Consider the following 57,671-nt stretch of genomic DNA (forward strand, 5'->3'; position numbering starts at 1 on the left):
GCGGTGGCGGCCGCCATCGGCGCGCACCGCACCGCGATCCGCCTGTCCCCCGGCAACCCGCAGTTCGACATGATCGAGCGCGACCCGGCGCCGCTGTACCGGCACCTGGTAGCCGAGTTGAACACGCGCGGACTCGCCTACCTGCACCTCACCGACGACGACGCCTACGCCGCCCTGGCCGACCTGCGACCGCTCTGGAGCGGCACGCTCATCGCCAACGTCGGCGAGAACCGCACGCCCACCACCGCCCCCGAGGCCGAGCGCGTGCTCACCGACGGGACCGCGGACGCCGTCTCCTTCGGCCGGGCCTTCATACCCAACCCGGATCTGGTGCACCGGATCGCACACCAATTGCCGCTGGCACCCCTGCGCGAGGAGTTTCTGTACGGTCGCGACGCACGCGGATACAGTGACTATCCACGCGTGAGTGAAACACTCGTTTCGAGTCCCGCGAATAGCGGCGCGAACCCGCACTGAAACACAATTCCGCGAATTGGGAAGTTGGGCCTAATACCGAATGGTCGGTATTAGGCCCAACTATTTCCCCGGGGAGGGATCAGCCCGGGAAATCCAGGTCCGCGGCCGCCGCCAGCAGCGCACGGGAGTGGGAATCGTCCGCGTCGCGGATCAGGCCGGCCGCCAGGAGATACGCCGCGGCCATGCGCAGCGCGGAATCCTGAAGTCCGGTGAGGGTTTCGGTGAAATCGGCGGCCTTGGCCTCGAACCCGCGCCCCAGCTGCCGCGCGGAGTCGAATCCGCCCCAACCGCTGGCGCCACCTAGCCGCCGAGCCCGCTCGACCTGCGGATCGAGCGAGTCGGCGAAGCGCAGGAAGTGGGTGGCGCAGCGCCGCGCGGGCGCCTCCGCCATCCGAAAGGCCCCCTGGGCCGCCCGGGCGTACAACTGATCACCCGCGGTTACTCCGGTGTACAGCACGGCATCGCCCCCTTACCGAACTCGTCATCCCCTGCCGAGCTCGATCGACCCATTGTGAAATGCCTTTTCCCACCCGGGCTTTCGCCGGGTGTGTCAGGCTGAGGGGAATCCCGGACGGGCGTGCCGCGCCAGTCGACCACGCGGCACGCCGGGCGGGGCGCCCCGTTGCGCCCGCCGTCTGGAGGCGGGCGACGTCCGCGGTACAGGTGCGCTACTGGTCCGATAGCGCGACCTGGTTGACGTCACCGCTGGCTACAATGCTCCGCCGCACGCGTCGATTGCGTCAATGCGCTTGCGTGGCAACGCAGGCGAACGCGGTGCGCGGAATCACTGTTCAGGCAAACGACGCCGGCCACCGGCCACGTCGATTACGAGATCAGTGTAACCGTCCACCAGCTCGGCGAGGTGGTACCAGTGTTTATGGGTATTGTCGCTGCCCGCGCCTTCGTGATCGATCACCTGATTCGCTTCCACCCAGCTCCGGGCCATGCGATCGACGACCGCGCCCAGACTCTCGGTGTGCAGCGCGGCGCCGTTACGGTGCTGCGGCAGTTCCTGTTCCACCCAATCGTTGATATCGTCAACGAGTTCGCCCCGGCGACAATCGATCTCGGTGACCAGCATGGGGTCTCGGACTTGGCCGCGACGTTCGTGCAACTCGGCGAGCGCATGCGCTGAACGCAACAGGACTCGATCTTGAAATCGCCTGCCCTGGAACGCGCAGAGCAATTGCGGCGCGGTCGGCAGGACGCCGGCTATCGACATGGTCATCGGAACTCCCCGTACGTGCCCGCTTGCATCACTAATAGCACCAACATGATTGGTCTCCGGATTTCAGCTATACCGCTCATCGGATCGGCTGTTCACGAATAGGCTAGCCGAATCATGCTCTTACAAATGCAAGAACGCAACAGTGCGTTCTAAGTAGTGCGCTAAGCGAAAGGGTTTGTCATGGCAGGCAAGCGCACCGTGCTCACCGTCCGTCTGCGCCGCCTCGCGGCGATGCTGCACGAGATGCGAGAGACCGCCGGACTCAGCAAAGAGGTGGTGAGCAGCAAAACCGGTATCAACGTCACCACGCTCTACCGCATCGAGACGGCGCAGGCCAGGCCACAGCGCCGCACCCTCACCGCGATGCTGGATCTGTACCGTATCGCCGAACCCCAGCGTTCAGATGCCTTGCAGTTGCTGGTCGACGCCCTCAAGCCCGGCATGGCCCGCTCCTTCGAGGACGCTGTCTCCGAGGTGTACGGCGCGTACATCAACTTCGAGGCCGAGGCGCTCTCGGCGCGGTTCTTCCAGGCCAGCTACGTGCCCGGGCTGCTGCAGACCTCCGCGTACGCCAACGCGGTCTACCAGACCACCATGCCCAAGATCTCCGACCAGGTGATGAACCAGCGCATCCAGGCCCGCCAGGAACGCGCCGGGGTGCTCACCAAGCACGACCCGCTCGAGCTCTGGGTCGTGCTGGACGAGGCCGTGGTCCGGCGCCTGGTCGGCGGCCCCGAGGTCATGCGCGAACAGTTCGACCTGCTGCTCGACCACACCAACAAACGCAACGTGATCCTGCAGATCCTGCCCTTCGACGCCGGCGCGCACCCCGGCATGCTCGGGTCCTTCACCCTGCTGGACTTCCCCGACCCCGCCGACCCGGAACTGGTCTACGTCGAGGGCATCGCCAGCGACGAGTTGATCGAGGGCCACCCCGAGGTGCGCCGCTACGGGGTCATGTTCGACCAGCTCCGGGCCATGGCGCTGAGCCCGCGCGATTCCATCACGATGATCGAGGAGAGCCGGGACGAGCTGGGCAGACGCGAGTAACGAGGCTTCCACCCACCCTGGGGTGGGGGAAGCATCACCCTCGGAGCGGTGATCGGCAGCACTGAGGTCGCTGTTGGATCGAACCGGATGCGACGACAGTTGGATACATCCCCAACAGCACCACACAGTCGCATTTCCGAGAGGATGATAACGATGTGCAAGTCGGTCGAATCGCCCGCCATCACCCTCGTTCCCCAGCGAGCGAGCGAGCAGCACGCTGCCACCGCGACCATCTCTCGCCCCGATTCGGCGTCCATCGCCTACAGCGCGGCCGACTGCGCCCTGACCTACGCCGAACTCGATCGGTGGTCCAACCGGATGGCCCGCATGCTGCTGGCCCTCGGGGCCCGCCCCGGCACCCGGGTCGCCATTGCCGCCACCCCGCAGCTGGAATCGATCGTCGCCCGCCGCGCCATCGCCAAGACCGGCGCCACCGCGGTGCCCTTCACCACCGAGAAGACCTCGGCCCGTGTCGATTTCGGAATCACCACCAGGGAGGGCCTGGATCGCTTCGCCGATCCCCGCCGCGTCCTGGTGCTGGACGAGCGCTCCACGCTGCTGCAGTACCTCACCGGCTCGGACGCCCCGCTGACCGACGCGGAACTGCATCGGGCCCGCCGGGCCTCCTGACCCCGGCCCCCGGTACTCCGCGCTCTCGGTTCCGCTTTCTTTGACACGCAGGATGTTTCATGGATTCCAGCTCTGCCGCCAGCTCCGACCACGCAGCATTCGCACTGTCCGCGGCCCAGCGCGGCATCTGGTTCGCCCAGCATCTGGCCGGTGACACCCCCATATCCATCGCACAGTACGTCGAGTTCGACGGGGCGGTCGACATCGAACTGCTCGCGGAGGCGGCCCGCCGGGCGGGCCGCGAGTTCGGCACCGGCTACCTGCGCCTGCTCGAAATCGACGATCTGCCTTGGCAAATCGTCGACACCGACCTCGACGACAGCATTCTCACCATCGACCTGAGCGCGGCCCCCGATCCGGAGGCCGCCGCGCAGGCGTGGATGCGCGCGGAGTACACCGCGCCCCTGGACCTGACCCGCGACCGGCTCTGCACGGTGGCCATGCTGCGCCTGGCGCCCGACCGCTGGTACTGGTACTCGCGCCTGCACCACATCCTGCTCGACGGCGTCGGCGCGCTCACGATGCTGCAGCGCACCTCGGAGATCTACAACACCACCGCGGCCGGGCTCGAGGTGCCGCCCGGCCGGGCCGAGCCGCTGCAGAAGATCGTGGAAGCCGATGTGGCATACCGTGATTCGGACCGCCTGCAGGCCGACCGCGACTACTGGCGCGAGCACCTGGCCGGTATGGCCGAACCGGCGAACCTGGGCAGGCGCACCGGGGCCGTGGACGCCCATCCGCGCCTGCTCAGCGGCGCGCTGCCCGCCGAGACCGCCGCGCTGCTCGACGCGGTGACCGCGGAACTGTCCACCAGCGCGGCGCCCGTCGTGGTCGCGGCCTTCGCCGCGTTCGTGGGCGCCATGACCGGCACCGGCGAGATCGTGCTGAGCCTGCCGGTCTCCGGCCGCACCACCGCCACCCTGCGCCGTTCGGGCGGCATGGTCGCCAACGTGGTGCCGCTGCGCCTGCACCCCGCCCCGCTCGCCACCGCCGGCGAACTGATCCGCGCCACCCAGGGTGAGCTGACCGCCGCCCTGCGCAGGCAGCGGTACCGGCAGGAGGACATCCTGCGCGACCTGGGCTGGGCCATGGACGAGGTCGCCAGCTTCGGCCCGACCGTCAACCTCATGCTCGCCGACACCCGCATCCGCCTGGGCGGGGTGACCGGGCGGCTGCACGTGCTCACCTCCGGCCTGATCGACGACCTGTTCGTCAACGTCTACCCCGGCATCGGCGGCGAACGCACCCACATCGACTTCCAGGCCAATCCGAACCGCTACGGCGAGGACGAGCTGGCCGGTCTGCACGAGCGGTTCCTGGCCTTCCTGCACCGCTTCCTGGCGGGCGGGCAGAGTCAGCCGCTGGCCGCGGTGACCGCGCTGGCCGCGGGCGAGCGCGCCCGGCTGGTGCCCGCCGCCGGCCCCGCGGACGCGCGGCCGCGCACCCTGCCCGAGATCCTCACCACCGGGGCCGAGATCGACCCCGCCGCCATCGCGCTGCGGGTCGAGGGCAGCGCCCTCACCTATCGCGAACTCCTCGAGCACAGCACCCGGCTGGCCCGCATCCTGATCGCGGCCGGCGCGGGACCCGAACGCGCGGTGGCGATTTCGATTCCGCGCTCGGCGGAATCGGTGCTCGCCATGTGCGCGGTGGCGCTGACCGGCGCGGCCTTCGTCCCGGTCGACCCGAAGTACCCCCGCGATCGCATCGAGCACATGCTCACCGACAGCGGCGTCGTCGCCGGGCTGACCGTCGCGGCCGAGCGCGGCGCCCTGCCCGACCGGGTGCGCTGGCTGGTGCTGGACGCGGAGGAGACCGAGAAGGAGCTCGCCGGGACCGACGCCACGCCGATCACCGATGCCGACCGGGTGCGCCCGGTCCGGCTCGATCAGCTCGCCTACCTGATCTACACCTCCGGGTCCACCGGCCTGCCCAAGGGCGTCGGGGTCACCCACCGCGGCCTCGCGAATCTGGTGTCCGGCTCCGGCTCGGCCTTCGGCGTCGCCGCCGACGCGGTCATGGCGCACGCGGTCTCCCCGAGCTTCGACATCTCGGTCGAGGAACTACTGGTCACCTTCGCGGTCGGCGCCACCGTGGCGGTGGTGCCCCCGGCCGCCTACGCGGGCGAGGACCTGGCCCGCGTGCTGCGCACCCTCGAGGTCACGCACCTGAATGTGACTCCGGCCGTGGCGGGTTCGCTGGATCCAGCCACCCTGCCGCGGATTCGCACCGTGGTGGTCGGCGGCGACGCCTGCCCGCCGGAACTGACCGCGCGCTGGGCCGGGCGCCGCGTCATCAACGGGTACGGGCCGACCGAGGCCACCGTCACCGCCACCCTGAGCGCGCCGCTGACCCCGGGCGAGCCCGTCACCATCGGCGCGCCCACCCGCGGCATGCGCGCGGTGGTGCTCGACGCCTGGCTGCGGCCGGTCGCGCCGGGGGTGACCGGCGAGCTGTATCTGAGCGGGCCCGGGCTCGCGCGCGGCTATCACCAGCGCATCGGATTCACCGCCGAGCGGTTCGTCGCGAACCCCTTCGCCCCCGGTGAGCGCATGTACCGCACCGGCGACCTGGTCCGCTGGCAGCGGCGCGGGGACGGGTACGAGCTGGAGTTCGGCGGCCGCGGCGACACCCAGGTCAAGGTGCGCGGCTTCCGCATCGAGCTCGGCGAGGTCGACGCCGCGGTCGAGCGGCATCCGGGCGTGGACACCGCCATCACCGTGGGCGCGACCACCCCCGGCGGGGCCACCGCGCTGGCGACCTACGTGCTCGCGCTCGCCGACACCGAGATCGATCCCGAGGCCGTGAAAGCCACCGTGGCCCAGCACCTTCCGGCGCACATGGTGCCCGCGGCGGTTATGGTGCTCGACACCCTGCCGCTCACCCCGGCCGGCAAGGTGGACCGGCGCGCGCTGCCCGCGCCCGACTTCGGCTCCGCCGCGCGCAGCGGCCGCACCCCGGTCACCGCGCGCGAGGTCACCCTGGCCGCCATCGTGTCCGAGGTGCTCGGCATCGCCGACGTCGGCGCGGACGACAACTTCTTCGCACTCGGCGGCGACAGCATCGTCGCCATTCAGCTGGTGGCCCGGGCCAAGACCGCCGGACTGTCGCTGCGCGCGCGAGATGTGTTCGAGCACAAGACCGTTGCCGCCCTCGCCGCGGTGGCCACCGAGGTCAGCGCACCGGCGGTGCACGAACTGGCGGGCGGCGGCACGGGCGAGGTGCCGCTCACCCCGATCGTGCACGCCATGCTCGAGCAGGGCGAGACCTGGCCGCGCTTCGCCCAGGCCGTGCTCGTCGGCCTGCCCGCCGACGTGGATCGGTCCCGGCTGGCCGTGGCCGTCCAGGCCCTGCTGGACCGGCACGATCTGCTGCGCAGCACCCTGCGGCGCAGCACGGATCTGCCGCGCGACTCCCAGGACCCGGTCTGGATCGTGGGCGCGCCGGGCTCGGTGCGCGCCGAGGACCTCATCGAGGTCGTCCCCGCGCTCAACGGCGGGGACGGGGAAGCGGAACTGCAGTGGGCGGCGGACCTGCTCGATCCCGCCGCCGGGGTGATGGCGCGCTTCGTGCTCATCGAGCGCGAGCAGAACTCGCCGCTGCTGTGGCTGGTGCTGCACCACCTGGTGACCGACGGGGTCAGCTGGCGCATCCTGCTGCCGGACCTGGCGACCGCGTGGCTGGGCGGCGATCTCGCGCCCATCGGCACCTCGTTCCGGCGCTGGGCGCACGGCCAGCGCGAGCAGGCCGCGCGGCGACTGCCGGAAATGCCGCTGTGGCAATGGATCATGGAGACCCCGGACCCGCCCTTCGGCGACCGCGCGCTCGATCGCGCCGTGGACACCGCCGCCACCATGGGGCAGGTGCGGACCGTGATCGACCTCGACACCGCCTCGGCCGCACTGGAACTGGTGCCCGAGCGCTTCCACTGCGGCGTGGACGACGCGCTGCTGACCGCACTGGCCATGGCGGCGAGCAGGTGGCGCGACACCCGGCACACCCTGCTCACCCTGGAGGGCCACGGCCGCGAGGAGGCCATCCTGCCCGGTGCGGACATCTCCCGCACCATCGGCTGGTTCACCAGCGTGTACCCGGTCGCGCTGGACCTGAGCGAGATCGATCTCGACGAGGCGTGGGCCGGCGGGCCCGCGGCCGGCACCGCGCTCAAGACCGTCAAGGAACAGCTGCGGGCCATCCCGGACAAGGGCGTCGGCTACGGCATGCTGCGCTACCTGGTGCCCGAGGTCGCCGCGGACTTCGCGAACGCGCCGGTGCCGCAGCTCAGCTTCAACTACCTGGGCCGCACCGGCGGCGCCGAGGGCACCGGCGACGAAACCCCCTGGCTGCCACGCCGATTCGCGGCGACCCAGCACGACGACGCGCCACTGGAAGCGGTCCTGGACATCAACGCCTTCCGCACCGACGCGGGGCTGGAGGTCACCTGGGCCTATGCCGCACAGGTGCTGACCGCAGCCCAGGTCGAGGAATTCGCCGGGCTGTGGGCGCGGGCGCTCACCGCGCTGACCGAGCACGCGCGCGGCGGCGACGCCGGCGGGCACACCCCCTCGGACTTCCCGCTCGTGCCGGTGTCGCAGCGCCACATCGAGGACTGGGAAACCCGGTACCCCGACCTGGCCGACGTGTGGCCGCTCTCGCCCCTGCAGTACGGGCTGCTCTTCCACGCCCGCTACGACACCGACACCGCCGACGGCTACACCGTGCAGACGCGGCTCTCGCTGGCGGGCCGGGTGGACGCCGCGCGCCTGCGGGCCGCCGCCCACGCCCTGCTCGGGCGGCACGACGTGCTGCGGGTGGCCTTCGTCGAAACCCCGGACGGGCCGCGCCAGCTGCTCACCGCGGTCGACGAAATCCCCTGGCAGGACCTGGATCTCACCGCGCTCGGCGACACCGCCGAGCGCACCCGCGAGCTGGAACGGCTCATCGCCGTGGACGCGGGCACCCGTTTCGATCTGGCCCGGCCGCCGCTGGTGCGCTTCAGCCTGATTCGCACCGGGGACGAGGCGTACACGCTGCTCATGACCAACCACCACCTGATCCTGGACGGCTGGTCCACGCCACTGCTGGTGCGCGAACTGCTCGCCGGCTACCTCGCCGCCGTCACCGGCCAGACCTTCGACGGCCCGCCTGCGCACTCGTACCGTGAATTCCTGGCCTGGCTGGGCGAGCAGGACGACGCCGCCTCCATGGACGCCTGGCGCGAGGCCCTGGCCGGGGTGGATTCCCCGACCCGGTCCGTGCCGACGCTCGCGGGCATCTCGCACACCGAATCCGGCATGGTGTCGGTGGATTTCGGCCCCGAGTCGCTGTCCCGGCTCGAGGCCACCGTGCGCGGGGTCGGCGCGACGGTCAACACCGCCGTGCAGGCCGGGTGGGCGCTGCTGCTGGCCATGCTCACCGGCCGCACCGACGTCGTCTTCGGCGGCACCGTCTCCGGGCGGCCGCCGCAGCTGGCCGGCGTCGAGGAGATGGTGGGGCTGTTCATCAACACGCTCCCGGTGCGGGTGCGCCTGGATCCGGGCGAGCGAGTCGGCGATCTGCTCGCGCGGGTGCAGACCGAACAGGCCCGGCTCCTGGATCACCAGCACATCGGACTGGCCGCCATCCACCAGGCGGTCGGGCTGCCCGAGCTCTTCGACACCCTCACCGTCTTCGAGTCCTACCCGATCGACCGCGAAACCCTCTCGCGCGCACTCGATATCGCGGGCATGCGCATTCTGGACGTCGCGGGCACCGACGCCACCCCGTATCCACTGAACCTCATGGTGATTCCGCAGCGCGCCGCCGACGGCGCCGAAAGCCTGCAGCTCACCATCAAATTCATGGCCGACCAGCTGCCCGAGGCGGCGGCGCGGCGGCTGCTGGAACGATTCACGCACCTGCTCGAGCAGATCGCCGGGCAGCCCGGACGCCGCGTCGCGCAACTGCAGCACTGCGAACCGGCCGAACGCCGGGCGCTGCTGCCGGTCCGCGGCGCGGAACCGGTGCCCATGCGCACGCTGCCGGAGATCCTCGGCGCGGGCGCGCGGGTGAACCCGGACGGCATCGCGGTCAGCTCCGGCACCCTCACCATGACCTACCGGGACCTGGACGCCTGGTCCAACCGCTTCGCCCGGGTGCTGCTGCGCCGCGGCGTCGGCCGCGAGGTGTTCGTGGTGCTGGCGCTGACCCGGTCGGTGGAATCCATCGTGGCGGTGTGGGCGCTGGCCAAGACCGGCGCGGCCTTCCTGCCGCTGGACCCCAACTATCCGGTAGAGCGGATCGAGCACATCCTCACCGATTCGCGCGCACCCATCGGCGTCACCGTGTGCGCGGTCGGCGAGACCCTGCCGGGCACCATCGACTGGCTGCTGCTGGACGACCTCGCGACCATCCGCCGCGTCATGACCGTGTCCGACGCGCCGATCACCGACGCCGAACGCGGCGGGCCCATCACCCTCGGCCAGGTCGCGTACCTGATCTACACCTCCGGCTCGACCGGCAAGCCCAAGGCCGTGCTGCTGAGCCACCGCGGCCTGTCCAATCTGGCCGCCTCCCAGGAGACCCTGCTCGATCTCAACGAGACCTCGCGGCCGCTGCAGGTGGCGTCCCCGAGCTTCGACGCCTCGGTGCACGAGATGCTCATGGCGCACGCCATGGGCGGGCAGCTGGTCATCTCACCGCCGGACGTCTACGGCGGCGCCGAACTCGAGGAACTGCTGCGCACCGAACGCGTCACCCACGCGGTCATCACCCCCTCGGTGCTGGCGACCATGAACCCGGCCGGACTCACCGATCTGGTGAATCTGGCGGTGGCCGGCGAGGCCGCCGGACCCGAACTGGTGGCCGCGTGGGCGCCCGGTCGGCGCATGGTGAACCTCTACGGGCCAACGGAATTCAGCGTGTGGGCCACCGGTCCGGGCGAGCTGCTGCCCGGGGAGCAGATCACCATCGGATCCCCCATTCGCGGCGCGGCGGCCATGGTGCTGGACACCTGGCTGCGCCCGGTGCCGGTCGGGATCACCGGCGAGCTCTACCTCACCGGCCCGGCGCTCGCGCGCGGATACTTCAACCGATTCGCGCTCACCGCGACGCGGTTCGTCACCAATCCGTACGGCCCGCCCGGCTCGCGGATGTACCGCACGGGCGACATGGTGCGCTGGATCGAGACCAAGGGCCCGGACGGCTCCCGGCTCGAGCTGGAATACCAGGGGCGCAGCGACTTCCAGGTGAAGATCCGCGGTCTGCGCATCGAACTGGGCGAGATCGACGCCGTACTCAACGCCGACGACGAGATCGAGTACGCCGCCACCCTCGGCACCCCCGGACCGGGCGGGCAGACCGTGCTGGTCTCCTACGTCGTCGGCACGGGCACGCCCGGGGCGCTGGACACCGAACTGCTGCGCACCCGGGTGGCGTCCTCGCTGCCGGGGTACATGGTGCCCAGCTACATCATCGAACTCGACGACGTGCCGCTCACCCCGGTCGGCAAACTCGATCGAACCGCCCTGCCCGCACCGGATTTCACCAGTCTGCAGGAGCGGTACCTGGCCCCGCGCACCCCGGTGGAGACGGCGGTGGCGGAGGTGTTCGCCGACGTGCTGGGCGTGGAGAAGGTCTCGATCGACCGGTCCTTCTTCGAACTCGGCGGCAACTCGCTCAGCGCCACCAAGGTGGTGGCCCGGGTGAACGCCGCGCTCGGGGCGACCGTGGCGCTGCGCGATCTGTTCGACGCGCCGACCGTGGCGCAGCTCTCGGCCCGCGTCGTACCCGCCGGGGACGGACCCGGACGGGTCGCGCTGGCCGCGCGCATCCGGCCGGACCGGATCCCGCTCTCCCCCGCCCAGCAACGCATGTGGGTCATGAACCGGATGGATCCCACCTCCGGCGCGTACAACATCACCGCCGCGCTGCGCCTGACCGGCGCGCTGGACACCGACGCGCTGCACGCGGCCGTCGTCGACGTGGTGACCCGGCACGAGACCCTGCGCACCGTCTATCCCGCCGACGCGGACGGTCCGCGCCAGGTGGTGGTGAGCGTGGACGCCGCCGCGCCGCGCGTCGGCGTTCAGGACACCGAAGACGGTGCGGCCCTGCGGGAACGGATCGCCGAACTCACCGGATCGGGCTTCGACCTGACCCGGGAGACCCCGCTGCGGGTCGGGCTGTTCCGGCTCACCGACGTGCCCCAGACCCACGTGATCGTGCTCGTGGTGCACCACGTGAGCGCCGACGGCGCGTCCATGGCCCCGCTGGCCACCGATCTCGTCGGCGCCTACCTCGCCCGCACCGCGGGCGCGGGCGCCACTCAGCCGCCGCTGCGGGTGCAGTACGCGGACTACGCGCTGTGGCAGCGGGAACTGCTGGGCGATGAGAAGGACCCGGAATCTGCTGCCGCACAGCAGATCACGTACTGGTCGCAGCGACTCGCGGGTGTCCCCGACGTCCTCGAGCTGCCCGCGGACCGGCCCCGGCCGGCCGTGCAGTCGCTGCGCAGCGCCGACCTGCCCTTCAGCATCGACGCGCAGGCGCACCGCGGGCTGGCCGCGCTGGCGGCCGCGACCGACACCAGTCTGTTCATGGTCGTGCACGCCACCGTCGCGGTGCTGCTGTCCCGGCTCGCGGGCACCCCCGACGTCGTGATCGGCACCGCCGTGGCCGGACGCGGCGACGCCGCCCTCGACGATCTCGTCGGCATGTTCGTCAACACCCTGGCCCTGCGCACGCCCGTGGACCCGGGCCACGGCTTCCGCGAATTCCTGTCCGCGGTACGGACATCGGATCTGGACGCCTTCGCCCACGCGGAGGTGCCGTTCGAACGCCTGGTGCAGGTGCTCGATCCGCCGCGCTCGACCGCGCACCATCCGTTGTTCCAGGTCTCGCTGTCGCTGCAGAACTTCGCGCTGCCCGAACTGGAGTTCCCGGGCCTGCGGGTGAGCGTCGAACCGTTCGAGCGGGACGCCTCGCAATTCGATCTCACCTTCGACCTGCGCGATCCGGCGCCCGGCGCCGAACCCGGCGGCCTGGCGGGCACCCTGACCTACGCCACCGATCTGTTCGACCCCGCCACCGCCGCGCAACTCGTGGAGCGCTGGCAGCGCCTGCTCACCGCCGTGCTCGCCGACCCGGACATCCGCATCTCCGATATCGATCTGCTGCGCGCCGCCGAACGCACCGCCCTGGTGCCGTTGCGCGGACCGCGCGGCACCGGCGAGCACACGACCCTGGCCGAGGTGCTCACCGCGGCCTCGGCCTTCCACCCCGAACGCCCGGCGATCATCGCCGACGGCCGGACCCTGACCTACGGGGACCTCGAGGCCGCGGCCGACCGCCTGGCCGACCGCCTCGCCAACGCCGGCGCCGGGGTGGAAACCACGGTGGCACTGGCACTCCCGCGCAGCGCCGAACTGCTCATCGCGCTGCTGGCCACCGCGAAGACCGGGGCGGCCTTCCTGCCGATCGACCCGCGCCACCCGATCGAGCGGATCGACCACATGCTCACCGACTCCGGCGCCGTGCTCGGCCTGACCGTGGACACGCACCGGCCGCTGCTGCCGGACAGCGTCCTGTGGCTGCACCTGGACGCGCCGAGCGGCCCCGCCCGCCGGCCCTGGGACGAGATGTCGCCCTGGAGTGAACCTTTCGGCGAGATCGACCCGAACCATCCGGCCTGGCTCATCTACACCTCGGGCTCCACCGGCACCCCCAAGGGCGTCTCGGTCTCGCACCGCGGCCTGGCCGATCTGGTCCGCGCCCAGCACCACATGCTCGGCCTGAACGCGAACTCGCGCGTATTGCAGGTCGCCTCACCGAGTTTCGACGCCTCGGCGTTCGAGGCGCTGATGGCCTTCGGCGCGGGCGGCACCGCGGTGGTCGCGCCGCCGGACGTGTTCGGCGGCGACGCGCTCGCCGAACTCATCGCCGCGCACCGGGTCACCCACCTGGTCATCACACCGTCCGCACTGGCCACCATGGATCCCGCGACCGTGCCCAGCGTGCGGGTGCTCGCGGTGGCCGGCGAGGCGATCGGACCCGAGCTGGTCGCGCGCTGGGCCACCGGCCGCATGCTCGTGAACCTGTACGGCCCCACCGAATTCACCATCTGGGCCACCACCTCGGACGTGCTGCGCCCGGATCGGCCGGTCACCATCGGCCGGCCCATCCACGGCGCGGCCACCCTCGTCCTGGACGACCGGCTGCGGCCGGTGCCCATGGGCGTGGCCGGTGAGCTGTACCTGGCCGGCGACGCCCTCGCCCGCGGCTACCACGACCGGCCCGGACTCACCGCGAGCCGCTTCGTCGCCGACCCCTACGGTGCGCCCGGCGAGCGCATGTACCGCACCGGCGACCTGGTCCGCTGGACCGGCTCGCTCGGCGCACCGCGCCTGGAATACCTGGGCCGCACCGACTTCCAGGTCAAGGTGCGCGGTCAGCGCATCGAACTCGGGGAGATCGACGCGGTGCTGACCCGCGCCGAGAACGTCGAGTTCGCCGTCACCCTCGGGGTGCAGGGGCCGGGTGGAGCGACCGCGCTGGCCGCGTACCTGCTGCCCGAGACCGGAGCCGAGATCGACCTCGCCGCGCTGCGCGCGCACGCCACCGAGGCGCTGCCGGGCTACATGGTGCCCACCGCCTTCGTGGTGCTGGACGCCATACCGCTCAACGCGGTGGGCAAACTGGATCGGAAAGCGCTGCCGGAACCGGTTTTCGAGGCCGAGACCGAATATCGCGCACCCGGCACCCCGAGCGAGGCGACGCTGGCGGAGATCGTGGCCGAACTGCTGGGCCGCGACCGGGTCGGCGTGCACGACTCGTTCTTCGCCCTCGGCGGCGACAGCATTCTCGCCATCCAGCTGGTGTCGCGGGCCCGGCTGCGCGGGCTCGAACTCAGCCCCATGCAGATCTTCGAACACCGCACCGTTGCCGCGCTGGCCGCCCTGGCCGACGCCGCCGGGGAGAGCGTGGTGCTCGAGGAACTGCCCGGCGGCGGCGTCGGCGAGATCCCGCCGACCCCGATCGTGCGGTGGATGACCGAGCGCGGCGGCGACTTCGGCCGCTTCGCCCAGACCGCGGTGCTGGAGATGCCCCCGGGCATCACCCGCGCCCAGGTCGTGGCCACCCTCACCGCGGTGGTGGATCACCACGACATGTTGCGCGCCAGGCTGATTCACGACGACGGCGACTGGCGGCTGCACACCGGCGCGCCCGGCAGCGTCGACGTGGACGCCCTGGTGCATCGCATCGAGTTCGACGCGGCCTCGACCGCGGAACTGCGCGAATACGCTGTCACGGAACTGGATTCGGCGCTGAACCGGCTCGATCCGGCCCGCGGCACCGTCCTGCAGCTGGTCTGGCTCGACCCGGTCGACGCCACCCGCGCCGGCCGGCTCATCGTGGTGGCCCACCACCTGGTCGTCGACGGGGTGTCCTGGCGCATCCTGGTCCCCGACCTGATCGCCGCGTGGGCCCAGATCCGCGGCGGCGCCCAGCCGATCCTGGCCGAGACCGGCACCTCGATGCGGCGCTGGGCGCACGCCCTCACCGAGGAGGCGCGCGGCTCCGAGCGCAGGGCCGAACTCGACCACTGGCACGCGCTCGCGACCGCACCGGATCCCCTGCTCGCGGACCGCGACCTGGATCCGGCGATCGACCGGGTCGGCACCGTGCGCACCGTCGACATCCAGGCGCCCGCGGCGGTCACCACCGCCCTGCTCACCACCCTGCCCGCACTCTTCGACGGCACCGTCGAGGACGCCCTGCTCGCCGCGCTGACCCTCGCGGTGGCCCGGTGGCGGGCGGACCGGAACCGGGCCGATGAACAGGATCCGGTCCTGGTGCGTATGGAAGGGCATGGGCGCCAACAGGAAATCGTGCCCGGGGCCGATCTGTCCCGGACGCTGGGGTGGTTCACCACCCTGTATCCGGTGCGCCTGGAACTGCCCGGCGTCGACGTCGGGCAGGCGCTGGCCGGCGGACCCGCCATGGGCGTGGCCATCCGCGCGGTCAAACATCAACTGCTCGCCGTGCCCGGTAAGGGCATCGGCTTCGGCCTGCTGCGCTACCTCGACCCCGAATCCGCGAACCGGTTCCCGGCCCGCCTGCCCGGGCGCATCGGCTTCAACTACCTGGGCCGCTACGCCACCGCCGACATCCCGGCCGGGCTGGAAGGACTCGGCTGGCTGCCCACCGACGAATTCGGCGATCTGCACGCCACCGAACACCCCGAGGTGCCGGTGAACGCGGAGATCGAGATCAACGCCGTGGTGGTCGGGGACCGGCTGGAGGCCTCGTTCGGCTTCCCGGGCGGCCTGTTCGACACCGCGGAGATCGCCGAGCTGGCCCAGCGCTGGCTCGAAGCGCTCACCGCCGCGGCGGAATTCGCGGCCACCCCGGCGGCCCGCGCGGCCGCCGACGCCGAGGCCGCGTACCTCGCCGAACAGGCCGCCGCCCGCGCGCTCGCCGAATCGTCCACGGGCGCGGGCGGTTCCGCCCTCGGACTCGACGTCGTCCTGCCCATCCGGCCCGGCGGCGACGAACCCGCCCTGTTCTGCATCCACCCGTCCTCCGGCATCGCCTGGACCTACCTGGGTCTGGCCGAACAGCTGCGGCCCGGACGGCCCATCTACGGCCTGCAGGCCCCCGACCTGTCCGGGGATCCGCACGCCCGCAGCATCGACGACTTCGCCGACCGCTACGTCGCCGAGATCCGCGCCCTGCAACCCGACGGGCCGTACCATCTGCTCGGCTGGTCCTTCGGCGGGCTCATCGCGCACGCCGTGGCCGTGAAACTCGCGGCCGCCGGCGCCGAGGTGGGCACCCTCGCGCTGCTCGACGCCGACAGCACCGACATCGACGGCGACAGCATCGAGAAGCTCACCGCCGGTTCGTTCATCGCCACCTTCGGCGCGGTGTTCGGCATCGGGGACATCCCCGCCGAATCCACCGCGCAGGAAGCCGCCGACCTCATCAGCGCGCGCATGGGCGGGGTGTCGCTGGTCGACGCCGTCACCCTCGAGCGCATGGCGGCCTCCTACAACGCCTCCGCCCGCACCCGCACCGGCTATCAACGGCCCGTATTCCACGGCGACGCACTGTATTTCAGCGCCACCGTGGACACCTCGGACATCTTCGGACCCGGGGGCTGGCGGCCCTGGATCACGGGCGCCATCACCAATCACGACATCGAGGCCGGCCATGACGAGCTGACCTCACCGCACGCGCTCGCGATCATCGCCCGCGTCCTGGACGACCACCTGGGAGATGCGCGGTGACAACCCTGGAAGGGACAGTGACAATGGGCGACGGAGTATTCGTCGAGAACGTGGAGAAATCCTTCGGCGCGGTACATGCCCTGCGGGGCATCAGCTTCACCGCCGCGCAGGGCGAGGTGCTCGGCATCCTCGGCCCCAACGGCGCGGGCAAGACCACCATGGTCAACATCCTGTCCACGCTCATCGCACCGGATGCCGGCCGCGCCGCCGTCGCCGGCCACGACGTGGTCACCGAGGCCGCGGCCGTACGCCGCAGCATCATGCTGACCGGGCAGTTCGCCGCTCTGGACGACGCGCTCAGCGGCTACGAGAACCTCGTCATGTTCGGGCGGCTCATGGGCCTGCGCAAACGCGCGGCCAAGGCCCGGGCCGACGAACTCATCGCCGAGTTCGACCTCGGCGCGGCCCAGGGCCGGCGGGTGGGCACCTACTCCGGCGGCATGCGCCGGCGCATCGACATCGCCTGCGGACTGGTGGTGCGGCCCGAGGTGGTGTTCCTGGACGAACCCACCACGGGGCTGGATCCCCGTAGCCGCCAAGGGGTCTGGGACCTGGTCGGCGGATTCCGCAAACACGGCATCACGACCCTGCTCACCACCCAGTACCTCGAAGAGGCCGACGCCCTGTGCGATCGGATCATCGTCATCGACCACGGCGTGGTCATCGCCAGCGGCACCGCAGACGAACTCAAATCCCGTACCGGCGGCAGCTATTGCGAGATCGTGCCGCAGCGCATGGAGGATCTGCCCGCCATCGCCGACGCCCTCGGCGATCTGCTGCCCGAGGCCAATCGCGACGCACTGAACGCGGACTCGGACCGCATCGCCGTCCCCGCGCCCGCGGGCGCCAAGACCCTGGCCGAAGCCCTGCGCCGGCTCGACGGCGCGGAGATCGAACTCGTCGACATCGCGCTGCGCCGGCCCTCGCTCGACGACGTGTTCCTGAAGCTCACCGGGCACCTCGCCGAGGAGCCCGCCCTCGAGGACGAAGGAGCGCGGGTATGACCGCCGCGACCACGGCCCCCGCGGGCTGGCTGACCGCGGCCCGGGCCACGCCCGCCACCGTCCAGCAGTGGTGGGTGCTGACCTGGCGGCTCATCGCGCCGGCCGTCAAGACCGGCGAGATCGCCACCGCCATCCTCGCGCCCATGACCTTCGCGGCCAGCTTCTACATTCCGCTCAATCTCGTGATGACCTTCTCCGGCACGGGATTCAGCAGTTACGCGCAGTTCATGGCGCCCATCGTCATCCTGCAGGCGGCGGCGTTCACCGCCATCTCCGCCGCCTTCCGGGCCGCCACCGACATGGTCTCCGGACTCGACCGGCGCTTCGACGCCATGCCCATGCATCCGCTGGTACCCACCGCGGCGCGCATGTCCGCCAACATGTTCCGCATGGCGGTGGCCCTGGTGTCGGCGCTGATCAGCGTGTACGTCATCGGCTTCCGCTTCGAGGGACCGGCCCTGCACACCGCGGCCTTCATCGGCCTGGCCATGCTCATCGGCCTGGCGTTCTGCCTGGGCGCGGACGTCATCGGCACCGTGACCAAGAGCCCCGAGGCCACCACCCAGATGCTGGTGCTGCCGCCGCTGATCCTGGGCATGCTCTCCACCGGACTCGCGCCGGCGGCCCAATTCCCGGACTGGGTCGAACCTTTCGTCCGCAACCAGCCGGTCTCGCAGTTCGCCTACGGGCTGCGCGCGCTCGGCGGGGACAGCCTGGGCAACGCCGGCGAGGTCACCTGGTCACTGATGCTGCCGCCGCTGCTGTGGGCCGCCGCGATCATCGTGGTGTCCGCCTACTTCACCGTCCGGCTCAATACGAAGAGGTCCTGACATGGCGACCCTGGACGCGCCCGCCGACGCCGACATCGTGCGCACCACCGAAACCTCCGTCCCGGCCCTGGTGCGCCACACCTGGATTCAGACCCACCGGCTGCTGCTGCGCTGGGCCCGCGATCCGATCACCCTGCTCGAGACGCTCATCGTCCCGTGCCTGCTGTTGCTCATGCTCGACATCGTGGTCGGCGGGCAGATCGAGAAGTTCTCCGGCAGCGACGCCCTCTACGGCTCCGCGCCCATGGTGACGCTCGTCGGGGCGCTTTCGGGCACGGTCGCCAGCGGCGTCATGCTCGGGCGCGAACGCGACGCCGGGCTGCTCGCGCGCTTCTGGGTGCTGCCCGTGCACCGCGGTTCCGGGCTGGCCGCGCGCATTCTCGCCGAGGGCATGCGCATCTTCGCCGGCACCATCGTCATCATCTGCTTCGCCACGGCCCTGGGCTTCCGCTTCCGGCAGGGCCCCTTGGCGGCCTTCGCCTTCCTGTGGATCCCGGTGCTGTTCGGGCTGGCCTTCGCCACGATGGTCACCGCCATCGCGGTGTTCACCGCCAAATCCACGCTCGTCGAGGGGGTGGCGATCCTGTCCTCGCTGCTCATGTTCTTCAGCACCGGATTCGTCCCGCTGGCCGCCTATCCCGGCTGGATTCAACCCGTCGTGCGGCATCAGCCCATGTCGGTGGCCGTGGACACGATGCGCGGGTTGTCCGCGGGCGGGCCGGTCGCGTGGCCGCTGACCCAGACCATCGCGTGGTCGGTCGGCGCGATCGCCGTCTTCGCCATCCCGGCGGCGTACGGCTACCGCCGGGCCAGCCGCCGCTGACAGCCGCCACCGAACCGGGCAATCCAGACCCCTTTCCGCGAATCCCGGCGCCGCCGCGCGCCGACCGGCCTCGACGCGGCGGCCGGACCACTATGCTGGCCGCCGTGCTCGAACCCCAGATTCCCGTCGAACCCCACCCCGCCATCGCCCATCTGGCCCCGCTGCTGGGCAGCTGGCGCGGCCGCGGCCAGGGCGAGTATCCGACCATCTCCTCCTTCGAATACCTGGAGGAAGTGCACTTCGGACACGTCGGCCGGCCTTTCCTGACCTATCGCCAGCGCACCCGCGCCGCCGACGACGGACGGCCCATGCACAGCGAGACGGGGTACCTGCGGGCCATCGGCGGGGACCGGGTCGAACTGATCCTGGCGCACCCCACCGGCATCACCGAGATCTGCGAGGGCGAGCTCGTCGCCGACGACGACGGCCTGCGCATCGAGCTGGACTCGACCTCGATCGGCCGCAGCAGCAGCGCGAAATCGGTCACCGCGCTCGGGCGCACCATCACCCTGTCCGGGGACACGCTCAGCTACACCCTGCGCATGGCGGCGGTGGAACAGCCGCTGCAGCATCATCTCGCCGCGACCATGCACCGCCAGAACTGACAGCGGCCCGCGAGCCCCGCCGCCGCTCGATCCGCGTCGGCACGGTGGCAACCGACAGGTATATCGCGACAATTCGATAACGGCCCGGCGTGGCCGAACGCATTCCCCCTGGTGATCCGCACCACTTCCCGTCGCGAAGTGTGCGGGATCACACCAATGGGTTGCCCCGTGCATGGCTGTCCGATTACCGTTCCATGCGTTGGCAAACAATCAGCCACCACTCATGAGCACCGGTTATCCGCGACAGACCGTTCCGGGTCTCCCGACTCATCCCCAAAACAAGGGAGTGGGATATGAAGCGTTCGGCTCTTCTACTACTCACCACCGCCGGCATGATCCTCGCCGGCGCCGGGGTCACCGAGATTCTCGGCGATGCCTCCACGGTCGGCCCGCCCGCCAGAACCCTGGCCCAGCAGCGATTCGTCTCCGACACCATCAACGGCAACATCCAGCCCGACGCCTGCACGCTCTCCGCGCGCACCCTGCCCACCGACCGCTGACCCTTCGCGTCGAGTTCGGGCCCGCTATCGATATCCCGGCGGCAGCGCCGTGAGCATGTCCCTGGTCACCGCCACCGCGTTGTCGGAACTGCCGCCGCGCACCACCAGCGTGGCGAAGGCCATATCACCGCGATACCCCACGAACCACGCGTGCGAGCCGCCGTCCACCTCGGCCTCGCCGGTCTTGCCGTACACCTCGCCCTGATCGCGAATGCGCTCGGCGGTACCGCCGAGCACCACCCGGCGCATCATCAGCCGCAGCCCGTCCACCACCTCGGGGCCGAGCTGGGTCCGGTCGCCGGAGACCTCGGTCGGATGGCCGGAGATCAGATACGGCACCGGCGTCGTACCGTGCGCGATGGTCGCGGCCACCAGGGCCAGCCCGAACGGGCTCATGAGCACCTTGCCCTGACCGATGCCGTCCTCCGCGCGCTGCACGAGTTCGTCGGCCACGGGCACCGAACCCGACACCGTCGGCAGGCCGACCACCGAGTAGTCCGGGCCGACGCCCAGCGCGGCCGCCGCCGTGCGCAGATCCTCCCCGCCCAGTTCCGAGGCGATCTTGGCGAAGGCGGTGTTGCAGGACCGCTCGTACGCCTGCCACATCGGCACGTCGCCGACCGTGAAGAGGTTGTAGTTCGGGATGGTCCGATCCCCCACGATGATCGTGCTCGGGCACGGCACCACCGTCTCGGGATCGGCCAGGCCCGCGGTCATCGCGGCGGCCGCGGTCACCGTCTTGAAGGTCGAGCCCGGCGGATACAGTCCCGAGGCCGCGACCGGGCCGTCGGCGTCGGCGGCCTCGTTCTGCGCGATGGCCAGGATCGCACCCGTCGAGGGCTGCATCACGACCATCATGGCCTGCTCCTGGCGCAGATCCACCGCGCGCTGGGCGGCGTTCTGGATGTAGCGGTCGACGCTCAGCGAGAACGACGGCGACGCCTGCGGTTCCACCTCGGTGAGCACGTCGACGTCGGCGCCGTTGGCGTTGACGGTCAGCACCGCCCACCCGGCCTTGCCGTCCACCTCGTCGATCACGGTCTTGCGCACCTGGGTCAGCAGATCGGGCGCGAAACGGCGATCGGTGGGGACCATGTCCCACTGCTTGTCGTGACTGACACCGCGCAGACCGGACAGCTCGGCGGCGACCTCGTTGTACTCCCACTCCGAGAGCGTGATCACGGTGAACTTGCCCTCGGCCTTGCGGGCGGCGGTGAGCACCGCGAGCGGGGTGAGGTCCTCGTCGAACTGGCGCAGGACGACGGCGAGCGAGTTGGCCACCCCGATGGGGTCCGATGTGCCCTTGCGGTCGAAGAAGATTCGGTAGATCGGGCCGGGCACGAGCACGTCCGAACCCGAGCGCTCGTTCACCCTGGCCTTGGGCGCGGGCAGGCCGCGCAGCTGCAGGGTCTGGGTATTGCCCAGTTGCGGATGGATGTTCGCCGAGTTCCAGCGCACCGCCCAGGAGCCCTCGCTGCGACCCATCTGCAGTTGCCCGCTGTAGGTCCACACGCGGTTCTTGGGCAGGTGCCACTCGTAGGTGTAGTCCACGGTGGCGGTGTCGCCGGTGACCCGGGGCGGCTCCGAATGCGCGATCAGTTCCTCGGCCTGGAGCTGATCCCACGCGGAAGACAGTGCGGGAGCGGCCTTCTCGGGCAGGTTGGTGAGATCGGCGGCGGCCTGCACGTCCTTGTCCGCGAACGCGGACAGGAAGGCATCGGCGGTCTGGGCCGGACCCTGCGGCCCCGTGGCGCAGCCGACCGCGGCCACCGACACCGCGGTGACGGTCAGCAGGGCAGTCAGCAGGGAGTGCCGCCGCGACGGAGAGAACCGAGTTGACATCGGCACAGATCGTAGAGCCAACTATGGGCAAACCGGCGCGACACACTGAGCGAGAACGGATTTCACGCCGTTCTCACAGAAACCCGCGCTCAATCCAGCAGTACGGTGGCGAATGTCGCGATCTGCCGGAAGCCGACCTTCTTGTACGCCGCGCGCGCGACCTCGTTGTAGCAGTTCACGTACAGACTGGCGGTACGCCCCGAGGCCACCACCACATTCGCGACCGCCGCGGTGCCCGCGGTACCGACTCCCGTGCCGCGATGATCCGGGTGCACCCACACGCCCTGAATCTGGCCGGTGCGACGGGACAGCGCGCCCACCTCGGCCTTGAAAACCACTTCGCCGTCCTCGAAACGGGCCCAGGCGCGCCCGGATTCGATGAGACCGGCAACCCGGCGGCGATACCCTCGGCCGCCGTCACCGGCGCGCGGATCGACCCCGATCTCCTCGGTGAACATCGCGACCGCGGCGATCAGATAGCGATCGAGCTCCTCGGGCCGCACGCGGCGCACCCGCAGATCCGGGGCGACGCCCGCGGTGCGCTCGAGCGCCAGCAGGGGCTGATCCGCGCGTAGCTCGCGGGCGGGACCCCAGTGCTCGGACAGCAGTTCCCACAGCGGCAGCGCCAGCTCGCGCCGGCCCACCACCGAGGAACACACGCGCGGACCCCGGATGGCCCGGTCTGCGAAGGCCCGCAGATCGGCCCGATTGCCGCGCAGCGGCACCAGATTGGCGCCGGAGAAGCACAGGGAGTCCCCGGGGCCGCCCCGGCTCCACAGCTCGCCGTAGACGCCCCGGGTATCGAGTCCACACTCCTGCAACCGGGCGGCCACCATGCAACTGGCGACCGGGTCGGTATCCAGGACACGCAGAACTTGCGTCAGATCGCGGTTCGCGAGCTGACGGGCACCGGACGATTTGGGCCGGCGCGTCGGCTCCAGCACACTCCGCACGATCACAGCCTGCCAGAACTTGCGGCGATGTGCCCGACTATTGGCCGCGCCCGCCAGTTGACCTGCGAATTACCCGGCGGTGACCACCGGCGAGCCGGTCCCTTCGCTGTCACCCATCTCCTCCGCGATGCGCATGGCCTCTTCGATGAGGGTCTCGACGATGAGATGTTCGGGCACGGTCTTGATGACCTCGCCCTTGACGAAGATCTGGCCGCGGCCGTTGCCCGAGGCCACACCCAGGTCGGCCTCGCGGGCCTCGCCGGGACCGTTCACCACGCAGCCCATGACGGCCACGCGCAGCGGCACCTCCAGGCCGTCCAGACCGGCGGTGACCTGCTCGGCCAGGGTGTAGACGTCGACCTGCGCGCGACCACACGACGGGCAGGAGACGATCTCGAGCTTGCGCGGGCGCAGATTCAGCGACTGCAGGATGCGGTCGCCGACCTTGATCTCCTCGGCGGGCGGGGCCGAGAGCGAGACGCGAATGGTGTCGCCGATGCCCTCCGACAGCAGCGCGCCGAAGGCCACCGCGGACTTGATGGTGCCCTGGAAGGCCGGACCGGCCTCGGTGACGCCCAGGTGCAGCGGGTAGTCGCAGGCGGCGGCGAGCTGGCGGTAGGCCTCCACCATGATCACCGGGTCGTTGTGCTTGACCGAGATCTTGATGTCGCCGAAGCCGTGCTCCTCGAACAGGCTCGCCTCCCACAGCGCGGACTCCACCAGCGCTTCGGGGGTGGCCTTGCCGTACTTCTCGAGCATGCGCTTGTCGAGCGAACCGGCGTTGACGCCGATGCGAATGGGAATGCCCGCGGCACCGGCCGCCTTCGCGACCTCCTTGACGCGGCCGTCGAACTCCTTGATGTTGCCGGGGTTCACGCGGACCGCGGCACAGCCGGCGTCGATCGCGGCGAAGATGTACTTGGGCTGGAAGTGGATATCGGCGATGACCGGGATACCCGACTTCTTGGCGATCGTGGGCAGCGCGTCCGCGTCCTCCTGCCGGGGGCAGGCCACACGCACGATGTCGCAGCCCGAGGCGGTCAGCTGCGCGATCTGCTGCAGGGTCGCGTTGATGTCATGGGTCTTGGTGGTGGTCATCGACTGCACCGAGATCGGGGAATCACTGCCGACACCGACCTTGCCCACCATCAGCTGGCGGGTCTTACGCCGGGGTGCGAGGACGGCCGCCGGTGCGGACGGCATCCCCAGTGTGATGGCACTGCTCACGATCAGCTGCCTACTTTCGTCTCGTGCTCACCCGTTCCGATCCCGAGCTTACCGACGCGCGGATACCGGTCGCCCTGTGACGGCGGCGACAAGGCTACCTGCGCCGGACGGCCCGCCCGGAGTCGGCCCGGGGCCTACCCTTCTTATTCGTTACAGATGGCGCGAAGGTATACGGTGCGAAATGTGAAGGTAGCGAACATCGATCCCTGGCCCGCAACGCCGGCGGAGGCCATCGCCCTTCAAGATCTGCTGCGCACCCGGGTGGTCGCCGCGAACCCGCGCCCCCCGAAGTTCGAGACGATCGCGGGGCTTGACTCGGCCTACGGCGACGACGGCACCGTGGCCGCCGCCATCGTGCTGCTGGCGGCGGGTTCCCTGGCCACCCTCGAGACCGCGACCGCGCGCGGGACCACCGATTTCCCCTACGTCCCGGGCCTGCTGGCCTTCCGGGAGCTGCCCACCACCCTGGCCGCGTTCGAGAACCTGGCCACCACACCGGATCTCATCGTCTGCGACAGCCAGGGGCTGGCCCATCCCCGGCGCTTCGGGTTCGCCTGCCACATCGGGCTGCTCACCGGGATACCCACGCTGGGGGTGGCCAAGAACGCCTGGGGCGAGTACGACGAGCCGGGGACCGAGCGCGGCGCGTGGTCCACGATCACCATCGACGGCGATCCGGTGGGCCGGGCGCTGCGCACCCGCGCGGGGGTCAAACCGGTGTTCGTCTCGGTCGGGCACCTCATAGATCTGGACACCGCCTGTGACCAGGTTCTCGCCCTGACCCCGGAGTTCCGCCAGCCCGAGACCACCCGGCAGGCCGATCGGCTGTGCAGGCAGCTGCTGAACTCGGCGGCGGCCGAGTAACGCCACGGCTCGCGCGGCGCCACCCGGCTCTCAGATGCGGGCGCCCTTGCGCGCGTTGCAGCCGCGGCACAGGATCTGGAGGTTGTCCACGCTGGTCGCGCCGCCCTGGCTCCACGGGATGACGTGGTCGAACTCCAGGTACCGCTTGTCGCCGCACTGGACGCACTTGCCGCCGTCGCGCTGCCACACCCGGGCCTTCACGTCCTGGGGCACGGCGCGCGAATCCCGCTCGCCGGGTGCCAGGACCAGGCGTTTGGCCACGCGCAGCGCGCCCTCGAGGACCGCGGCCACGTATTCGGCGTCCGGGACGTGGTACGTCCCGCCGCCGCGGGCGGTGGTGGCCTCGACGACGACGGTGTCGTACTCGTGGCGGATGGAAACGATTTTGGTCCAGGACAATTCGGCGCCCGCGCCCTGGCCGACGAAACGCAGCTTCTTGCTGCTGCCGATCAGCCGGCCCGGAATGTGCTTGGGGCCGTTGGCCAGATACTTGATGCGGGTGCCGTTGACGTCGAGGTAGAGCAGCTCGTCCGACTCCAGGTGCAGGTCGGGGCGCTCGATGTGCGGCAGGTCACCGACTTTCACCTGGGTCAGGCCGCGCCCGCGCAGCATGCGCCGGCGCAGACCCTCGACGTGCTGGTGGGCGGCGCTCAGATCGGTGCTCGCGCGCAGGATCTCGATGGTGCGCTCGAACTCGGCGAGTTCGCTCGCCTCGATCTCGCCGTCCGCGAAGGCGAACGCCACCACCCGCTCCAGATGCGCCAGGGCCAGCGGGCGCAGCGCCTCCCTCCCGGTGCCCTCGCTGATCATCTTGTGCCGCAGCGTGACCCAGAGCTCGTCCCACTGCGGGCCGCTGGGCCCGGTCGCGGACAGCACCTGCCACACCCGGGCGCGCCAGGCCTCGAGCAGACCGCCGACCTCGCCCTCGCACCAGCGGCACGCGCTCGGCGGGCCGAACCGCTGCACGTGCCGGGGCCGGCCGCAGCGCGGGCAGACCGCTGGATCGTTCGCGGGGTGCGCGGTGCGGTACTCCTCGGTCCAGCCGGCGCCGTTCCACCAGCGCAGGCGGTTCGGATCGGCGGGGACCGCGTACCAGGCGGCGGGCATGGCGGGAACCGGCGGGGGCGCCGGGGTTCTCGGGTGGGCGGGGAGGGTCGGATCCAATCGCCGTGCGGCGGCCGCGGATGCGGACGGTGCGGGCTGCGTCGGGGCGGGGTCGAATGCGGGCGTACGACCGGGTGTGGGTGTGGCCGGTGCGGATGCCGCCGACCGAGCGGGTGCGGATGCGGCCGGTCCGGTCGCGGGCTGCCGGGCTGGCGCGGGTGCGGGCTGCCGGGTGGGCGCGGGCGGTTCCGGGGTGGGCGGGGACTCCGGTTCGTCGTCGACCTCGACGCCGAATTGTTCCGCCAGCCCGCGCAATCCGCTGTCCCAGCCCTGGCCGACGGCCCGGAACTTCCATTCGCCGTTGCGACGGTAGAACTCCCCGAGCACCATGGCGGTCTCCCGGCCGGTGCCCTGGACCGCGTAGCGCAGCAGCCGTCCGCCGGAATGGCGCACGGTGAGGGTCAATCCGTCGATGTCGCCGAACGAACCCTGGTCGACCGAGCCGGTGATGACGACCCGATCCACCGTCGCGTCGATGTCGGCCAGCGCGAGGCGCAGGGTGGCCCGGCCGGCCGTAACCTCGGACAGCGCAACGGTTCCCGAGGGATGCGCGGGGGCGTTGAAGAAGACGAAGTCGGCATTGGATCTGATCCTGCCGGTTTCGGCCAGCAGCAGCGCCTGCGGATCCAGCGCCCGGTCCGAGCCCCATTCCAGCACCAGCGATACCGCGGGCGCCGCGACGGCCGCGTTCGCCCCACGCGTCAACTCCACGACGCAACACCGTTCCTTCATCGCGCGACAATTCGTCGAGACATCCATCGCGCCAGGAACTTCGGATTCGCCGCCCCGGGCCTGTGGCAGCCCCGCTTCGAATCTACCGATTGCCGCCGACAGGATCGACACGCCGGCGGCGGGAAGGGATCAGGGGAAGAGTTTGATGGGGTTCACGATGTCGGCGGCCAGGGTGAGGATCATGTACGCGCCGCCGAGCACCACCACCACGTATGTGGCGGGTAGCAGCTTGAGGTAGTCGACCGGCGGACCGTCGGGCAGGCCCTTGCGATTGCGGAACAGGTTGCGCAGCTTCTCGTAGATGACGACCGCGATGTGCCCGCCGTCCAGGGGCAGCAGCGGCAGCAGGTTGAACACGCCCAGGAAGAAGTTCAGGCTGGCCAGGGTCAGCACGAACAGGCTCCAGATACCGCGTTCGGCGGTCTCGCCGCCGATCTTGGAGGCGCCGTAGACCGAGACCGGGGTCTCGGGATCGCGCTCACCGCCGGTGACCGCCTCCCACAGGTCGGCGACCTTGGCCGGCATCTGCGCCAGCGACTGCAGCGTGCGCAGGCCGATCTCGCCGGTGAACGCGGCCGAGGCCGGGATGGCGGCGAAGAAGCCGTACTGCACCGGGCCGTAGAAGTCCTGGCCGACACCGACTTTGGAGACCATCTTGACCGGGCCGTCCTTGACCGGGTACGTGGCCGCCTGCTCGGGCGTGACGGTGACGGTGAGCTTCTCGTCGCCGCGCTCGACCGTGTAGGTGAAGGGGCCGGTCTGCTTCTCGGTCTGGTCGCGGAATTCCTGCCAGGTCTCGATGGCGGTGCCGTTCACCGCGGTCACGATGTCCCCGCGCTGCAGTCCGGCCTTCTGCGCCGGGCCCTCGCCGCTGCACGGGATGACCTTCTGATCCGGGCCCTGGCTCGCGACGCAGCTCATGGCGCCGAGCTGGGTGGCCGGCGGCTGGTCGAAACGCGGCAGGCCCCACACGACGGCGAGCAGCATGATCAGCAGGAAGCCGAGCAGGAAGTTCATCAGGATGCCGCCGGACATGACGAACAGCCGCTTCCAGGTCTTCTGCCGGTACATCGCCCGGTCGAGTTCCTCGGGTTCGAGCTCGTCCAGGGCGGTCATGCCCGCGATATCGCAGAATCCGCCCAGCGGCAGCGCCTTCAGACCGTATTCGGTCTCACCGCGCCGGAACGAGAACACCTTCGGGCCGAAGCCGATGAAGTAGCGGCGCACCTTCATACCGGTGGCCTGTGCCGCCCACATGTGGCCGCATTCGTGCAGCGCGACCGACACGGTGATACCGAGGGCGAACAGTGCGAAGCCGATCGCGTAGACCATGCGGTAGTCGAACCCTTCTGCAGTCAGCCGCGCACGAGCGTGCGCGCGGTCTCTCGCGCCCACGAGTCAGCCGCGAGCACCTCGTCCAAAGTACTGGGTTCCGAGCTCCAGCGGTCGGCGGACTCCACGACCCGCTGCACGGTTCGCACGATTCCGGGGAATTGGATGAGCCCGTCGAGGAAGGCCTGCACGGCGATCTCGTTGGCCGCGTTGTAGACCGCGGTGACGCAGCCGCCGGCCTTGCCCGCCTGGCGCGCCAGCTCCACGGCGGGGAAGACCTCGTTGTCGACCGGTTCGAAGGTCCAGGTCGAGGCGGTGGAGAAATCGCAGGCCGCGGCCGCGCCGGGGACGCGGTCCGGCCAGCCCAGGGCCAGGGCGATGGGCAGCTTCATATCCGGCGGGCTGGCCTGGGCCAGGGTCGAGCCGTCGTGGAAGGTGACCATGGAGTGCACGATCGACTGCGGGTGCACGGTGACGTCGATGTCGTCGTAGGGCACCCCGAACAGCAGGTGGGTCTCGATGAGTTCGAGGCCCTTGTTCACCAGGGACGCCGAGTTCAGGGTGTTCATCAGGCCCATGGACCAGGTCGGATGCGCCTTGGCCTCATCGGGATTCACCGATTCGAGCATCTCGGCGGTCCAGCCGCGGAACGGGCCGCCCGAGGCGGTGAGCACGAGCTTGGCCACCTCGTCGGCGCGGCCGCCGCGCAGGCACTGCGCCAGCGCGGAGTGTTCGGAGTCGACGGGCACGATCTGACCGGGCTTGGCGACCCGGGTCACCAGCGAGCCGCCCGCGACGAGCGATTCCTTGTTGGCCAGTGCGAGCCGGCGCCCGGATTCCAGGGTGGCCAGGGTCGGCTCGAGGCCGAGCGAGCCGACCAGCGCGTTGAGCACCACGTCGGCGTCGGTGCGGCGCACCAGTTCGGTCGCGGCGTCCGGACCGGCCAGCGGCACACCGAGCTTCGCGGCGGCGGCCTCGTCGGCGACCGCGACGTTGGCGGTGCCCGTCGCGGCTATCTGCTGCGCCAGCAATTCGGTGTTGCCCCCGCGCGCGGCCAGGCCGACCACCTCGAAACGGTCGGGATTGGCGGCGATCACCTCCAGCGCCTGGGTACCGATCGAACCCGTGCTGCCCAGCAGCAGAACCTTCACAACGTCGGACACGCGCCCATTGTCTCCTGTCCCGATCGGTGCTGTCCCCCACCCCGGCTCGGCGCGCACCCCGGCGACGGCGTGCCGCGACCCTGCTGGCTACGACGCAGGGTCGTATGCCACGATATGGGCCAGCATTGGATTCGAGCCCCTAAGGAGCGAAAGTGGCCACCACGGAACTGGAACCCACCCACAGCGCAGGAGTCGTCACCAAGGTCGACACCGCCGAGGTTCCGTCCGCCGCGTGGGGCTGGAGCGGCGAATCGCGCCGTACCTTCCGCGTCGCCGGGTGGGTCGTCGTGTTCATCCTGCTCGCCATGATCATCGGCAACCACAAGGGCAAGGTCGAGGACATCTACCTCGTCGGCTTCGCGGCGCTGCTGGCGGGCATCATGATTCGCGACTCGTTCCTGCAGCGCAAGCCGCGCTAGCGAGTACGAATTCACAGGTCCCGCAGGCGGTTTCACCGCCCGGGACCCGCATACACTTCGGGCCGGGTCGCTGTCAGCGACCCGGCCCGATTGTGGGTTGTACTACCCGCGACTACTGGTTCGCGGGATCGTTCAGGCGGTTCACCAGGCCGATGCCGATGATGATCGCGGCCGGCACGCCGGTCAGAATCAGGCCGGCGGCAGCGCCCAGCGGGATGCCGATGATGGCGCCGGCGAGGCAGCCACCGAGCGGGGCCAGGCCGCCGGCGTCCAGGATCGGGATGCCGAGCACGGCGCCACTGATGCCGCCCAGGACGCAACCGGCGGCAGCGCCGACGATGGTGCCGACCAGGGTGCCGATCGCGGTGGCCAGGCCGAACTGGGTGGCGGCGGCGGAGATGGCGTCGTCGAAGGCCTCCTGGTTGGCGACCTCGTGGCGCAGGCCGCCGTCGGCGATCGGGCGGCCGGCGTCGGTGCGCGGGGTCAGGGTGGCGCGGAGGCCGTCGACGGCGGCGTCGATCGGGTACTCGGCGTCGGCGAGGGTGTAGCTCAGCGGCAGGGCGGTGACCAGGTTGCCCTGGTTGTCCAGGACCTGGAACTGACCGTCGGCGGTGTTGAGCGAACCGGCGGTGGTGGTGACCACGATGGAATCGCCTTCACGGGCGACGTTCCAGCCGATGGAGGGGACGACCTGGTTGATGCCCTGGTTCACGCCGTCGAGCAAAGAGCCGATGACCGGCGAGGGGGCAGGAGCCGTGTCGGCGTGCGAGGTGCCGGTGGCAATACCCATGGCCGCGATGACCAGTGCCGACGTGGCGGCGACTTTGCTGAACTTCATTGACTTCGTGCTTTCTCCCGCGGGTGCCGCCCCTGTCTCGGTGGGGCGCAGGTCCTCGTTCGAGCACCCACGGACAAGTCTCCAACCGTTTGTTGCTGAGAAGTAACTTAAAGTTGCGTAAGAGTACAAAACGGACAGTGATCTACGTAACTCGATCTGAAATCCGCACGCCGAAGCAGACTTTCGGTCTCTTTTGCCCTCAGATTTCGCTCAGTGACTTGCATCACAAATCGGCAAAATCAACATAAACAGAGGTCACCCTTACGCTTCCTTTACACCTCGGAACGGCCACGATGCGGCCACTGCGGCCTCACGAGTCACACAAGCAACAGTGAGGCTCGACCGCTCTCAGTCAGTCATGTGTTGCCGGGTGGGTGCCAGAAAGTTGCGGCGCCGCGCGGCGGTGCCTGGTCCGCGATCCCCGCCCCGGCTCCCCCGGCTACCCGCCCGCACCGGGAGGCGGGCCGAGCGCCTCGCGCCGGACCCGAGCACCCCGGACCCGCCCCTCCCGGGATTACGCGGACGGCGATACCTCTCACCCGCGTGCCGCGCCGGGGAAATATGGTCGATGCGGGCGCGGAATCGCGTCGAGCGCACGAGGATTCACCGTGACCGCCCGCGCCGTGGCTCGGAAGAAGTTGACAGAGACGGGGATTGACCATGTCCGAAGAGCGATTGACGTTGAACGAACGCTGCGTCCTGCTCGTATTGCTGGCCGAGGCGCGCGAGCTGACCAACGCCGAATTGCTCGCCGTGGCGGGAATCAAACTCGACGGCCGGAACCGGGTGCGGCTCAACGCACTCGGCCTGGTGACCAGCACCAAGGTGAATCGGGCGTTCAGCCACGAGCTCACCGACGCGGGCGCGGTGTGGTGCGCGCGCGAACTCTCGGCTCCGCGCCCCGCGCGCTCGGGCGCGGCCGGGGGCACGCTGTACGCGATCCTCGCCGGGCTGCGCCGGCACCTCGACGACACCGGGCAGGCGCTCGCCGACCTGTTCACGCCCGATGTCGCGGGCCAGGTCGCCACCGCGTACGCCGATATCAGCCGGGGCGGCGGCACCCCGGTCCGGCTGACGGTCCTGCGGGAACGGCTCGGGACGCTCACGCGCGGCGAGGTCGACCGGGCGCTCGAGACCCTGGCCCGCCGGGACGGGGTGCACGTGCGCGCGGAGGCGGATCAGAAGACGCTGACCGAGCGCGACCGCGCCGACGCGATCGTGCTCGGCGGGACGCCACGACATCTGCTCACCATCGAGGCCGCCCGTTGAACGAGGAACAGCATCACGCGCTCGCCTCTGTCCAGTTCGGCAGCGTGCTCGGCCCGGACGAGGTGTGGAGCCCGCTGAGCTATCACGTGGACGGGCTGCATCCGCACGCGGTGCAGGAGATCACCCGGCGGGTGGGCGCGGCGGCGAAGCGGCCGAACAGCACCCCGACCGGACTCGTGCTCAGCGGGGAACGCGGGGTCGGCAAGACCCACATGCTCGGCTGGCTGCGCCAGCACGTGCAGGGCGCGGGCGGCGCGTTCTTCATGCCGAAACTGATCGACGGGCAGTCCTTCTGGACCGGCGCCGTGCACGGGATCGTCGCGCAGCTGCTCGGCTCGGACGGCGGGCAGCTCGGTCGCATGCTGGGCACGCTCGCCGAACTCACCGGGTGCGGACAGGAATTGAGCATGCGCCTGCGGGGCATGCTGCAGGTGAGCCGGGCGGACATCGACGAATTCGTGGAGCGGGTCGGGGACCTGGATCCCGGTGTGGCCCTGCACTGCCGGGACACGCTGCGCGCGCTGGTGCTGTTCAAGGCCAAGGGCGGGCCGCAGGAGATCGGGCTCAGCTTCCTGACGCTGGAGGACGGCATCGAGGAGGCGGATCGGCTCGCGTGGGGGTTCCGGCGGCCGAGTCGGTTGCCGCAGTTGATATTCGGGGACGTGTCGCGGCTGTTCGCGCTCGCCGGGCCGGTGGTGCTGGCCGTCGATCAGATCGACAGCGTCATCGCGCAATCGGGGTCCGCGGCCGGGGACACGCTCGCGAATCGGCTCGCGGACGGGCTCATGCAGCTGCGCGAGGAGACCACGCGCACCCTCATCGTGGTCGCCTGCATCCCGAAGTCCTGGGAGATCCTCACCGCGCGCGCGGTCAACTCGGCGGCGGACCGGTTCACCGTGGTCGAGCTGTCCACCGCCATGCCGTCCGCCGGGGTCGCGACCGCGATCGTGGAGCGGCACCTGGGAAGTCTGTACGGCGAGGCGGGTTTCGAGCCGCCCTATCCGACCTGGCCGGTGCTGCCCGCGGCGTTCGACGATCGCGCGGTCGCTGACCACACGCCGCGCCGGCTCCTGCAGCGGGTCGAGGAGCATGTGCGGCAGTGCCTGGCCGCGAACGAGATTCGGGAGCTGCGGCACTTCACCGACGCGGGCCGAGAGCCCGGACCGGGGCCGGTTCCCCCGGATCCGACGGACCTGGCCGAATTGGACCGGCGCTTCGCCGAACTGCGGGCCGGGGCCGACGTGATCAGCCCGATGGACTCCAAATACGAGGACAGCCAGATGTTCTCGCTGCTGAACGCGGCGCTGTGCTGCTATGTCCTCGAACAGGGGGCGGCGGGACAGCAGTTCACCGTGGATCCGCCCGCGATCGTGCAGCAGGCGCTGCACGCGCGACTACGGCGCACCCTGGACGAGGCCACCGAGGACGAGGAGCACTGGAGCTTCCGGGCGATCGCGCACAGCAATCCGCGCGCGGTGCTGACACGATTGCGCTCGGCGAGTCTGGAAGCGGGGATCGGGGCCGGGGTCGCGAAGCGGCATCTGATCGTGCTGCGCAACACCGGGTTCTCGCCGGGACCCGTCACCAAGGCGGCGGTCGCGGATTTCGAGGCGGCGCGGGGGCTCGCGCTGCCGGTGTCGCAGGACGATCTGCGGGTGTTCACGGCGCTGGAGATCATGCTGACCGCCGCGACACCGGGGTTCCTGGCGTGGCTGGCGCGGCGGCGGCCCGCGAGCGGGTCGCAGCTGCTGACGCGGGTGCTGGGCGCGGTGTCGGCGCGGGTCGAGTCGGATGGGGCGGACGCGGTCGCGGGCGGCCCGCGTGTGCGGGTGATCGACGGCGTGCCGGACGCGGTGAGTGGGAACGGCGTGGGTGACCGGGAACCGGTCGGGAACGGGGTGGGCGGCCGGGGGCCGGTCGAGACAGGCGTGAGTGACCGGCAGCCGGTCGGCATCGGCGCGGTCGGGATAGAAATCATTGCCCCGGAACAGGATTACCGGCTGCGCGCCGAGCCTCGTATTGCGGACGGCTCACGAGCCGACGCGGAGCCGTCGATACTGCTCGGCCACGGCGTCGACACCGGGGCCTCCTTTCGGGTGCCGCTCATCCAATTGCGCAAGCACACCGCGGTATTCGCGGGCAGCGGATCCGGTAAGACGGTGCTGCTGCGGCGGCTGGTCGAAGAGGCCGCGCTGGCGGGTGTCTCCTCGATCCTGGTCGACACCAACAACGATCTGGCGCGGCTCGGCGATCGCTGGCCGACGCCGCCCGCCGGCTGGGGCGCGCGGGATCCCGAACGCGCACAACGCTATTTCGACGACACCGAGGTGGTCGTGTGGACGCCGCGGCGGGAGTCGGGGCGGCCGCTCGCGTTGAATCCGCTGCCCGAGTTCGCCGATGTGCTCGAGGATCCCGACGAGTTCCGCACGGCCATCGACGCTTCGGTGGCGGGCCTGCTGCCCCGGACCGGGCTGACCGCGCAGAAGCTCCGCACCGGCACCGCCGTACTGACCGAGGCGCTCACCTACTTCGCGCGCCGGGGCGGGTCCGATCTGAGCGAGTTCGTCGCGCTGCTGGCGACTCTGCCCGAGGGGATCAGCACCATCCGCAACGCGGTGAAGCTGGCCGAGGGCATGGCCGACGAGTTGCACGCGGCCATGGTCAACGATCCGGTCTTCGGCGGGGCCGGGGAACGCCTGGATCCGGGCGTGCTGCTCACCCCGGCCGCCGGGAAGCGGGCGCGGATCTCGGTGATCAGCTGTATCGGCCTGGCGACCGAGGAGCAGCGCCAAACCTTCGTCAATCAGCTGGAATTGGCGCTGTTCGCCTGGATCAAACGGCATCCGGCCGGTGATCGCCCGCTCGGCGGTCTGCTCGTGCTGGACGAGGCGCAGACGTTCGCGCCCTCGAACGCGACCAAGGCCTCCACCGAGAGCACCCTGAAACTCGCCACCCAGGCGCGCAAGTACGGCCTCGGCCTGGTGTTCGCGACGCAGGCGCCCAAGGCCCTGCACAACCTGATCACCGGCAATGCGGCCACCCAGTTCTTCGGCCTGCTCAACGCCTCGGTCCAGATCCAGGCGGCCAAGGAGCTCGCCCGCGCCAAAGGCGGACGGGTGGAAGACATCTCGCGCCTGTCGGCCGGCCGGTTCTACGGGGCCACCGAGGGTCTGGGCTTCAGCAAGCTGTCGGTCCCGATGTGCCTGAGCCACCACCCCGCCAGCGCGCTGACCGAGGACGAGGTCCTGGACCGCGCCCGTCGCTGACCGGTCGCCGTACGCCGGGATTCCCGGCGTGCGGCACCCCGACGTCCCGAGACCTTCAAGGTCCCTCCGAATCGGACCTGTCGGCCGCCCATCTGCTGTCGCGGATGCCGAAGGCGACCTCCGGCGTGCCGAAGGCGACCGAGCCACTTGGTTTTTCACCCGATTCGATTGCGCGAGGGCGCGTCTCGAGACAGCATTCAGCGCATGAAATTACAACAGGTTGCAGTTCTGTCGGTGACGGCCGCAGCCACCCTCGCCCTGGGTCCGGGACTCGCCACCGCGGCCCCGACCCCCGGCGACACTCCCCGCCAGGCGATCAGCCGCGCCTACATAGACGCCCTCGTCTCCCACGACGCGAGCGATGTCCCCTTCGCCCCCAACGCCACCCGCGTCGAGGCCGGCCTGCAAACCGGCTACTCGGGCCCCCAGTTGGCCCACGACCTGAACCACGGCCTCCAGTACAAAATCATCCAAACGGTCCGCGACCTACACATGACCGAGGAAGGCGACGTGGTAACAGCCCGCTACCTCCTCGACTCCGGCGTGGTAGGCATCACCCTGATGACGGTCGACATCACCGAGACGTTCCGCATCCCCGACGGCACGATCCACGAGATAGTCGCGACGATCGTTCCGGTGTAGCCCACACCTCTTATCGTCGCTATCGCAACGCTAAGCCGTCGAAGATCCATGTTTTCCGAGCAGGTCGACAACACGCTCGGCTTTATCATTGCGATAGCAACGATAGGAGACATCGTGCGATCGAAACCCCGGCGCCGTCCACTATCCGACACTGCCGGACCGCTCGCGGCGTTCGGCGCCTCCGTCGTCGAACGCCGCCTCGCCCTTCGATTGACCCAGCTCGATCTGGCCGACCTCGCCGACGCCGGGGTGTCATCCGTCCGCAACCTGGAGGCCGGACGAGCCTCGCCCACTCTGGCCACATCGCTGCGAATCCTGGAGGCTCTCGGCCTGACGCTCGTCAGCATGCCGCTGGCCGACGCCCGCACCCTGTCCCCGCGCGCGACCGCGCTGCACACAACGCAAACCGGCTGAAGCAGTCCGCATAACGCGCTCATCCGCTGTGCGCCAAAGGCTTTTCGGCCCCGCGCGAAACCAGCGCTAGCCCTCGGCAGCGAGCTGGCCGCAGGCGGCGGCTATCTCCTGGCCGCGGGTGTCGCGGACGGTGCAGGGCACGCCCTGCTCGTTCACGCGGCGGACGAACTCGCGTTCCACGGGCTTGGGGGCGGCATCCCATTTCGAGCCGGGGGTCGGGTTCAGGGGGATCACGTTCACGTGGACGCGGGAGCCCAGGGCCTTGTGGAGCTTCTTGCCGAGCATGTCGGCGCGCCAGGGCTGGTCGTTCACGTCGCGGATCAGGGCGTACTCGATCGACACGCGGCGGCCGGACTTGTCGGCGTAATACCGTGCGGCATCGAGGACTTCGGCGACGGGCCAGCGATTGTTGACCGGTACCAACGTGTCCCGCAACTCATCGTCCGGAGTGTGCAGGGACACCGCCAGGGTCACCGAGAGATCCTCATCGGCGAGCTTGCGGATCGCGGGGGCCAGGCCGACCGTCGAGACCACCACGTTCCGCTGGGAGATGCCCAGGCCGTCGGGGGCGGGCGAGGTGATGCGGCGGACCGCGTTCACCACCCGCTTGTAGTTGGCCAAGGGCTCGCCCATGCCCATGAAGACGATGTTCGACAGCCGACCGGGACCACCGGCGACCTCACCGTCGCGCAGGGCGGCGGCCGCGGCGCGCACCTGGTCCACGATCTCCGCGGTGGACAGGTTGCGGGTCAGGCCCGCCTGGCCGGTCGCGCAGAACGGGCAGGCCATACCGCAGCCGGCCTGGCTGGAGATGCACAGCGTCGCGCGGTCGGGGTAGCGCATGAGCACCGACTCGAGCAGGGTGCCGTCGCCGGCCTTCCACAGCGTCTTGCGGGTGGTGCCGTCGTCGCAGGAGATGTGCCGGACCGTGGTCAGCAGCTGCGGGAACAGCGCCTCGCCGATCGTGGCGCGCACGGCCTCGGGCAGATCGGTCATCAGCGCCGGATCGGCGACCAGGCGGCCGTAGTACTGTCGCGCGATCTGGTCGGCGCGGAACTTCGGTAATCCGAGCGCCTCCACCGCCGCCTTGCGTTCGGCCGAATCGAGGTCGGCGAGATGCCGCGGCGGCAGGCCACGGCGGGGGGCGTCGAACACCAGGGGCAAGGGGGCGGCAGTCATAACCCCTCCAGTGTTCCACCCGAAACCCGGTTCCGGGCCGTCGGGGTGCGATGCGCTCGTCACAGTCGGCCCGCATCCGGCCGGGCCCGTCGCGGCAAACGGCGAGCTGAAGCGACATATCAGAGATACCGGGCGAAATACGTGCACCGGTCATAGCGATCGGCAATGATCGAATCATGACCACCGACGCCGTACCCAACCCGGGAGCCGAACCGACTCCGCACACGGACAAGAACACCGATCGGGGCGTCCCCAAGACCCGCGCGGGCTATGCCTGGGTCGGCCTCGTCTTCGCCGCGCTGCTCGGCATCGTGGTGCTGGTCTTCATCCTGCAGAACCTCGACCAGGCCCACGTCTCGCTGTTCGCCTGGAACTGGAACCTGCCCATCGGGGTCCTGGTCCTGCTGTCGGTCATCGTGGGCGCGCTGGTCACCGCGCTGGTCGGCGGCACCCGAATCCTGCAGCTGCGCCGGGCCGCGAAGAAGGCGCACTAGCGCGAAGAAGGCCCCCGCCGGCAGGACCCGGCCACCGTCGCGAACTGCGAGCGGCTGCCGCCGGATACCCCTCACATCGGCGGCGGCTCGACGTCGCAGACACCCCGCACCCGCGCGAGTGCCGCCTTCGCCTCGGGGTGATCGGGCCCCAGGGTGAGCACGTAGCCCGCGAGCGTCTCGGCCTCGATCGCGCTCGCCTCCTCGTCCGCGCCACTGTCGCGCAGATCCAGGCTCAGATTCGTCGCGCACTGGAGCGTGTAGGGATGTTCGGGCCCGCGAATCCGGCGCGACCGCTCGAGGGTGTCCCGCCCCAGCTCCACCGCCTCGTCCAGCCGCCCGAGCGCGGCCAGGTCCGAGGCGCGCCCGCTCTGCGCGGCCAGGGTGTAGGGGTGATCCTCCCCGAGCCGCCGGACGAAGATCGCGATTGCTTCCTCGTCCAGGGCCAGCGCCTCGCCCGGACGCCCGAGCGCGCGCAGCGCCGCCGCGTAGTTCACCGCGCACGCCGCCGTGAAGGGATGGGCGCTGCGCAGCCCGGTACCCAGCTGATGCGCCTCACGCGCGTACTCCAGCGCCTGCGCGGGGTCCGCCGTCATCCGGAAGTCGTTGGCCACGTTGGTGCGCGCGGCGATCGATTCGGGATGTTCGGGCCCGTACACCGCGATGTGATCGTGCAGCACCTCCTGCTGCATCGCGAGCGCCTCCGGATACCGCCCCGCCTTGCGGTAGGACACGGCCATGTTCTTGCGGCCCCGCAGCAGATGCTGATGCCGCGGATTGTCGACCAGTTCCCGGAAGCGTCGTAACACCTTGTCCTGCACCGCGACCGATTCCTCGTAGTGCCCGAGCTCCCGATGATTGCGGGCGATGTTGTTGAGGCAGTGCAGCATCAGCATGTCGTCCCCGCGCAGCGACAGATCCCCGCGCAGGGCTTCGTAGTTGGCGGTGTCCAGCGCCATGGCGTCGGAGAAGCGCCCGACCATGCGGTAGGCGACCGCCAGATTGTGTGCGGCGCGCAGTGTTTCGAGGTGGGCGTCCCCCAGGCAGGTGCGGGCCCACGCGTGCGAGGCCAGATTCACCCGCGCCGACCCCTCCCAGTCCCCGGACATGCGCAGGCACGCGGCGAGCAGATCACCCGCGGCGACGTATTCCTCGGGGTACTCCCCGCGCTGGGATTCGACCCCGTCGCGCGCGGCCTTCGCGTACCCGAGCGCCTCCTGCAGCCGGCCCAGCTGCCACAGCGCGTTCCCCGTGGCCTGCTGAATCCGCACGACGCCGATGTGACCGGCGCCCAGCACCGGCGACCAGGCCGCGACCGCCTGCTCCCCGAGCCCCGAGGCCGCGGTCAGTTCCCCCTGCGCCCGCAGCGCCCGCACGATGTTGGCGATCAGCTCGGGCAGTCGCGCGCACGGCGAATCCGGTTGCGCCACTCGCGCACACGTGAGCACCTCGGTGTGCGCGAGCTGCTGCCACAGCCATTCGTACCGGAACCACAGCGCGGGCCGGTCGATGCGCCGCGGATCCGCGTCGCACATGACCTGGTGCGCGAGATGACGATTGGTCTCCGCGACATCCTTGGGCAGGAAGTCGTGGATGCCGAACCACGGGATGCTGTGAATGGTCAGCGCCCGCCCGGTGTCGGTCAGCGGATCGGCGCACAGCTGCGCCACCGAGTCGCGCGTGGCCAGTTGCAGCACGACGCGCCTGCGGTTGTCGTTGCCCAGCGCCGCCGCCAGCTCGTCCGACAGCCGCCGCCCCTGGTGGCCGCTGTCCAGATCGGAGGTCAGCAGCGCCAGCGAGATCGGCTGATCGGCGTGGAACGCGGTCAGCAGCCGCAGCAGTTCCCCCGCCGCCCAGGCGTTGGAGCCGCGCGGCTCGTCCAGCAGCGGGCGCAGCGAGTCGCCGATGATCGACCCCGCGTGTTTGTACCCGGCGCCGCGCAACAGGGTGAGCGGCGCGGATCGCACCTTGTCCAAGAGGGTTTCGTCCAGCGTGTCGGTGCCGCGGGCCCCGAGGTGCGCCAGCGCGTTCAACAGCACCGGGCTGCCGTCCAGCACCCGGCTGAACTGCTCGGCCACCCCGTCGCCCAGCTCGGCCACGTGCCTGCGCAGAAAACTCGCGCCCTCGGCGACGCTGAACGCCGGAATCGGAATCTGTTGCGGCTCGGACCAGGTGGCGACCTTCGAGGTGAACACCACGTGCCCGCGCCCGCCCCAGGGCACCACCTCCGACAGCAGCGCCGGTTTCCGCGGCAGCGGGTACTGCCCCGGGTACCGCGAATCGTCCGGGGTGACATTGTCGTACACGATCAGGTAGCGAATGTCGGTGCGCCGCAACGCCTCCACCACATCGCGGTACACGGTGGAGCGCGGCAGCGAATCGGAGAGCCCGAGCGGTTCGGCGAGCCGGGCCAGCGCGGTGCGCATGGCGACCCCGTTCTCGCCCGGAATCCAGGCGATGAGGTCGTACTGGGAGCGGAAGCGGTGCACATACGCCCCGGCGAGCCAGGACTTCCCGGTGCCGGCCGCGCCGGTCAGCACCACCGCGCCGGAATTGGCGAGCGCGGCGCGCATCTCGTCGATCTCGCCTTCGCGACCGTAGAACCACTTGGCCTGATAGCCGGGCACCGACTGGGATCGGTAGTCCACGAACAACTGCCTGCCCGGATACTCCACCGGCGTCCACGCGGCCTGGCGCAGGGTCTCGGGCGCGGCCACGTGCTCGAGCAGGCCGAGCACCCGCGCGACCTTCGCTCGCGCCTGCCCGGCATCGGGCAGGGCGCGCAGGTCCACCGCCGGAATCCGTGCCGCGGCCGCGGGCACCGATCCGGTGCCGACGATCACCGCGAGCCGCCGCTCGTCGGCCGCGGCCCCGCGCCAGAAGCTGGGCGTGCGTTCGGCGACGCGCAGCAGATGCTCGCTGACCACCATGATCAGGGTGCCCACCGCGCCCCGATCGAACGAGCCCGCCGCGTCCAGCCGCCGAATTCGGATGTCGCGCCCGGTTTCCCGGCCGAGCTGCTGTAGCCACAGCGCCCACACCGAGTCCTCCGGCGCGTACAGAACGGCGATCGACTCGCCGGGGGAAACCCGATAAACCGGAGACGACACCCGTCTCAGTCCTTTCCCGGCTGTGGCGCCGCGTCGTCGGAGTCCGGGCCACCCGAGCCACCGCCCCCGAATCCGGCGCTGTCGATATCGGAGAGCACGGTGTACCGCATGATGTCCACGAATCGGCTGCCGATCGGGGTCAATCGACCGGAGCGAGTGAGAGTCTCGCACGCCGCGAGCGTCTGCTCGAACAGTGACCCCGGGCTCGGGATCGACTCGCGGACACCGAGGGTCGCGGCGCGCCGCCAGAATCGGGCAACCGCCGCGTGCGCGTATATCCCGTGCAGCAGACCGCTGGCCGGCCGCGGGTCCGCGCGCCAGGGCGAGGGCAGATCGGCGGGCCCGTCCACGGCGATCAGCGGGGTCAGCTCCATCAGCACGCTGAGCTTGGAATGCTGGAACTCGTGCAGCAGACCGGTGGCCGCGCCCGCCACGCCGCCCGGCGCGAGCGTGGCCGCGGTGCCGAAGGCGTCGACCAGGGTCGAACTGGTGAACGGGCACGTCCGCCGGGACAGCGGCACGAGCGCGTACAGCCCGCGGCACAGCGGTGCCGCGAGCTCGGGCACCGCCGCGCACAGCAGTTCCAGCGCGTCGGCGAACACCTCGTTCCACCGCTCGAAATCCGTGTCCGGCCACCGCTGCCAGGGATCGCGGACGGGCTGGACCACCTCCGGCCAGGCCGAGGCGGTGGGCGGCAGATCATCGAATTCGACCGCGACCGCGCCGAAACGCGTGTGCGCGGTGAGCCTGCGCAGCGGCGTCCAGTCCCGCCCGGGCAGCACGGCGCCGCCGGGACCGGTGCGCACCCGCGCGATCGGCGCGGTATGCCCGCTCCAGCACCCGAGTCCGGGCAGCACCACCGCGTCGCCGACCCGCGGCACGTCCAGTTCCGCGGCCAGTCCCGCGCGCGCGGCGGCCGTCGCGGCGAAGGACGCGAGGTGCGCGACACCGGCGGGCGCCCGGCCGCCGGGGGTGTGCATCTCGGTCGCGCAGATCGCCGCCCACGCGCCGAAGCGCGGATGGCGCACGACATCCCGCACCACTCGCGGCCGCAGCCGCTGCACGGCGATCAGCGTGTCCAGGCCCGCGCGGGCGGTGCGCTCGGGCGGCGTCTCGCCCAGTGCCGTCGCCACACCCGCGAGAAACGCCAGGGTGCGACTGGACCGAGCACGCCGCATGAGCGCCGGGGTGCCCGGGTCGTCGTCCAGCATCGCCAGGGCGTCGATCTCCCCGGCCGAGATGCGCACTGTCTCCAGCCGGCCCGATCCACGCATCGTCGACACCACCGTCATTCGCGGTCAGACCGATCGCACGCGATCACCGGTAGCTCGGCCGGGCAGCGGCGGGCTGTGCCCCGCGAGCGTGATTCCCAGCGCGGACCGGCGACTCAGCGCGGTCACCAGGGCCGCGCGCACGTCGGGCCGATCCGATTCGATCAGTCGATCCAGCGGTAGTTCCGTCAAATCCGGTATGCCGCATAGCATTTCTTCCTGCATCGGATAGCCCTCCCCACCGATTCGCCCGCGATACCCGTTCCGGACTCCGGCGCGTGCCCGGCTCATTTCGGACCCGTCGTTTCCGAACCACTTCTCAACATAACCGAAACGGACAGCGCCGGTAAGCGCCTTCGAATTTCACTCAATTGCCGGTAACCCCTTGGCAATTCGGATTCGGCCTGGGACGGGAACAGCGACACCGCGCCCGCGCAGCAGACGGCGGCCGCGACCGCGACCGCCACACCGAGTGGCGGAACCACCGCCCCGACGGCCTCACCGGCCAGCACCAGCGCCGCGATCGGCGTCCGCACCGCCGACCCCAGACAGGCGGCCAGCCCGGCCATGACGAACAGCGCCGCCGGCCCGAGCTCGAGCCCGATCGCGATCCCGAGCCGCCAGCACAGCGCCCCGGCGGTCGCGCCGATCACCATCGCGGGGCCGAAAACCCCTCCGACACCGCCGGATTGCAGGGTGATCGAGGTGGCGGCGATCTTGACCAGCGGCAGGACGGCCAGCAGCCACAGCGGCGCGGCGGCCAGCGCCACCGCGGACAGTTCGCCGGCCACGACGCCGTAGCCGGTGCCCAGGGTCGCGGGCAGGATGAGCCCGATCAGCCCGACCAGCGCCCCGGCCGCGGCCGCGGTGCATTCGGGCCACCACGCGATCCGGGCCGTCCACGCGCCCGCGCGGTGAAAGGTCCACGCGTAGAGACGCGCCAGGACCCCGCAGACCACGCCGACCACCAGCAGCGGCCCGAACGACGCCGGATCCCAGAGAGCGCCGAGGTCCGCGTACCCGAACATCGGGCGACGGCCGTACAGCACGGCGAACAGCCCGAACGCCACCGCCGTCACCGGCACGGCGACCAGGACCACACGCCAGTGGACGCCGCGCCTGCGCAGCACCTCCCCGGCCAGCAGCACCCCGGCCAGCGGCGCCTGGAACAGCGCGCCGACCCCCGCGCCCACCGCGGCCGCGACCAGCACCGCGCGCTCACCCGGCGTCAGACCCAGTCGCCGGGTGAGGGTTCCGGCCAGCGCCGCCGAGATCACCGCCACCGGGCCCTCGGTTCCGCCCGAACCGCCCGCGCCCAGGGTCGCCGCGGTGCCCGCCAGTTTGGCCGTCGCGGCGCCGGCGCCCAGTCCGCCCAGTTCGCGCGCGTGCACGGCCGCGATTACCCCGTCGGTGCCCTTGACGTGCCCCGGCCCCAGCCGGGACAGCGCGGCCGCCGCGGCCAGGGCGGCGGCGAGCAGCACCGGCAGCAACCAGCCGAGACCGGAGACCGGCCCGGTGGGAATCGCCTGTCCCCCGGCGTCATCGGGATAGGCGGGCACGACCTGCCGCAGCAGCAGCGCGCTCGCCCAGTGCAGCGTGTAGCGCAGGGCCACCGCACCCAGGCCCGCACCCAGCCCGACCAGCACCACCGCCGCGCCGAACGCCGCCCAGCGCGTGGCCGGGCGGCGTGTCGGTGCGGGCGGATCGCTCACCGATCACCCCGAGTCGGTGCGCACCGAGTCGAGCACATTGCGCGCATCGGCCAACTCCCCCATACCCGTTCCGACCGAGACCCCCGCCAGGATCTCCGACATGCGCACGGGCAGACCCGCCGGGACCGCGGCGTGCTCGGCGGCCCGGGCCGCGACCCGCACCACCTTCAACAGCGCCACGTACACCTCGGCGGTGCGCGGCTCCGACAGCAACGCCGCCGCGTAGCGGAACTGTTCGATCACGCGGTCCGGGAGATCGTCCTCCGGGTACGCGGAGACCTCGGCGATGTGCAGGTAGGCGCGCGTGATCTTCAGCAGCAGTACGGCATTGGCGTCCCCGGTCTCGTCCTCGATCGACTCGGCCGCCGCGACGTACAGATCGACCGCCTGCCAGCCGTGCAGCGGTTCGCTCGCGGCCTCGCACCGCATCAGGTACGCGTCCGCCAGCCGTTCGCAGAGCCGGGGACGGACCGGATCCTCGGGGTCGGTGTCGTCGAGCGCGGCGCGCAGCACCCGGGTGCCGTCGGTCAGGTAGTCGACCCCGCCCACCGCCGAATACCGTTGCAGCAGCAGCTCACCCACGAAGGTCGCGAAGGCGGCGAACTCGGTGTCACTGTCCGGGCCCGCCTTCATCGCCATCTTGGACACCGCGATCGCCTCGTCCAGATCGTTCGCGTCCCGATCGCGCTGCCAGCGCCGGTGCAGCAGGACCGCGAGCATGCGCAGCAGTTCGAAGCGGGCCTCGTGCCCGACCGGGACCGTGGCCAGCGCCGCGCGCGTGGAGGTCAGGGCCTCCTCCAGCTCACCGAATTCGGCGACGGTGAAGGCGGTCCGCGCGAGGTCGGCGTATCGCCGCTGCTGTTCCACGTTCGGTGGTTCGGGCGGGGACTCGGGAAAGTTCGGCGCTATGCGGCGCAACACATCCGGAGACAGATAGGCGAACGAAGAACCGTCGCTGTCGGCCGGATCGGACAGCGTCGCGGGGAAGACCTGGCCGGGCACCCCGTACCGCTCGGCCACGAAGCGCGAGACCGCGGTGAGCACCCGGGCGGCCTCGCTGCGCGGAACGGCCTCGCGCAGAATCGCTTCCACGCCGGGCCGGAACGCGAACGACCGGTTCTCCTCGGCCACGGTGTAGGGCGCGGCCGGCGCGGCCCCGCCGGCCTCGATCAGGCCGCCGGCCAGCACCTCGGCCAGCACGCTGGGCTTGGTGCCGGGCAGGACGGCCTGCTGCACCAGGCGCATGATCGGCAGCAGCAGCGGCACCTGGGCCAGGCACGCCGCCAGCCGGAACGCCTCCGGCGACGAGGCCGAACGGAATCGGCGGACCCGATCCAGGGGTCGGTTGCCGAGTTCGGCGTCCTGCCGCACGGCGAGGGTGTCCGGGCGCGCGTGCTCGCCGCCGGGTTCGGGCCGCTGCAGCAGCGGGTACCCGGCGATCCGCCGGTAACCGGCCAGCAATTGCGCCCACGGCGCGATCCAGCCCGGCGTCAGTTCCAGCACCGGGATCGGCAGGGTGCGGCCGCCGGTCCCGGCGAGCACGCGCAGAGGAGACGGGCTGTCCGCGAGCATGGGTGTTATTCGTCCGCGCCCCCAGTCCAGGCCGGTCCGCGCCCACAAGCTGTTAGGCAATGGTTGCACGATCGTGACGGGCGAGGCGGTCGCCAGCGCCTCCAGCTCGGCCGCCGCTTCGCCCCAGCCCCAGGCGTTTCCGAGGCAGGCGGAGAAGACCATGATCACCCGACGGCCCGAGGGGTCGCGCAGCGCGGAGACCGGGCGATCAGCGGGCGCTCGGACATCGGTGGCCAGACGCAGCCGGCCTTGGGCATCCTCATCCAGATACCACGACTCCACCCGCCGGAACCCGACCGACTCCACCACCGCGCGCACCGCGGCGGCCAGCCCGCTCCAGGCGGCCATCGAGGGGTGCCGGTCGAAGACCAGGACCGCGTCCCGCTGCCGGACCAGTCCGGATCGTGTTACCGGCCAGGGGATTCCGGTGCGCGCGGTGTGTTCCACCGACGCCTCCTCGTCGAAGATCCGCTGCCGCGGCTCGGGGAATCGCCCGGCGAGCGGCCGCAGTTCGGCGCGGATCCGCTCGCTCTCCCCCAGCGGCGACGGCACCGGCACGCCCACCTCGCTGTGCGCGGGCACCCATCCGCTGCGACCGGAGAGACTGTCCACGAAGGGATTCCGGGGCACGAGCGCGACGCTGTCGGTGGCCGGCGCGGCCCACGCCGATGCCGCCGGCGGTTCGTCGGGTGGCGGCACTGGCCCCGATACGGCGGGTGGGTCCGCGGGTTGATCGCCGATGTGCTCGGACAGCCACAGCGCCTCGGCAATGAGTTCGCCGTCCAGATCGAGCCCATCGAGCGCTGCGAGGAGTTCGAGCAGTTTCGACTCCATCTCAGCCTCCGGAATCGGTGGGCTGCATCAGGCGTTCGGCCAGCAGTTGCCGATCCTGCTGCTCCATGCCGTCCGGGCCGGTGGCCTGGGTCAGCACGTGCAGAGCGATCAGCAACCGGTCGGTCGGCAACGTTCCCAATTCGTTGCGCCGTCTGATGAAGACCTCGATTATATCGCTGTAGTCGCGCACCACATCGGGTCCGAGATGGGCCGACACGACGCTTTCCAGTTGCCCGCGTTCGGGTTTCGCCAATCGCAGCCGCAAACAGCGACGCAGGAAGGCCGGCGGGAACTCGCGTTCGCCGTTGCTGGTCATCACAACAATGGGAAAAGCGTTGCAGCGCACCGACCCCTCGTGCACGGGCACCCGCTCGCGGCCCTCGTGACTGAAGACCTGCACCACCGGCTGATGACCGCGGATGCGCCGCAGTTCGTCGATGTGATACTCGCCGTCCTCGAACGCGTGCAGCAGATCGTTGGGCAGATCGACGTCGGCCTTGTCGATTTCGTCGATGAGCAGCACCCGGGGCGTGGCGTACGGCAGCAGGGCGGTGCCCAGCGGTCCGAGCGTGACGTAGTCGGCCACGTCCACCCCGGCCCCGCGCTCACGCACGTCCGGCATGCTCGCCTCCTCGAACCGGCGCAGCGCGTCGTAGAGGTACAGCCCCTCGCGCAGGGTGCTGCGGCTGGTGATCGGCCAGTGCAGCACCGGCCCGAGCGAGAGCTCCCGGGCGATGAGATAGGCCAGCGCGGACTTGCCCAGGCCCGGCGCCCCGCTCACCAGCAGCGGACGCCGGCACAGCAGCGCCGCGTTGATGATGTCGAGATCCTCGGGCCGCAACTGGTGCGCGCCGATGCCGCTGCGCCCGAGTTTGCGCTCGACCTGATCGGACTGCTCGCCGGGCGCGGGCGGGGGCACCAGCGGAGCGCCGTTGAAGGTGCGCGCGATCATCGGTGGCGGCACCGCCGCCCACCCGTCCGGGCGGGGCTCGCCGGAACCGTGGAACACATGCCAGTTCGGTGCTGTCATATCGCCGTTCTCCCCGAGGGCTCCGGTCCCGCGAGCGGCAGCCGACGCCGGCTCTCGCCCGGTTTGTCCAGAATGAAAGTGATCTTGCGCCAGAACTCGTCCCGGTCCGCCGACTCCACCGAGCTGCGCTGCTCACGCCAGATCGTGTCGTACCAGTCGATGGGCGGCACCGTCCCCAGCCGGTCGAGCAGGGTCCGGCGGAACACCGCGCCGGCGCAATCATCCTCCGCCGCCGGGTGTTCCGGGCAGCGTTCGTCGCGCCACAGCGTCACCGGCAGCGAATTCGCTTCCGAGGCAGCCAGCATGGGCACGGTCGGCGGCTCGTCCACCCCGAACCCGTCGCACGGGTTCGGATCCGCGCCGACGAACAGCTCCTGCAGCTCGGCCAGCACCTGCCCGCGCGGATCCACGCACTCCATCCAGTGCAGGGCGCGGAAGTCCCGCGCGCGCAGGCGTTCGTAGCGCTGACGCAGCTCGGTGAGCTGCTCGTTGTCCTTCTCCCACGTCCGGCTGCGCCGCAACCGCAGCAGATACTTGCCGAACGGGCGCTGGTCCGGGCGAAGCCACCTGTACAGCGGTTCCTCCGTCAGGTGCTCGTCCGGCAGCGCGATGACCAACTCGACGGACTCCGCGCCCAGCTCCCGCAGCGAGGCGTCCAGCACCGCCTTCACGCCCTGCTTGGCGTGCGCGTAGCTCGGGCACGGCGCGGACTGCGTGAGCGGAATGATGTCCTGATCACCGACCCGGCGATGGACCTCGTAGCGGTAGACCGTATCGACCCGATCGTCGGTGACCGGGGTGTCGCCCGCGCGGATCACCCCGAACAGGGTCGTGGTCGGCGACGGGACCGCACGGTCGGCCAGAAACCGCTTCTCGAACAGGCGAAACTGAGGCGGCGAGGTGATGATCGTGCGCGGCATCCGCTGCAGCCCGTCGATGACCGGTTCCGGCGCCGCGGGCAGGTACCGCGGCGCCAGCGCGCAGAACCTGGCCAGCCCGAACTTCGGATCGTGGCTCTCGGTCCCGATGTACTCGGCCAGATCCCGCAGCGTCGGAAACCGATCCGGCTCCGGCGGCAGGGCGTCCCGGAAGAGCTCGTCCACCAGCGCGACCGGCACGTTCCGCGCGGCCGCGGGCGGCACCCGGGCCAGCAGCGCGTGCACGTCGACCAGCCAGCGCCGGATGATCGTCTCGCCGCCCACGAGCCCGTACGACCAGCCGCGATCGACACCGTGCTGCCGGTCGTGCGCGCGGACCAGATCGTCGTACAGCTCCGGCGCGTCCAGCCGGCGCAGGCCGTCCAGCAACGCGGCCACCGCACCGCCCTGCGCGGCGGTCAACCCCTCGGTGCCCTTCACCAGCCCGACGACGCCGCCGTGCCGGACCGACCACACCGGGGCCCCGGACATGCCGGAGATGACCGAACGATCCGCGGAGTCGATGGTGAAGAACCGCGGCGGATGCACGTCGCGAACCACGTACGACCGGTAGATCTCGACCGCCTGCTCCACGTACACGGCGTTGAGCGCGCAGACGATCAGCCGGTCCCCGTTCTGCAGCGCGGGCTCGGCCAGCAGCACGCTGGGCGCGGACACCTCGTGCGGCTGCTCGATCCGCAGCACGGCGTGATCGTCGAAACTCCAGCGACCGGCGTCGACGCCGCGCGGGGCCGCGGACGCGGCGATCACCTCGGCGAAACAGTCGCCGTCCGCGCCGAACCGCAGCCGCACCCGCTTACCCAGATCGCGCACGACGTGCGCGGCGGTGACCGCGTACTGCGGCGCCACCCGGAACGCCGTGCCCTTGGCCTGCGGTTTCACCGCGTCGGTCAGCACGATCGCGGTGGCCGCGCGCAACAGCTCCTCGATCTCGGCGTGATCACGCACGGTGCGGGCCCCCTAGGCCGTGGCGGCAGCCGGTTCCCATTCGAGCGCGACCTTGACCGAGGCCTTGGCGCCGCCCGAGGCCAGCACCGCGAAGACGCCGCCGCTCGTGAAGGCCAGTTCCAGGCCGAATTCGATCGCCACCCGATCGGGTTTCATACCGTCGAGCCCGGCGTGCACCGACGCCGCGACGCTGCGCACCGTGCTGCCCAGATTCTCCAGCCGCAGCGTGTCGCGCAGCCCGACATCGGCCCCCGCCCCGCCGTCCAGGCCCGCCTCGGCCGCTTCGTCCACGGCCTCGATCCGAGCGAAGATGACTGTGCCATCCGGCATTTCGACGCGTTCGATATGCGCCATGCCAACCCCCTGTATGCCTGCGGACATTCAGCTCGACCGTAGCACCCCGCCCGCACACACGCGTCCGGGATCAGCGAGTGCTACTGCGCGGCAACGATTTCCACGGGGGTAGCGAACTCACAGCAGCGCGGTCAGCACCAGCCAGGAGACGAACGCGGACGGCAGCATCGAGTCGAGGCGATCCATGATGCCGCCGTGGCCGGGCAGCAGCGTGCCCATGTCCTTGATGCCCAGTTCCCGCTTGATCTGGGATTCGATGAGATCGCCGGTGGTCGCGACGACCACCAGGCCCACACCCAGCAGCACGCCGATCATCGAGTTGGCCTGTAGCAGCAGGGTGACCGTCAGCAGGCCACCGATGACGCTGAAGACCAGCGATCCGGCGAAGCCCTCCCAGGACTTCTTCGGGCTGATCGCCGGGACCATGGGGTGCTTGCCGAACAGCACGCCCGCGACGTAGCCGCCGACGTCCGAGCACACCACCAGGATCATGAAGGTCAGCACGCGCAGATTGCCGTCGTCCTGCAGCAGCATGAGCACGGCGAACGCGGCCAGCAACGGCACCCACGCCAGGGTGAAGACACTGATCGCGGTATCGCGCAGATAGTTTCGCGGGGTGGCGCGCAACCCGTGGTCGAACAGCCGCCACACCATCAGCGCCAGCGCGCTCGCGCCGAACGCGCCGAGCACGCCTGCGGTGTCGAACGGCCAGGCCAGCCAGATGATCGCCTGCCCGCCCAGCAGCAGCGGCACCCGCGGCACCAGGACGTCGGCCTCGCGCAGGCGCTTGGCCACCTCCCAGGTCGCCACCGCCACGGCCGCCGCGATCACCCCGATCAGCACCTCGGGCGCGAACAGCAGAATCGCGATGAGCGACAGGCCCAGCCCGAACCCGACACCCAGGGCGGCGGGCAGGTTGCGCCCGGCCTTGGAGGCGGGCGCCTGCGCCGGAACCGGCTCCACCACGGGCGGCCGCGCCTCGGCGCGGTCCGCGGGCGCGGCCGGTGGCGCCGTCTCCGGGGTGCCCTCGACCGGCGGCGTCACCGCATCGGTGGATTTCTCGGCCACGATTGTCCTGTCGCTCACTTGTCGTTTCGTCCCTACCCCCGGCCGTGCGCCGGCCGTCCGGAGAACCTCGAGCAGCGGTGCTTACACCTCGAGCAGCTCGGCTTCCTTGTGCTTGACCAGCTCGTCGATCTGGCTGACGTACCTGCCGGTCGTCTTGTCGAGATCCTTCTCGGCGCGGCCGACCTCGTCCTCGCCCGCCTCGCCGTCCTTCTGGATACGGCCCAGCTCATCCATGGCCTTGCGGCGCACGTTGCGGATCGTGATCTTGGCATCCTCACCCTTGGACTTGGCCTGCTTGACCATCTCGCGGCGCCGTTCCTCGGTCAGCTGCGGGATCGACACGCGGATGATGTCGCCGTTGTTCGTCGGGTTCACACCCAGATCCGAATTGCGGATCGCCTTCTCGATCTCCTGCATCAGCGCCTGCTCGTACGGCTTGATGACCACCATGCGCGGCTCGGGCACGGTGATGCTGGAGACCTGGGTGATGGGCGTGGGCGAGCCGTAGTAGTCCACGACGATCCGCGCGAACATGCCCGGATTGGCGCGACCGGTCCGAATGGAACCCAGGTCGTCCTTCGCCACCGAGACGGCCTTCTCCATCTTTTCCTCGGCCTCGAAGAGCGCTTCTTCAATCACGGCGTTTCCTCCACAGCGTCATCGTTCTTCTCGTCGGTCACGACCGAACCAGCGTGCCGATGTTCTCACCGGCGACCGCGCGAGCAATATTGCCCTTAGTCAAGAGATTGAACACCAGCATGGGCATCTGGTTGTCCATACACAGGCTGAACGCGGTGGCGTCGGCGACCTTCAGACCGCGTTCGATCACCTCTTTGTGGGTGATCTCGGTGAACATGGTGGCGTCCGGGTTCTCCCGCGGATCATCGGAGTAGACGCCCTCGACGGCCTTGGCCATGAGCACCACCTCGGCGCCGATCTCCAGCGCGCGCTGGGCGGCGGTGGTGTCGGTCGAGAAGTACGGCATGCCCATACCGGCGCCGAAGATGACCACACGGCCCTTCTCCAGGTGCCGCTTGGCGCGCAGGGGCAGATACGGCTCGGCGACCTGGCCCATGGTGATGGCGGTCTGCACGCGGGTATCGATGCCCTGCTTCTGCAGGAAATCCTGCAGCGCAAGGCTGTTCATCACGGTGCCGAGCATGCCCATGTAATCCGAGCGGGCGCGCTCCATGCCGCGCTCCTCGAGCTCGGCGCCGCGGAAGAAATTGCCGCCGCCGATGACAACGGCGACCTGGACCCCGTCCTCGACGACCTCCGCGATCTGCTCCGCGACGGTCTGCACCACATCCGGGTCGAGACCGACCCGCCCACCGCCGAACATCTCCCCACCGAGCTTGAGGAGTACTCGGCGATAGCCCTTGCGGTCGGGCGCCGTATCCGGGTCCGTCATCGGTCTCCTTGTCCTGGGGCGGTTCGAACGCAGCCACGCACATGAAAAGACCATCCCGGCGCAACGCGATGCGCGGGACGGCTACAAGCTTTCGTCTATCCTGCACCACGGACGGTCACGGCCACGAGGCGACCCTCTATACCGTGCCCGAATTCGTGACATCACGCGGCGGCGTGGCGGGCTCGGACAGGGCCGCGATCCGCTCGGCGGCCAGCGGCGTCGCCGGGACCTGCACGACCAGCAACAGGCCGGGATCCTCGGCCGGACGCAACTGGAACAGCTCCAGTTCGATATCCCCGGCCTCCGGGTGCGCCACCGTGATCGTGGCGGGCCGGAACCGGCCCACCGGGTACTCGGACCACCAGCGCGCGAATTCCGGGCTCTCCCGGCTCAGCTCGGACACCAGCGCGGACAACCCCGGATCACCGGGCCGGCTGCCGGTGGCGTCGCGCAATTGGCTCAGCACCGCGCGGGCAGCGAACTCCCAGCGCGGCATGCGGGCGCGATTCTCCTTGTCGGTGAACATCATCCACAGCAGATTGCGCCGGCGCGGGGGCAGATCGAGCGGATCGTGGCGGACGCGGACGTAGGCGGTGTTCCACACGACGTAGTCGAAATCGCGGTCGAAGATCGACGCCGGATTCGGCAGGACCGCGTCGACCAGGCGCTGCAGCCGGGCGTTGTCGGCCGCGGCCCCGCCGTCGTCCGGTTCGGCGTGACCGGCCAGCGCGCGCAGGTGACGGTGCTGATCGGGGTCCAGGCGCAGGGTCCGGGCCAGCGCGTCGATCACCTGGCGGCTGGTCTCGACGGCGCGGCCCTGTTCGAGCCAGGTGTACCAGGTCAGGCTCACACCGGACAGTTCCGCCACCTCTTCGCGGCGCAGGCCCGGGGTGCGGCGGCGGGCCGGATCGCCGTAGGGCAGCAGTCCGACATCCGCCGGTCCCAACCGGCCCCGGGCCGCGCGCAGGAACCGGCCCAGCTGCGCGTATCTGGACTCCGGAACGTCCGGATGACCGTCGCCACTTACCATTTCGCCCATCCCCCGTACAGAGTGCCCGGGTAGCAGTATCACTGCCAGGACAGGTTCGTGCCCGAATTCCTACCGTGGAAAACACAACATCGCGACACGGGAGCAGGACATGACGAACCACAACGGACCGGTACTGGTCATCGGAGCCACCGGCAGGCAGGGCACCGCCACGACGACGGCGCTGCTCGAAAGAGGCTGGGAAGTAAGGGCTTTGGTCCGCGATCCGGAATCGGACCGGGCGCGGGCGCTGGCCGCCGCGGGCGCGCGGCTGGTGACCGGCGATCTGGACGACGAGGAATCGGTGCGCGCGGCCATGGAGGGCGCGCACGGGGTCTTCCTCATGCTGACCATGATGTCCGGGGTCAACATCAGCCTGGACGCCGTGGCCGCGGAGATCGTGCACGGCCGGATGGTCGCGGACCTGGCCGCCAAAACCGGCGTGGCGCACCTGGTGTACAGCTCGCTCAGCGGCGCGCACAAGAACTCGGGCGTGGAGTACTACGCGGCGAAAGAGCAGATCGAGGACTACATTCGGGCACTCGGCCTGCCCGCGACCATCCTGCGCCCGGTGCTGTTCATGGACAACTTCGCCACCTATAACAAACCGGCCCGCGTCGACGGTGAGCTCGTGCTGTCGCTGGCGGTGGCGCCGGACAAGCCCATGGCGCTGATCTCCATCCGCGACATCGGCGAGTTCGCCGCGATCGCCTTCGACCGCCCCGACGAGTTCCTGGGCCGCACGGTCGAGATCGCCGGCGACGTCCTGACCCCCACCGAGATAGCCGAAACCCTCGCCCGCCCCGCCGGGTTGCCGCACCGCACGGTACGCGTGCCCATCGAGGCCCTGCGCGCCTTCGACGAACAGGTCGCCAAGATGTTCGCCTTCTTCGACACCGACACCTCCCCCACCCCCGATGTCCCGGCCCTGCGCGCCGCCCACCCCGGCCTGCTGAGCCTGGACGCCTGGGTCGGTGCGACCGGCTGGAAACTCTGATCTCTCACGATGCGGCGGCCGAGTGCCCCCACTTCTGAGGGCCTCGAATCCGTATGAAACATGTTCATTTTAAATAAGATTCGATTCATGAACACGCCGAATCGCACCATCCGAGCAGGCATCGCCACACTCGCCGTCACCGCGGGATTGTTCGCCGCGACCGGAACGTCATCGGCCGCATCCACCGGCTCCGGATCCGCCGACAGCGCGAGCGGAAATCGTCCCACCATCACGCTCACGGCGGAAAACGACAACCCGCTGACATTCCTGATCTGCGTCACGGGTTCGGCGGCCTGCTACTACCCCGTCGTCGATGTGTAGGCGGTGTACAGCGAAAAAAGGCCCTTCTCCCATCGAATCACGATGGGAGAAGGGCCTTTTCAGGCTTGGCGGGCGATTACGCCTGGCCGACCTCGAAGCGGGAGAAGGCGGTGATGGTGGCACCGGCCTCGTCCAGCAGCGCCTTGACGGTCTTCTTGCTGTCGGTCACGGACGACTGCTCCAGCAGGACGACGTCCTTGTAGAAGCCGTTGACGCGGCCTTCGACGATCTTCGGGAGGGCGGCCTCGGGCTTGCCCTCTTCGCGCGCGGTCGCCTCGGCGATGGCACGCTCCTTCTCGACGAGGTCGGCGGGGACCTCTTCGCGGGTGACGTACTTGGCCTTGAGCGCGGCGACCTGCATGCCGGCGGCGCGAGCGGCCTCGGCGGCGACATCGCCCTCACCGGTGAACTGCACCAGCACGCCGACGGCGGGGGGCAGATCGGTGGCGCGCTTGTGCAGGTAGGTGGCGACATTGCCGTCGTAGGACACGACGCGACGCAGCTCGAGCTTCTCGCCGATACGGGCGGCCAGCTCCTGCACGGCCTGGTCGGCGGTCTTGCCGCCCAGGTCGACAGCCTTGAGCGCGTCCAGATCGGCCGGGCGCGCCTTGGCGGCGGCCGCGACGATGCTGTTGGCCAGCTCCTGGAACTCCGCGTTCTTGGCGACGAAGTCGGTCTCGGAGTTGATCTCGATCAGGACGCCGTCCTGCGCGGCGACCAGGCCCTCGGCGGTGGCGCGCTCAGCGCGCTTGCCGACGTCCTTGGCGCCCTTGATGCGCAGGGTCTCGACGGCCTTGTCGAAGTCGCCGGCGTTCTCTTCGAGCGCCTTCTTGCAGTCCATCATGCCGGAGCCGGTGAGGTCGCGAAGCTTCTTCACGTCAGCGGCGGTGTAGTTCGCCATGTCGGCGATCCTCCTCTGTGTGGTCTGGGGTGGTCACACCTTGCCGCCCGCTTCCCAACGGGAAGGGGCGGCAAGGTGAACAAATGCCGTGCGACTCTCAGGCGTCGGCGGTGGCGGCCGGATCGGCCGCGGCGGGGGCCTCGGCCTCGGCGGCCGGGGCGGCCGAAGCGAGGAGCTCCTGCTCCCACTCGGCGAGGGGCTCGCCCGCGCCGGCTTCCGGCTTCGAATCACCGGCGGCACGCGAGGCACGAGCCTGCACGCCCTCGGCGACGGCGGAAGCCACAACGCGGGTCAGCAGCGCGGCCGAACGGATCGCGTCGTCGTTACCCGGGATCGGGTAGTCGACCAGGTCGGGATCGCAGTTGGTGTCCAGGATCGCGATGACCGGGATGTTCAGCTTGCGAGCCTCGCCGACGGCGATGTGCTCCTTGTTGGTGTCGACGACCCAGATGGCCGAGGGAACCTTGGCCATGTCCCGGATGCCGCCGAGGGTGCGCTCGAGCTTGTTCTTCTCACGCGTGAGCATGAGGATTTCCTTCTTGGTGCGACCCTCGAAGCCACCGGTCTGCTCCATGGCCTCGAGCTCCTTCATCCGCTGAAGGCGCTTGTGCACGGTGCCGAAGTTGGTGAGCATGCCGCCCAGCCAGCGCTGGTTCACGTAGGGCATGCCGACGCGAGTGGCCTCGGCCGCGATCGACTCCTGGGCCTGCTTCTTGGTACCGACGAAGAGAACGGTGCCACCGTGGGCGACGGTCTCCTTGACGAACTCGTAGGCCTTGTCGATGTAGGTCAGCGTCTGCTGAAGATCGATGATGTAGATGCCGTTGCGGTCGGTGAAGATGAAACGCTTCATCTTCGGGTTCCACCGGCGGGTCTGGTGACCGAAGTGGGCGCCGCTGTCGAGCAGCTGCCGCATTGTTACGACGGGCATGGCCTCGTAACCCTTTCATTGCTGGTTGTCGCAGAAATCGGCGATCTCTGCCCTGGCGCCCACGGCCACCGGAACCCGCTATGTCGAATCAGGGGGACCAGCCGGCGGCCTCGATCTGGGCGCGCGAAGTCGGTCTGCGCGAAGCAAACCGCTGGATCAGTTTACGGGCTAGGGTCCGCAGAGATGAAATCGCCCCCTCCGCAGGGCGATCTAGGCCGGGTACCGGTCAGGCGGCGGGCCGGGCGCATCTTGCGGACCGGAGGGCGGAATCGGCTGGCCGTATGGCCGGCCGTACACCGGCCGCCGCGCCGGGGGGAGTTTCCGCCTGCGGACGGCCTCGAAAGTCCAGACCGCGCCACTGAGCACAACAACACCGCTGACGACTCCGGGAAGAAGCCATATGGGCGCACCTTCCTTACTCTGCTGCTCATAGCCGCGAATCGTCGAAGAGCCCCCACTCGCAGTGACGCATTTGTCGCCCGCGCGCATCTCGTCCACTCCGCACATGACCTTGTCCTCGGTGGTCGCCCACAGCAGGTAAGCGATGGCAATACCCGCCAAGCCCAAGGCCATCACGAGAATGCCCGTCGCTATCTTTTTCGAAAACGCGTCGCGATCCACGGGTCCTCACACTTCATCGGAGCTGAACAGTTACTGCGCCAGCCGAACTGGAACGCTCCGCAGCATATTCACTGCGGCGGAGTCACGAGAGTTCGACGATGTAATACAGCGCGAGCACGATAGCGACGGCCGATACCCCGATAACAGCCACGGCGACCGCGGTGATCCCGCGCCGCCCACCGCTCCAGTTACCTCGATTGTGCGAGTGCAGGATTCGGCTGCGATGCACGCACACCACGCTCACCACGACCAGGCTCACGGTGGCCAGCAGCGCGAGGCCGGTCAGCGGCGGCCAGTCACTGGTGTAGGTGACCTTGAGGAACAGCACCGCGTTGGCCATGGCCGCGATGGCCGTGCGCCGCCACGCCAGGGCGGTGCGCTCGGCGGCCAGCCCGGCCTCGGGACTGCTCACGAC

45 protein-coding genes (2 of these 45 running past the window's edge) are annotated in these 57,671 nt (G+C 70.3%); 18 read left to right on the forward strand and 27 right to left on the reverse strand.

All coding sequences use genetic code 11. From position 1 onward, the window contains the following. Window positions 1-477: the 3' portion of an alkene reductase gene (locus tag ACWDOP_RS13180; protein ID WP_456345238.1), read on the forward strand. It extends 636 nt beyond the left edge of the window; the window shows 477 of its 1,113 coding nt (coding positions 637-1,113); its start codon lies off the left edge, out of view; it ends in the stop codon at window positions 475-477. A 79-nt stretch (window positions 478-556) separates the two neighbouring features. Here the strand turns inward: ACWDOP_RS13180 and ACWDOP_RS13185 are convergent, their stop codons facing one another. Further along, window positions 557-934, reverse strand: a complete 378-nt coding sequence (locus ACWDOP_RS13185) for a hypothetical protein (protein WP_456345239.1) — start codon at window positions 932-934, stop codon at window positions 557-559. A gap of 327 nt (window positions 935-1,261) precedes the next feature. Beyond that, a complete protein-coding gene (locus ACWDOP_RS13190; RefSeq protein ID WP_354989989.1) occupies window positions 1,262-1,621 on the reverse strand; it encodes a DUF4254 domain-containing protein in 360 nt (119 codons plus the stop codon). A gap of 264 nt (window positions 1,622-1,885) precedes the next feature. Between ACWDOP_RS13190 and ACWDOP_RS13195 the strand changes: the two genes are divergently transcribed. From ACWDOP_RS13195 to ACWDOP_RS13230, 8 genes are all read left to right on the forward strand, one after another. Continuing rightward, window positions 1,886-2,755 carry a helix-turn-helix domain-containing protein gene (locus ACWDOP_RS13195; RefSeq protein ID WP_454208305.1) on the forward strand — a complete coding sequence of 290 codons (870 nt, stop codon included), beginning with the start codon at window positions 1,886-1,888 and terminating at the stop codon, window positions 2,753-2,755. A 153-nt stretch (window positions 2,756-2,908) separates the two neighbouring features. Beyond that, on the forward strand, window positions 2,909-3,385 hold the full coding sequence (locus ACWDOP_RS13200) for an AMP-binding protein (protein ID WP_456345240.1): 477 nt from the start codon (window positions 2,909-2,911) through the stop codon (window positions 3,383-3,385). Window positions 3,386-3,444: 59 nt separating this feature from the next. Continuing rightward, window positions 3,445-16,653: an amino acid adenylation domain-containing protein gene (locus ACWDOP_RS13205; RefSeq protein ID WP_456345241.1), complete on the forward strand. Its 13,209-nt coding sequence runs from the start codon at window positions 3,445-3,447 to the stop codon at window positions 16,651-16,653. Window positions 16,654-16,676: 23 nt separating this feature from the next. Next, window positions 16,677-17,657, forward strand: a complete 981-nt coding sequence (locus tag ACWDOP_RS13210; RefSeq protein ID WP_456345242.1) for an ATP-binding cassette domain-containing protein — start codon at window positions 16,677-16,679, stop codon at window positions 17,655-17,657. Beyond that, window positions 17,654-18,487 carry an ABC transporter permease gene (locus ACWDOP_RS13215; protein ID WP_456345243.1) on the forward strand — a complete coding sequence of 278 codons (834 nt, stop codon included), beginning with the start codon at window positions 17,654-17,656 and terminating at the stop codon, window positions 18,485-18,487. The genes ACWDOP_RS13210 and ACWDOP_RS13215 overlap by 4 nt, the downstream gene beginning before the upstream one ends. Before the next feature lies 1 nt (window position 18,488). Continuing rightward, window positions 18,489-19,310, forward strand: coding sequence for an ABC transporter permease (locus ACWDOP_RS13220; RefSeq protein ID WP_454208310.1), 822 nt, complete (start codon window positions 18,489-18,491; stop codon window positions 19,308-19,310). A gap of 92 nt (window positions 19,311-19,402) precedes the next feature. Next, window positions 19,403-19,915 (forward strand): peroxynitrite isomerase, encoded by a 513-nt coding sequence (locus ACWDOP_RS13225; protein WP_456345244.1) that lies wholly within the window; start codon window positions 19,403-19,405, stop codon window positions 19,913-19,915. Between the two features lie 293 nt (window positions 19,916-20,208). Further along, a complete protein-coding gene (locus ACWDOP_RS13230) occupies window positions 20,209-20,415 on the forward strand; it encodes a hypothetical protein (RefSeq protein WP_456345245.1) in 207 nt (68 codons plus the stop codon). 24 nt (window positions 20,416-20,439) lie between these two features. Here ACWDOP_RS13230 and ACWDOP_RS13235 read toward each other — a convergent pair whose 3' ends face one another. The 3 genes from ACWDOP_RS13235 to ispG form a co-directional block, all read right to left on the reverse strand. Continuing rightward, window positions 20,440-22,257 carry a penicillin-binding transpeptidase domain-containing protein gene (locus tag ACWDOP_RS13235; protein ID WP_456345246.1) on the reverse strand — a complete coding sequence of 606 codons (1,818 nt, stop codon included), beginning with the start codon at window positions 22,255-22,257 and terminating at the stop codon, window positions 20,440-20,442. Between the two features lie 89 nt (window positions 22,258-22,346). Continuing rightward, window positions 22,347-23,210, reverse strand: a complete 864-nt coding sequence (locus ACWDOP_RS13240) for a GNAT family N-acetyltransferase (RefSeq protein WP_454208314.1) — start codon at window positions 23,208-23,210, stop codon at window positions 22,347-22,349. Between the two features lie 69 nt (window positions 23,211-23,279). Beyond that, the gene (gene ispG / locus ACWDOP_RS13245; RefSeq protein ID WP_454208328.1) at window positions 23,280-24,413 is read right to left on the reverse strand and encodes a flavodoxin-dependent (E)-4-hydroxy-3-methylbut-2-enyl-diphosphate synthase; all 1,134 of its coding nucleotides are present in this window, start codon (window positions 24,411-24,413) and stop codon (window positions 23,280-23,282) included. A gap of 207 nt (window positions 24,414-24,620) precedes the next feature. Here ispG and ACWDOP_RS13250 point away from each other — a divergent pair, with 207 nt between their 5' ends. Further along, window positions 24,621-25,301, forward strand: a complete 681-nt coding sequence (locus tag ACWDOP_RS13250) for an endonuclease V (protein WP_456345247.1) — start codon at window positions 24,621-24,623, stop codon at window positions 25,299-25,301. 30 nt (window positions 25,302-25,331) lie between these two features. On the opposite strand, the gene ACWDOP_RS13255 is transcribed toward ACWDOP_RS13250, so the two are convergent. The 3 genes from ACWDOP_RS13255 to dxr form a co-directional block, all read right to left on the reverse strand. Next, entirely contained in the window at window positions 25,332-27,176 is a 1,845-nt protein-coding gene (locus tag ACWDOP_RS13255; protein WP_456345248.1) for a TerD family protein, read from the reverse strand. Between the two features lie 150 nt (window positions 27,177-27,326). Continuing rightward, on the reverse strand, window positions 27,327-28,529 hold the full coding sequence (locus ACWDOP_RS13260) for a M50 family metallopeptidase (RefSeq protein ID WP_454208317.1): 1,203 nt from the start codon (window positions 28,527-28,529) through the stop codon (window positions 27,327-27,329). A gap of 23 nt (window positions 28,530-28,552) precedes the next feature. After that, window positions 28,553-29,692 carry a 1-deoxy-D-xylulose-5-phosphate reductoisomerase gene (dxr, locus tag ACWDOP_RS13265; protein WP_456345249.1) on the reverse strand — a complete coding sequence of 380 codons (1,140 nt, stop codon included), beginning with the start codon at window positions 29,690-29,692 and terminating at the stop codon, window positions 28,553-28,555. Window positions 29,693-29,844: 152 nt separating this feature from the next. On the opposite strand from dxr, the gene ACWDOP_RS13270 reads away from it, so the two are divergent. Further along, window positions 29,845-30,111: a DUF2631 domain-containing protein gene (locus tag ACWDOP_RS13270; protein ID WP_454208319.1), complete on the forward strand. Its 267-nt coding sequence runs from the start codon at window positions 29,845-29,847 to the stop codon at window positions 30,109-30,111. A 112-nt stretch (window positions 30,112-30,223) separates the two neighbouring features. Here the strand turns inward: ACWDOP_RS13270 and ACWDOP_RS13275 are convergent, their stop codons facing one another. Further along, window positions 30,224-30,949, reverse strand: a complete 726-nt coding sequence (locus tag ACWDOP_RS13275) for a hypothetical protein (RefSeq protein ID WP_456345250.1) — start codon at window positions 30,947-30,949, stop codon at window positions 30,224-30,226. 660 nt (window positions 30,950-31,609) lie between these two features. Between ACWDOP_RS13275 and ACWDOP_RS13280 the strand changes: the two genes are divergently transcribed. The 4 genes from ACWDOP_RS13280 to ACWDOP_RS13295 all read left to right on the forward strand — a co-directional run bounded on the left by ACWDOP_RS13280 (window position 31,610) and on the right by ACWDOP_RS13295 (window position 36,540). After that, window positions 31,610-32,218, forward strand: a complete 609-nt coding sequence (locus tag ACWDOP_RS13280) for a hypothetical protein (RefSeq protein WP_456345251.1) — start codon at window positions 31,610-31,612, stop codon at window positions 32,216-32,218. Further along, window positions 32,215-35,484, forward strand: a complete 3,270-nt coding sequence (locus tag ACWDOP_RS13285; RefSeq protein WP_456345252.1) for an ATP-binding protein — start codon at window positions 32,215-32,217, stop codon at window positions 35,482-35,484. The genes ACWDOP_RS13280 and ACWDOP_RS13285 overlap by 4 nt, the downstream gene beginning before the upstream one ends. Before the next feature lie 234 nt (window positions 35,485-35,718). Beyond that, window positions 35,719-36,126: a hypothetical protein gene (locus tag ACWDOP_RS13290; protein ID WP_456345253.1), complete on the forward strand. Its 408-nt coding sequence runs from the start codon at window positions 35,719-35,721 to the stop codon at window positions 36,124-36,126. A gap of 48 nt (window positions 36,127-36,174) precedes the next feature. Next, window positions 36,175-36,540 (forward strand): helix-turn-helix domain-containing protein, encoded by a 366-nt coding sequence (locus tag ACWDOP_RS13295; protein ID WP_456345254.1) that lies wholly within the window; start codon window positions 36,175-36,177, stop codon window positions 36,538-36,540. Between the two features lie 66 nt (window positions 36,541-36,606). On the opposite strand, the gene rlmN is transcribed toward ACWDOP_RS13295, so the two are convergent. Then, the gene (gene rlmN, locus ACWDOP_RS13300) at window positions 36,607-37,719 is read right to left on the reverse strand and encodes a 23S rRNA (adenine(2503)-C(2))-methyltransferase RlmN (RefSeq protein WP_454209004.1); all 1,113 of its coding nucleotides are present in this window, start codon (window positions 37,717-37,719) and stop codon (window positions 36,607-36,609) included. Between the two features lie 176 nt (window positions 37,720-37,895). Between rlmN and ACWDOP_RS13305 the strand changes: the two genes are divergently transcribed. After that, window positions 37,896-38,213, forward strand: a complete 318-nt coding sequence (locus ACWDOP_RS13305) for a LapA family protein (RefSeq protein WP_456345255.1) — start codon at window positions 37,896-37,898, stop codon at window positions 38,211-38,213. A 71-nt stretch (window positions 38,214-38,284) separates the two neighbouring features. Here ACWDOP_RS13305 and fxsT read toward each other — a convergent pair whose 3' ends face one another. From fxsT to ACWDOP_RS13365, 12 genes are all read right to left on the reverse strand, one after another. Then, complete coding sequence (gene fxsT, locus ACWDOP_RS13310; RefSeq protein ID WP_456345256.1) at window positions 38,285-41,320, reverse strand: FxSxx-COOH system tetratricopeptide repeat protein; 3,036 nt, start codon at window positions 41,318-41,320, stop codon at window positions 38,285-38,287. Between the two features lie 5 nt (window positions 41,321-41,325). Continuing rightward, window positions 41,326-42,594 carry an aKG-HExxH-type peptide beta-hydroxylase gene (locus ACWDOP_RS13315; RefSeq protein WP_456345257.1) on the reverse strand — a complete coding sequence of 423 codons (1,269 nt, stop codon included), beginning with the start codon at window positions 42,592-42,594 and terminating at the stop codon, window positions 41,326-41,328. 24 nt (window positions 42,595-42,618) lie between these two features. Then, window positions 42,619-42,783: a hypothetical protein gene (locus ACWDOP_RS13320; protein WP_456345258.1), complete on the reverse strand. Its 165-nt coding sequence runs from the start codon at window positions 42,781-42,783 to the stop codon at window positions 42,619-42,621. A gap of 95 nt (window positions 42,784-42,878) precedes the next feature. Then, on the reverse strand, window positions 42,879-44,303 hold the full coding sequence (locus tag ACWDOP_RS13325; RefSeq protein WP_456345259.1) for a chloride channel protein: 1,425 nt from the start codon (window positions 44,301-44,303) through the stop codon (window positions 42,879-42,881). Window positions 44,304-44,306: 3 nt separating this feature from the next. Then, the gene (locus ACWDOP_RS13330) at window positions 44,307-46,709 is read right to left on the reverse strand and encodes an SAV_2336 N-terminal domain-related protein (RefSeq protein ID WP_456345260.1); all 2,403 of its coding nucleotides are present in this window, start codon (window positions 46,707-46,709) and stop codon (window positions 44,307-44,309) included. Window position 46,710: 1 nt separating this feature from the next. Continuing rightward, entirely contained in the window at window positions 46,711-47,739 is a 1,029-nt protein-coding gene (locus tag ACWDOP_RS13335; protein WP_456345261.1) for an AAA family ATPase, read from the reverse strand. Next, entirely contained in the window at window positions 47,736-49,625 is a 1,890-nt protein-coding gene (locus ACWDOP_RS13340; RefSeq protein ID WP_456345262.1) for a S1 family peptidase, read from the reverse strand. Before ACWDOP_RS13340 ends, ACWDOP_RS13335 begins: the two co-directional genes overlap by 4 nt. Window positions 49,626-49,637: 12 nt before the next feature. Continuing rightward, window positions 49,638-49,979 (reverse strand): CU044_2847 family protein, encoded by a 342-nt coding sequence (locus ACWDOP_RS13345; protein ID WP_456345263.1) that lies wholly within the window; start codon window positions 49,977-49,979, stop codon window positions 49,638-49,640. Between the two features lie 117 nt (window positions 49,980-50,096). Continuing rightward, entirely contained in the window at window positions 50,097-51,023 is a 927-nt protein-coding gene (locus ACWDOP_RS13350; RefSeq protein ID WP_456345300.1) for a phosphatidate cytidylyltransferase, read from the reverse strand. Window positions 51,024-51,128: 105 nt separating this feature from the next. Then, a complete protein-coding gene (frr, locus tag ACWDOP_RS13355) occupies window positions 51,129-51,686 on the reverse strand; it encodes a ribosome recycling factor (protein WP_454209014.1) in 558 nt (185 codons plus the stop codon). Window positions 51,687-51,723: 37 nt separating this feature from the next. Continuing rightward, on the reverse strand, window positions 51,724-52,458 hold the full coding sequence (pyrH, locus tag ACWDOP_RS13360) for a UMP kinase (protein WP_454209015.1): 735 nt from the start codon (window positions 52,456-52,458) through the stop codon (window positions 51,724-51,726). Window positions 52,459-52,594: 136 nt separating this feature from the next. Further along, entirely contained in the window at window positions 52,595-53,497 is a 903-nt protein-coding gene (locus ACWDOP_RS13365; RefSeq protein ID WP_456345264.1) for a helix-turn-helix transcriptional regulator, read from the reverse strand. 100 nt (window positions 53,498-53,597) lie between these two features. Here ACWDOP_RS13365 and ACWDOP_RS13370 point away from each other — a divergent pair, with 100 nt between their 5' ends. Continuing rightward, window positions 53,598-54,482, forward strand: coding sequence for an NmrA/HSCARG family protein (locus ACWDOP_RS13370; protein WP_456345265.1), 885 nt, complete (start codon window positions 53,598-53,600; stop codon window positions 54,480-54,482). Between the two features lie 87 nt (window positions 54,483-54,569). After that, complete coding sequence (locus ACWDOP_RS13375) at window positions 54,570-54,803, forward strand: hypothetical protein (protein WP_456345266.1); 234 nt, start codon at window positions 54,570-54,572, stop codon at window positions 54,801-54,803. 76 nt (window positions 54,804-54,879) lie between these two features. Here ACWDOP_RS13375 and tsf read toward each other — a convergent pair whose 3' ends face one another. From tsf to ACWDOP_RS13400, 5 genes are all read right to left on the reverse strand, one after another. Further along, window positions 54,880-55,704, reverse strand: a complete 825-nt coding sequence (tsf, locus tag ACWDOP_RS13380; RefSeq protein ID WP_454209019.1) for a translation elongation factor Ts — start codon at window positions 55,702-55,704, stop codon at window positions 54,880-54,882. 97 nt (window positions 55,705-55,801) lie between these two features. Continuing rightward, on the reverse strand, window positions 55,802-56,635 hold the full coding sequence (rpsB, locus tag ACWDOP_RS13385) for a 30S ribosomal protein S2 (RefSeq protein WP_454209020.1): 834 nt from the start codon (window positions 56,633-56,635) through the stop codon (window positions 55,802-55,804). 210 nt (window positions 56,636-56,845) lie between these two features. Next, a complete protein-coding gene (locus ACWDOP_RS13390) occupies window positions 56,846-57,256 on the reverse strand; it encodes a hypothetical protein (protein WP_456345267.1) in 411 nt (136 codons plus the stop codon). Window positions 57,257-57,338: 82 nt separating this feature from the next. Continuing rightward, window positions 57,339-57,668, reverse strand: coding sequence for a DUF202 domain-containing protein (locus ACWDOP_RS13395; RefSeq protein WP_456345268.1), 330 nt, complete (start codon window positions 57,666-57,668; stop codon window positions 57,339-57,341). Next, window positions 57,665-57,671, reverse strand: the end of a protein-coding gene (locus ACWDOP_RS13400; RefSeq protein WP_454209022.1) for a YidH family protein. Its footprint extends 398 nt past the window's final position; the window shows 7 of its 405 coding nt (coding positions 399-405); the start codon falls outside the window, past its right edge; the stop codon is at window positions 57,665-57,667. Before ACWDOP_RS13400 ends, ACWDOP_RS13395 begins: the two co-directional genes overlap by 4 nt.

It is taken from the genome of Nocardia sp. NPDC003693, assembly GCF_053981095.1.

Bases quoted from the DNA above. Each gene is read 5' to 3' on its own strand.
- ACWDOP_RS13195 (WP_454208305.1), top strand. From the start codon at position 1,886: ATGGCAGGCAAGCGCACCGTGCTCACCGTCCGTCTGCGCCGCCTCGCG.
- ACWDOP_RS13200 (WP_456345240.1), top strand. From the start codon at position 2,909: ATGTGCAAGTCGGTCGAATCGCCCGCCATCACCCTCGTTCCCCAGCGA.
- ACWDOP_RS13205 (WP_456345241.1), top strand. From the start codon at position 3,445: ATGGATTCCAGCTCTGCCGCCAGCTCCGACCACGCAGCATTCGCACTG.
- ACWDOP_RS13210 (WP_456345242.1), top strand. From the start codon at position 16,677: ATGGGCGACGGAGTATTCGTCGAGAACGTGGAGAAATCCTTCGGCGCG.
- ACWDOP_RS13215 (WP_456345243.1), top strand. From the start codon at position 17,654: ATGACCGCCGCGACCACGGCCCCCGCGGGCTGGCTGACCGCGGCCCGG.
- ACWDOP_RS13220 (WP_454208310.1), top strand. From the start codon at position 18,489: ATGGCGACCCTGGACGCGCCCGCCGACGCCGACATCGTGCGCACCACC.
- ACWDOP_RS13225 (WP_456345244.1), top strand. From the start codon at position 19,403: ATGCTGGCCGCCGTGCTCGAACCCCAGATTCCCGTCGAACCCCACCCC.
- ACWDOP_RS13230 (WP_456345245.1), top strand. From the start codon at position 20,209: ATGAAGCGTTCGGCTCTTCTACTACTCACCACCGCCGGCATGATCCTC.
- ACWDOP_RS13235 (WP_456345246.1), bottom strand. From the start codon at position 22,257: ATGTCAACTCGGTTCTCTCCGTCGCGGCGGCACTCCCTGCTGACTGCC.
- ispG (WP_454208328.1), bottom strand. From the start codon at position 24,413: ATGCCGTCCGCACCGGCGGCCGTCCTCGCACCCCGGCGTAAGACCCGC.
- ACWDOP_RS13260 (WP_454208317.1), bottom strand. From the start codon at position 28,529: ATGGTCTACGCGATCGGCTTCGCACTGTTCGCCCTCGGTATCACCGTG.
- ACWDOP_RS13275 (WP_456345250.1), bottom strand. From the start codon at position 30,949: ATGAAGTTCAGCAAAGTCGCCGCCACGTCGGCACTGGTCATCGCGGCC.
- ACWDOP_RS13280 (WP_456345251.1), top strand. From the start codon at position 31,610: ATGTCCGAAGAGCGATTGACGTTGAACGAACGCTGCGTCCTGCTCGTA.
- ACWDOP_RS13295 (WP_456345254.1), top strand. From the start codon at position 36,175: ATGTTTTCCGAGCAGGTCGACAACACGCTCGGCTTTATCATTGCGATA.
- rlmN (WP_454209004.1), bottom strand. From the start codon at position 37,719: ATGACTGCCGCCCCCTTGCCCCTGGTGTTCGACGCCCCCCGCCGTGGC.
- ACWDOP_RS13305 (WP_456345255.1), top strand. From the start codon at position 37,896: ATGACCACCGACGCCGTACCCAACCCGGGAGCCGAACCGACTCCGCAC.
- ACWDOP_RS13315 (WP_456345257.1), bottom strand. From the start codon at position 42,594: ATGCGTGGATCGGGCCGGCTGGAGACAGTGCGCATCTCGGCCGGGGAG.
- ACWDOP_RS13330 (WP_456345260.1), bottom strand. From the start codon at position 46,709: ATGGAGTCGAAACTGCTCGAACTCCTCGCAGCGCTCGATGGGCTCGAT.
- ACWDOP_RS13335 (WP_456345261.1), bottom strand. From the start codon at position 47,739: ATGACAGCACCGAACTGGCATGTGTTCCACGGTTCCGGCGAGCCCCGC.
- ACWDOP_RS13345 (WP_456345263.1), bottom strand. From the start codon at position 49,979: ATGGCGCATATCGAACGCGTCGAAATGCCGGATGGCACAGTCATCTTC.
- pyrH (WP_454209015.1), bottom strand. From the start codon at position 52,458: ATGACGGACCCGGATACGGCGCCCGACCGCAAGGGCTATCGCCGAGTA.
- ACWDOP_RS13365 (WP_456345264.1), bottom strand. From the start codon at position 53,497: ATGGGCGAAATGGTAAGTGGCGACGGTCATCCGGACGTTCCGGAGTCC.
- ACWDOP_RS13370 (WP_456345265.1), top strand. From the start codon at position 53,598: ATGACGAACCACAACGGACCGGTACTGGTCATCGGAGCCACCGGCAGG.
- ACWDOP_RS13375 (WP_456345266.1), top strand. From the start codon at position 54,570: ATGAACACGCCGAATCGCACCATCCGAGCAGGCATCGCCACACTCGCC.
- tsf (WP_454209019.1), bottom strand. From the start codon at position 55,704: ATGGCGAACTACACCGCCGCTGACGTGAAGAAGCTTCGCGACCTCACC.
- rpsB (WP_454209020.1), bottom strand. From the start codon at position 56,635: ATGCCCGTCGTAACAATGCGGCAGCTGCTCGACAGCGGCGCCCACTTC.